The organism is Streptomyces sp. NPDC018610 (assembly GCF_044391765.1).
Classification (GTDB): Bacteria; Actinomycetota; Actinomycetes; order Streptomycetales; family Streptomycetaceae; genus Streptomyces.
Genome location: NZ_JBISAL010000003.1, coordinates 1 through 56185 on the forward strand (window position 1 = coordinate 1; position 56185 = coordinate 56185).

The following is a 56185-nucleotide window of genomic DNA, read 5'->3' on the forward strand; positions in this document are numbered from 1 at the left end:
TGAGTTCTCAAGGAACGGACGCTTCCTTTGTACTCACCCTCTCGGGCTTTCCTCCGGGCGCTTCCCTTCGGTCTTGCGTTTCCGACTCTATCAGATCTTTCCGATCCGATTTCCTCGGTGCTTTCCAGGTTCCCGCTTTCGCGTTTCCCTTTCCGGCGGTTCCGACTCTATCAGATCTTTCTCGACCTGATCCCCGGTCAGCGGGGCTGTCTTCCCGGTCCGTTGGGCCGTTCCGACGAGTGAGACTTTAGCGGATTCCGTGTCCCCGTGCGAATCGGGGCTGCGTTCTCGCGAACGCGGATTCCTCATTCCGTAAATGCACGCGCCAATGAAACAACGGCAGACATTGCACGACTGTCGTCGAGTAGAGGTGGTGACTTGCGGAGTGGCTGCCCGGGGACCGACCGGAGTCGGCTCTCACGTCGGACAACTCGGAGTACTGTACGGATCACGGCGAGGCGTGTCAACTCGCTGCGGAACCCGCCCTTCCGGGCGTAGCCTCGTCCCCATGATGACGCGTACGTGCACTGACCAGTGGTGGGCCGCCTGACGGCGGCCGCGCTCACGTACGCAACCAACGGCCGCCGCCTCGGCGGCCGTTCTCGTTTCCCCTCCAGGGCTCCCGGGGGCCGGCCGACCGAGGCCGGCGGCCACGACCAGGAGATGGAGCTGGAATGACACGGGTCTTCAGCGGGGTCAAGCCGACCGGACACCTCACGCTCGGGAACTACCTGGGCGCCCTGCGGCGGTGGGCCGAGGTGGACCAGCACCAGGCCGACGCCCTGTTCTGCGTCGTCGATCTGCACGCACTGACCGTCGACCACGATCCCGCGCGGGTGCGCAGACTGAGCCGGCAGGCCGCGACGCTGCTGCTGGCGGCCGGTCTCGATCCGAAGCGGTGCACGGTGTTCGTGCAGAGCCACGTGGACGAGCACGCGCGACTGTCCTATCTGCTGGAGTGCGTGGCCACCGACGGTGAGATGCGCCGGATGATCCAGTACAAGGAGAAGGCCGCGCGCGAGCAGGGGCGCGGCGGGAGCGTACGGCTGTCGCTGCTGACGTATCCGGCGCTGATGGCGGCGGACATCCTGGCGTACGGCACGGACGAGGTGCCGGTCGGGGACGACCAGACACAGCACGTGGAGCTGGCCCGGGACCTGGCCGTGCGGTTCAACCACCGCTACGGGCACACCTTCACCGTGCCGAAGGCGACAGCGCCGAAAGTGGCGGCGCGGGTGATGAACCTTCAGGACCCGGCCTCGAAGATGGGGAAGTCGGACGACTCCGGTCCGGGCATCGTCTACCTGCTGGACGAGCCCGAGGTGGTGCGCAGGAAGGTCATGCGGGCGGTGACCGACAGCGGGCGGGACGTCGTCTACGACCGTGAGGAGCGGCCGGGGGTGGCGAACCTCCTGGAGATCCTCGCCGCGTGTGAGGGCGGGGACCCGGAGGTGCTCGGCGGTGCGTACGAGTCGTACGGGGCCTTGAAGAAGGACACCGCGGAGGCCGTGGTCGAACTCCTCAGGCCCGTGCAGGAGCGGCACCGGGAACTGTGCGCGGACCCCGGGTATGTGGACGGGGTGCTGCGGGCGGGCGCCGAGAAGGCCAGGGGGATGGCGCGGCCCACGGTCGACGCTGCGTACCGGGCGATCGGGCTGCTGCCCGCCTGAAGGGCGCTCGTGCGGCGGGCGGGGAAGGCCGCCCCGCCCGCCGCACGAAGCCGGTGCCGTCCGGGGCCGGTGTCAGTTGTTTCCGGAGGCCAGCTCGCGGCTGCGGTCGCGGGCGGCCTCCAGCGCGGCGATGAGCGCGGCCCGCACCCCGTGGTTCTCCAGTTCGCGGATGGCGCTGATCGTCGTGCCGGCCGGCGAGGTGACGTTCTCGCGCAGCTTGACGGGGTGCTCGCCGCTGTCGCGGAGCATCACCGCGGCGCCGATGGCGGACTGGACGATCAGCTCGTGGGCCTTGTCGCGGGGCAGGCCGAGCAGGATGCCGGCGTCCGTCATGGCCTCGACCAGGTAGAAGAAGTACGCCGGACCGGAGCCGGACAGCGCGGTGCAGGCGTCCTGCTGGGACTCGGGGACGCGCAGCGTCTTGCCGACCGCGCCGAAGATCTCCTCGGCGTGGGCGAGGTGCGCGGCGGTGGCGTGGGTGCCGGCGGAGATGACGGACATCGCCTCGTCGACCAGGGCGGGCGTGTTGGTCATGACGCGGACGACCGGGGTGCCGGGGGCCAGGCGTTCCTCGAAGAAGGCGGTGGGGATGCCCGCGGCGCCGCTGATGACCAGGCGGTCGGCGGGGATGTGCGGGGCGAGTTCGTCGAGGAGCGTGCCCATGTCCTGGGGCTTGACCGTGAGGATCAGCGTGTCGGCGGTCTTGGCCGCCTCTGCGTTGGTGACCGGGGTGACTCCGTGGCGGGCGCGGAGTTCCTCGGCCCGCTCGGGGCGGCGGGCGGTGACCAGGAGATCGGAGGCGGCCCAGCCGGACCCGATCATTCCGCTGAGCAGGGCTTCGCCGATCTTGCCGGTGCCGAGGACTGCGACTTTCTGGCTCATGGGGTTCATCCTCGCACCGGCGGTACGGCGGACGGCGGCTTGTCCGGCAGGCGGAACAGGGTGCTCCCGGGCGGGCGCGAGGGCCCGGGCGGGCCGGGGCGGCGGGCCCGGGGCGGGGACCGTCCGTCAGGGCTTGGCGGCGACGAGGAGGAGAACGTCGTAGGTCTCCTCGACGATGCCGTCGGGGAAGAGCCTCAGCAGGTGCTCGCGCTCCTCGGCGAGGAAGGCGGTGCGCTGTTCCTCCGGGCAGACCAGGAAGAACGAGTGGCTGGCGATGTTGGCGAGGTGGGCGTCGAGGGGGATGCGGCGGCTCCAGCGCACCTCGCGGCGGGCGAAGTCGAGCCGGCCGGAGGGATCGGCCCGCTCGGTGCGGGCGGCCCGCTGCTTCTCGGCCAAGACGTCGATGCCGAAGTAGCGTCCGAGGCGGCGGCCCGCCTCGGCGATCCATTCGACGTCGAGGGCGTCCGTGTTCCACCACAGGGCGAGCGCGCCGCCGGGGCGCAGCACGCGCAGGGCCTCGGGGACCGAGCGGCCGGGGTCGGTCCAGTGCCAGGCCTGGGCGTAGGTGAGGAGGTCGACGGAGGCGTCGGCGAGGGGCAGGGCGTCGCCGCTGCCGCGCACGACGGGCAGGTCGGGGTGGCCGCGGCGGAGCTGGGCGGCCATTCCGTCGCCGGGCTCGACGGCCAGGACCCGTGCGCCGCGCTCATGGAGGAGGGCGGTGGAGATGCCGGTGCCGGCCCCGACGTCGGCGACGCGCGCGCCGGCGAGGGGGCGGCCGGTGAGTTCCTCCACCGCGTCGAAGAGCGCGGGCGGGTAGGAGGGGCGGTGGGCGGCGTACTCGGCGGCGGCCGCGTCGAAGGAGCGGGCGCGGGCGGCGTGCGCGGCCGCGGAGTCCGGGGCGGGCGACGGGGAAGCGGTCATACGTCCATGATCGGTGGACCGGCCGCCGGACGAGGGGTTCTTTTCCGGAGTGCGGTCACCGGCTCGGGCGGGGGGCCTTCCTCGGGCGTGGCCACCAGGCGTGGCCACCGGGTGGAGGGCCTTCCCCCGGCGTGGCCGGCGGACGGGGGGGACGGTCCCGGGGCGGTCACCGGGCCCGGCGCCTCGGGCGGGGCAGGAAGTGTCCGTCCCGGACCGGGTCAGGAGCGGCGGCGCTTCTTGGAGGGGTTGCCGGAGCGGCGGGTGGTGCGGCGGGCGTACTGCTCGCGGGCCTGCTCGTACTCCCCGCGGTGCAGTCTCTCGCCGGGCGCCTCGGTGAGGGAGCGGAAGAAGTAGGCGAGGAGGGAGCCGATGAACCCGATGGCGAGCAGGCCGCGCAGGGAGGCCTGGCGCTCGGGGTCGGGGCGCCGGGTGAAGCCGTCCCAGGTGTGCCGGAAGGCGAGCGCGCTGCACACGGCGAACATCACGACGACCAGGAGCGTGACGAAGGCGCCGGAGTTCGCGATCCGAAGGCCTTCGTAGGCGAAGCGGAGCACGAGGCAGGCGGCAGCGGCGGCGAGCAGTGAGCCGGCGGCGACGCCCGCGCGGCGGGCCGCGTAGCCGTTGTCGTGGTCGACCCAGGTGGTGCCGAAGAAACGCAGGGGTTCGGGCCGGGGGCCGCCGGCGGGGGCCGCGGGGCCCGCGGTCGTGTCCGGGGTGCCGTTCTCGTCGCTCACGGGACGATTATGGCGCGGTACGGCCGCGGGCCAGGGGCTCAGGGGCCCGGTTCAGGAGCAGCGTGAGGCGATGTAGCCGTCGCTGCCCGTGTGGACGTAGGCGTCCGAGACGTATCCGCCGTTGCTGATGTTGTCCCAGATGGTGGAGGTGCCGTAGGGGCCGGTGACCTTGGTGCCCGGGGACTGGCAGTAGATGGGAACCTCGGCGCCCTCGTTCAGGACGCGGATGACGCCGTAGCCGGTGCCGGGGCCGCTGCGGACGTTGAGGCGGACGCCCGGCGCGACCGGGTAGTACCGCACGGACGCCGTCGCGGCCGATTGCGTGGCCGTCGCGGCCGGTTCCGTGACGGCCTGCTCCCGGCCGCGCTCCTCGGTGTCCTCGACACGGTCGACAGACATGAAAGACCTCCCCCGTCGATCCCATGATCGCCATGGGATCGCCTCGATTCCCTCGGACCGCGCCGTCAAACACATGTGCGCGACGCGTACGCGAACGCTAGCAAGCCGCCTCTGTCCTGTTCGAACCATCGACTAGGCTCCGTGCGTCGCGCGCGCGGACGAAGAGCACGGGGGTGGTCCATGGCGCCACAGCGCAACATCGGAGCGGGCGTGGAAGCGGAACTTCCGGAGTACGCCGGTCACTACCGTCTGGAGTCGTGTCTCGGCTCTGGCGGCATGGGCGTGGTGCACCTGGCCCACAGCACCTCGGGGCTGAAGCTCGCGGTGAAGGTGGTGCATGCCGAGTTCGCCCAGGACCCGGAGTTCAGGGGGCGGTTCCGGCAGGAGGTGGCGGCGGCCCGGCGGGTCAGCGGTGCTTTCACGGCGCCGGTCGTCGACGCCGACCCGGAGGCCGGGCGGCCCTGGATGGCCACCCTGTTCATCCCCGGCCCGACCCTGTCCGAGCAGGTGAAGCGGAACGGTCCGATGGCTCCGGCCCAGTTGCGCCGGCTGATGGCCGGGCTCGCCGAGGCGCTGCGGGACATCCACCGGGTGGGCGTCGTCCACCGGGACCTGAAGCCGAGCAACGTGCTGCTCGCCGACGACGGGCCCAAGGTCATCGACTTCGGCATCTCCCGGCCGAAGGACAGCGAACTGCGCACGGAGACCGGCAAGCTGATCGGCACGCCGCCGTTCATGGCGCCGGAGCAGTTCCGGCGGCCGCGGGAGGTCGGTCCGGCCGCCGACGTCTTCGCCCTCGGGTCCGTGCTGGTGCACGCGGCCACCGGGCGCGGGCCGTTCGACTCGGACAGCCCGTACGTCGTGGCGTACCAGGTGGTGCACGACGACCCGGATCTGACCGGCGTGCCGAAGGACCTGGCGCCGCTCGTGCTGCGGTGCCTGGCCAAGGAGCCCGAGGAGCGGCCCACGCCCGACGAGCTCATGCGGGAGTTGCGGTCGCTGGCGGCGTCGTACGACACACAGGCGTTCATACCGGCTCAGCGCTCCGGTGACGTGCCACGGCCGAAGGCCGTCACCGAGCCGGCCGGGCGGCGGCCGCGCGGGGGCAGGCTCAGGCGGGCCGCGCTGGTGGCCGGGGCGTTCGGTCTGCTCGCGACCGGCGCGTTCGCCGCCGTCCAGCTGTTCGACGGCGGCGGTCCGGCGCGGGCGCGCTCGGGTGACCGGGCCGCACCGGCCGGGCCGCCCGGCGCGTGGGCGGTGCGTCCGGTGTCCGGGCGCACGGCGGCGCCGCAGTGCTCCGCCGGGGCCGGCCGGCTGTTCTGCGCGCAGCCGGGCACGGTGTTCGCCCTTCAGCCGTCCGACGGGACCGTGCTGTGGCGGCACTCCGTCGCCGGCACGGGGTCGGGGACGCCCGAGCTGTCGGGCGGCCTGGTGTACGCGGCCGCGTCCGACGGCCGGCGTCTGGAGGGGCTCGACCCCTCCTCGGGCCGGGTGCGGACGCGCCGGGAGGTCCCCGCGGGCGGCGGCTGGCGGGTGGCGGGCGAGGTGCTGCTGCTCACCGGCGCCGACGGGACGGTCACCGGCGTGGACGGCGCCTCGGGCCGCACCCGGTGGACCCGGCGGCTCGCGGGCCAGGGGCTGCCGTCCCTCGACTCGTTCGCCGGGGACACGTCGGTCTACGCGACGAGCACGTACGGCGGCGGGGCCAGTACGCGGGTCACCGCCGTGGACCCGGCGACGGGCGCCGTTCGCTGGGGGGCGCGGCTGCGCGGCACGCTGCGGCCCGTCGGCGCCGAGAACGGGTCGGTCTTCCTCCTCGACGCCGACCGGGTCGTCGGGGACGCGGAAGCGGTCGTCCGCTACACCGTCGCGACGAAGGCGGTGCGCCGGGTGCCGCTGCCCGTCCCCCGCCAGGACGCGCTGGCGCAGGTGAGCGGGGGCGTGGTGCGTCTGCTGGCGTCGGGCGGCGCGCTGGAGGCGGTCGACGTGGCCGCCGGGAAGCAGCTGTGGCACCTGGAGACGGCGGTGAGCCGCGGGTCGGCGCCGGTCTCCGACGGCCGGCATGTGTACGTCGTCGCCGCGGACGGGCGGCTGCTCGGCGTGGACGCCCGTACGGGCCGCCTGCTCGGGCAGACGCCGGCGCGGATCGGCGCGGGCGCCGGCCGGGTCCCGGGCGCCCTGGCCGCGCCCGTCCTCGTCGGCGGGCGGGTCTGCGCCGGCGCCCCCGACGGCACCGTCTTCGCCGTGGCCGGGAGCGATCCCTCGGCCTGGTGACACGGGCGAGGGCCGCCCCGTGCGGAGCGGCCCTCGCCTCGGTCGTCGCCTCGTGGGCGAGCTGGGCTCAGCCGAGCTTCGAGACGTCCCGGACGGCGCCCTTGTCCGCGCTCGTGGCCATCGCGGCGTAGGCGCGCAGGGCCGCGGTGACCTTGCGGTCGCGGTTCTTCGGGGCGTACGCGCCGTTCAGGGCCTGCTCGCGGCGGGCCAGCTCCGGCTCGTCCACCAGGAGCTCGATGGAGCGGTTCGGGATGTCGATGCGGATGCGGTCGCCGTCCTCGACGAGCGCGATGGCGCCGCCGGAGGCCGCCTCGGGGGAGGCGTGGCCGATGGACAGGCCCGAGGTGCCGCCGGAGAAGCGGCCGTCGGTGATCAGGGCGCACTTCTTGCCCAGGCCGCGGCCCTTCAGGTACGAGGTCGGGTAGAGCATCTCCTGCATGCCGGGGCCGCCCTTGGGGCCCTCGTAGCGGATGACGACGACGTCGCCCTCCTTGACCTGCTGGGTCAGGATCTTCTGGACGGCCTCCTCCTGCGACTCGCAGACGACGGCCGGGCCCTCGAAGGTCCAGATCGACTCGTCGACGCCGGCCGTCTTCACCACGCAGCCGTCGACGGCGAGGTTGCCCCTGAGGACCGCGAGGCCGCCGTCCTTGGAGTAGGCGTGTTCGAGGGAGCGGATGCAGCCGCCCTCGGCGTCGGTGTCCAGCGCCTCCCAGCGCTCGGACTGGGAGAAGGCCTCGGCGGAGCGGACGCAGCCGGGGGCCGCGTGCCACAGCTCGACCGCCTCGGGCGAGGGGGAGCCGCCGCGCACGTCCCAGGTCTTGAGCCAGTCGGCCAGGGAGGGGCTGTGCACGGCGTGCACGTCCTCGTTGAGCAGGCCGGCCCGGTGCAGCTCGCCGAGGAGGGCGGGGATGCCGCCGGCGCGGTGCACGTCCTCCATGTAGTACGTACGGTCCTTGGCGACGTTCGGGGCGACCTTGGCGAGGCAGGGGACGCGGCGGGAGACGGCGTCGATCTCCTCCAGGCCGAACTCGACGCCCGCCTCCTGGGCGGCGGCCAGCAGGTGCAGGATCGTGTTGGTGGAGCCGCCCATGGCGATGTCGAGGGCCATGGCGTTCTCGAAGGCCGCGAAGGTGGCGACGTTGCGCGGCAGGACCGTCTCGTCGTCCTGGTCGTAGTAGCGGCGCGTGATGTCCATGACCGTGCGGGCCGCGTCCTCGTACAGGGCGCGGCGGGCGGTGTGGGTGGCGAGGACCGAGCCGTTGCCGGGCAGGGAGAGGCCGATGGCCTCGGTGAGGCAGTTCATCGAGTTGGCGGTGAACATGCCCGAACAGCTGCCGCAGGTCGGACAGGCGTTCTCCTCGATACGGAGGATGTCCTCGTCGGAGACCTTGTCGTTGGCGGCTTCGGAGATGGCGTCGATCAGGTCGAGGGTGCGGACGGTGCCGTCGACCAGGGTGGCACGGCCGGCCTCCATGGGGCCGCCGGAGACGAAGACCGTCGGGATGTTCAGGCGCAGCGCGGCCATCAGCATGCCCGGGGTGATCTTGTCGCAGTTGGAGATGCAGACCAGGGCGTCGGCGCAGTGCGCCTCGACCATGTACTCGACGCTGTCGGCGATCAGGTCGCGCGAGGGCAGCGAGTAGAGCATGCCGCCGTGGCCCATCGCGATGCCGTCGTCGACGGCGATGGTGTTGAACTCGCGCGGGATGCCGCCGGCCTCGCGGACCGCCTCGCCGACGATCCGGCCGACCGGTGCGAGGTGGGTGTGGCCGGGGACGAACTCGGTGAAGCTGTTGGCGATCGCGATGATCGGCTTCCGGCCGATGTCCGCACCGGGTACACCGGAGGCACGCATAAGGGCGCGGGCGCCCGCCATGTTGCGGCCGTGGGTGACTGTGCGGGACCTCAGCTCGGGCATCGTCGCTCGCTCCTTCGGGGTGTTCTGCCAAGGAGTTCTGCCGGACCGGCGTCACGCCGTGGCATCGTGGCAGAGTTCTGACTCCGTCGAGCGTACGCCGGTCATCCAGGGAGCGGGACGGGGTGTCCGGAATACGGGACGCGTGTCTCGCGGCGGGGGGTCGCGGGGCGGTGTTCCGTGGCGGGTGTCGCGCGGCGGGGTTGCGTGGCGGTCAGCGGTGGCCGGCGGCGGCGGTCAGCGGTGGCCGACGGCGGCGGTCAGCGTCGGGGCGCCCGCACCGTCGACGCCAGGTGCAGGCGGGTGAAGGCCAGGGCCTCGGCGAGGTCGGCCTCGCGCTCCGCGCTCGACATGGCGCGGCGGGTGTTGACCTCGATGACGACATGTCCGTCGAAGCCGGAGCCGGCGATACGTTCCAGCAGCTCGGCACAGGGCTGGTTGCCGCGCCCGGGGACGAGGTGCTCGTCCTTGGCCGAGCCCTTGCCGTCGGCGAGGTGGATGTGGCCGAGGCGGTCGCCCATGCGGTCGACCATCTTCAGCGCGTCGGTACGGGCCGTCGCGGCGTGGCTGAGGTCGATCGTGAAGTGGCGGTAGTCGTCCTTGGTGACGTCCCAGTCGGGGGCGTAGGCGAGCATCTCGCGGTCGCGGTAGCGCCAGGGGTACATGTTCTCGACGGCGAAGCGCACATCGGTCTCGTCCGCCATCCGCCAGATTCCGTTCACGAAGTCGCGGGCGTACTGGCGCTGCCAGCGGAACGGCGGGTGCACGACGACCGTGCTCGCGCCCAGCTTCTCGGCCGCCGCGCGGGCCCGCTGGAGCTTGACCCAGGGGTCGGTGGACCACACCCGCTGCGTGATCAGCAGACAGGGGGCGTGCACGGCGAGGATCGGTATCCCGTGGTAGTCGCTGAGCCTGCGCAGCGCGTCGATGTCCTGGCTGACCGGATCGGTCCACACCATGACCTCGACGCCGTCGTAACCGAGGCGCGCGGCGATCTCGAAGGCCGTCGCCGTCGACTCCGGATAGACGGAGGCGGTCGACAGGGCGACCTTCGCATCCGGGACGCGCACGACTGGCTCTGCCATGGGGGACAGGTTACGGGGTGCGGTGTGCCCCTGCGGGGCGGCTCGGGGCGGTTGTGGGGTTCGTCATGTGGGGGCGGCTCGGGCGCATGAGGGGAGGGTGGGGTGCGCGGGATTCGGGTCGGTGGGGCTGAGCCGCGGTTTCCCGCGCCCGTTCTCGCAGGACCGCGCGTCCTGCGTCGGGGCGTCCTCGGGGCCGGCGGCCGGCAGGCGCGGGCGCGGACCGGGCCTGCCGGGGGCGAGGGGAACCGCGCGGCCGGCCACGACGCACACGCACCCGCACCCGCACCCGCACCCCCGAAGCGCGAGAAGTCCCCCCGCCCCTCGGGCGCCCCCGGAAACCGATGGGCGCCCCCGGAGAACCCTTACTCCGACCCCATGTGATCCAGCCGCCGCAGGATCACGCCCTCCCGCAGCGCCCACGGGCAGATCTCCAGCCGCTCCACCCCGAACAGATCCATCGCCGCCTCGGCGACCAGCGCCCCGGCCAGGAGCTGGGTGGCCCGCCCGTCGGACACGCCGGGCAGCTCCCCCCGCTCCTCCGTCGTCATCGCGGCGAGCCTCGGCACCCACGCCTCCAGCGACTCCCGCTTGAGCTCCCGCTGTACGTACAGCCCGTCGGCGGAGCGCGCCGCCCCCGCGATGCGCGCGAGCTGCCGGAACGTCTTCGACGTGGCGACGACGTGGTCGGGCGCGCCGAAGCGGGTGAACTCACCGACCGTCCGCGCGATCTCCGTACGGACGTGCCGGCGCAGCGCCCTGACGTGCTCGGGGTCGGGCGGATCGCCGGGCAGCCAGCCGGCGGTGAGCCGCCCCGCCCCGAGCGGCAGCGACACCGCGGCGTCGGGTTCCTCGTCGATGCCGTAGGCGACCTCCAGGGAGCCGCCGCCGATGTCCAGGACCAGCAGCTTGCCCGCCGACCAGCCGAACCAGCGGCGGGCGGCGAGGAAGGTCAGGCGGGCCTCCTCCGCGCCGCTGAGCACCTGGAGCCGGACGCCGGTGGCCTCACGCACCCGTGCGAGGACGTCGTCGGCGTTGCCGGCCTCGCGCACGGCGGAGGTCGCGAACGGCAGCAGGTCCTCCACGCCCTTGTCCTCGGCGGCCTGGAGGGCGTCCTTGAGTACGGCGATCAGCCTGTCGATGCCTTCGGAGCCGATCGCTCCGTCCGCGTCGAGGAGTTGGGCGAGGCGCAGCTCCACCTTGTGCGAGTGCGCGGGCAGCGGGCGCGCGCCGGGGTGCGCGTCGACCACCAGCAGATGCACCGTGTTCGAACCCACGTCGAGGACACCGAGTCTCATGTAGGGAACGCTACTGCCAGCCGGGACGCGGGCGGATCCGATCGACCGGATCGCCCGGATCGTCCCCTGGCCGTCGTCTCCTCGCCGGTCACGGACGTCAGAGGCTCCCGGGCCGGTCGCCTGGCGACTTACCCTGGACGCGTGCCAAAGACGAAAAAGGCGAAGACCGATAAATCGGCGAACCCGGCGAAGGCTGTGAAGCCGGGGAGGAAGGGCTCGGAGACGGAAGCCGACGAGAAGGGGCTCGACTTCGCGCGCGCGTGGGTGGAGTTCCCGGACCCGGCGGACGACGAGCAGGTCTTCCGCTGTGATCTGACGTGGCTGACCTCCCGCTGGAACTGCATCTTCGGCAGCGGCTGCCAGGGCATCCAGGAGGGCCGCGCGGACGACGGGTGCTGCACGCTGGGCGCGCACTTCTCCGACGAGGAGGACGAGCAGCGGGTCGCCGGGCACGTGGCCCGGCTCACGCCGGACATCTGGCAGAACCACGCCGAGGGGACCCGTGACGGCTGGGTGTCCGAGGACGAGGAGGGCTCGCGGCAGACGCGTCCCTTCCAGGGTTCGTGCATCTTCCAGAACCGGCCGGGCTTCGCGGGCGGCATGGGCTGCTCGCTGCACATCCTGGCGGTCCGGGAAGGCCGTGAGCCGCTGGAGACCAAGCCGGACGTGTGCTGGCAGCTGCCGATCCGGCGGACCTTCGAGTGGATCGACCGCCCCGACGACACCCGGGTGCTCCAGGTGTCGATCGGCGAGTACGACCGCCGGGGCTGGGGTCCGGGCGGACACGACCTGCACTGGTGGTGCACGTCGGCGACATCCGCGCACGGCGCGGGCGACCCGGTGTACGTCTCCTACCGGGCGGAGCTGACCGAGCTGATGGGCCAGGCCGGCTACGACCGCCTGGCCGAGCTGTGCGAGGAACGGCTCGCCTCCCGCCTCCCGCTGCTCGCCCCGCACCCGGCGGACCCCGAGCGGCCGGCCTGACCTCACCTTCCTCGTCGTGCGTCCGGGCCCGACGAGAGGCGCTGAGGGCTGTCCCGTAATTCCCGGTGGATCAGCGCGCGGCGTCAGATGCGGTGCATCGCAAGGCGGAGGGTCGTCCACATACTGGGCGTATTCGGGCGATCCGACAACGCGGCGTGGGGGTGCCCCCTGCTCGAAGAGCTTGGGGGAGTGCCGTAGCTGTCGTCGCGCGCCCGCCGGGGATCACGGGACAGCCCTTAGCCGTTCGACGGGCTCGGAGCGCCGGTGTCCTGCGGGGAGGACGGCGGCGGGCCGTCCGGAGCGGTCGGGGGCGGCTCGGTGGGCGTGGACGGCGGAGGGGACGCGGGCGGCGTGGTCGGCGGGGGCTCCGAGGGGTCGGCGGTGGTCGTGGGAGTGGGGGTGGGTCCCGGCTCGCCGGGCGGCGACGGGTCGGCGGGCCGCGTGGAGGCGGAGGGGCTCGGTGCGGTGCCGTAGCCGTCGATGGTGACGACGGTGCGGGCGGGCGAGATCACCACCCGGCCGCTCCAGTGGCCGGACGGCTCGCGCAGGGGGTCGACGTACACCTTGACCGTCACCGTGCCGCCCGGTTCCAGCGTTCCGGAGGAGCGGCTCAGGTAGAGCCAGGGCGCGTCGGTGGTCGCCGACCAGCGGACCGGCGCGGACCCGGACGCGGTCAGGGTGACGAGCGTGGTGTCCCCGGCGGTCGCCGCCGCCACGGTCAGCCGGCCCTCCTCGTGCCCGGCGCCACCGGCCGCGACGACCGCCACGGAGACCCCGGCGCGGGTGCCGGGTCCGTCGGCCGGTCCGGGGCCCGGGCCTGCGTCGGCGGTGGTCACGTAGCCGCCGCTCGGGGCCGAGCCGGCCGGGGCGCCGGGATCGCTCGCGTCGCGCGCGGTGGCGGAGGGGCCGGCCGGTCCCTCGCCGGTCGGGGTGCCCCGGTAGGCGGCCCACAGGGCCAGCACGGGGGCGGCGACCACGGTGGCGACGACCGTCGTCGTGACGGCACGCGCGCGCATCCGGTCCCTGCGGGCGGCGCGGTCCTTGGGGTCCATCGGGAATCCCCGCCGGTCGAACCTAGGGGTGGTGCCCCGCGCGCGCGGGTGGTGCGTCATGGCGACGCGCAGGGCCGCGCGGGGTGCGGTGAGGACGGGCAGTTCGGCGGGGGTGACGCTGGCGCCGGGCCATCGGCCGGGGACGGCGCGCTCGGCGGTGCGGCGGCAGCGCGGACAGTCGTCGACGTGCCGGACGAGTTCGCGCCGCAGCGCCGTGCTGAGCACGAACCCGCCGCTGCCGGCGAGCACGGCCACGCCCGGGCAGCCGGCCGCCTCGACGACGGCGAGCGCCGCCCGGGTGCGCTCCACCTCGCAGGCGGCGGAGGCGAGCAGTTCGCGGGCGGTGGCGAGGCCGGTGCCGAGGACCGCGGCGACCTCGTGGCCGGCCAGGCGGTGGCGGACGGCCAGTTCCAGGGCCTCCCGCTGCTCCGGGGTGGTGCCGGCTGCCTCCGGCCAGGCCAGCAGCGCGAGCTGGCGTCGCCGGATCTCCCGGACGTCCTCGGGGACGGGCGGGGCGGATCGGTCCGGGCGCTGCCGGTGGCCGTCGGGACGGCCGGCGGCGTGCGTGCCGGCGCGCCGTTGTCCGGCCGCGGCGAGCCGGCGCAGGCACGCCCAGCGGGCCAGCGCGTAGAGCCAGGCCCGGTACTCCGTCCCGTTCTCCGGGCCGCGCTGTCCGCGCCGCTCGGCGCACGCGAGCGCTTCCCCGAGGGCGGCCGTCGCCGCGTCGTGGTCGCACAGCACGGACAGGCAGTAGGTGAACAGTCCGTCGAGGTGCGGCTCGTAGCAGGCGGGCGGGTGCTCGGCCAGGGTGCGCGCGGCGGAGCGGTCGCGCGCCTCGCGGTGTGCCCGGTGCGCACCGGTCGCGCGGGTCGAGGTCTCCGGACTGCTGCTCATCACCCGTGCGACCGTAGGCGGCCGAGGTTCGTCCGTTCTTCCCCGTTGCGCACTTTTAATCCGTACGGGTGAAACGATCCCTCAAAAGAGGAGGGGCGTCTTCCGTATAAGCGGATGGGATCATTCCACACCTCTCTGTTCGAGTCTGTTCGAATACGGTGGGGCGCGTTGTCAGTGGCGGCGGCTACGGTTTCCCCCATGGCTGCCCGTACGAAGACCACCAAGGACCGCCCGTCCTACCGCTGCACGGAATGCGGCTGGCAGACGGCCAAGTGGCTCGGCCGCTGCCCCGAGTGCCAGGCCTGGGGCACGATCGAGGAGTACGGCGCGCCCGCGGTCCGCACCACGGCGCCGGGCCGGGTCACCACCTCCGCCCTGCCCATCGGCCAGGTGGACGGCCGGCAGGCCACCGCCCGCTCCACCGGAGTGCCCGAGCTGGACCGGGTGCTCGGCGGCGGGCTCGTCCCCGGCGCGGTCGTCCTGCTCGCGGGCGAGCCCGGCGTCGGCAAGTCCACGCTGCTGCTGGACGTGGCCGCCAAGGCCGCGAGCGACGAGCACCGCACGCTGTACGTCACGGGCGAGGAGTCGGCGAGCCAGGTCAGACTGCGCGCCGACCGCATCGGCGCCATCGACGACCACCTCTACCTCGCCGCCGAGACCGACCTGTCCTCCGTCCTCGGCCACCTGGACGCGGTCAAGCCCTCGCTGCTGATCCTGGACTCGGTGCAGACGGTGGCCTCCCCCGAGATCGACGGCGCGCCCGGCGGCATGGCCCAGGTGCGGGAGGTGGCCGGCGCGCTGATCCGCGCCTCCAAGGAGCGCGGCATGTCCACGCTGCTGGTGGGCCACGTCACCAAGGACGGCGCGATCGCCGGCCCGCGCCTGCTGGAGCACCTCGTGGACGTGGTGCTGCACTTCGAGGGCGACCGGCACGCGCGCCTGCGCCTGGTCCGCGGCGTCAAGAACCGGTACGGCGCGACGGACGAGGTCGGCTGCTTCGAACTGCACGACGAGGGCATCACGGGCCTGGCCGACCCCAGCGGCCTGTTCCTGACCCGGCGCGCCGAGCCGGTGCCCGGCACCTGTCTGACGGTCACCCTGGAGGGCCGCCGCCCGCTGGTCGCCGAGGTGCAGGCGCTCACCGTCGACTCCCAGATCCCCTCCCCGCGCCGTACGACGTCGGGGCTGGAGACCTCCCGGGTGTCGATGATGCTGGCCGTGCTGGAGCAGCGGGGCCGGATCAGCGCGCTGGGCAAGCGGGACATCTACTCGGCGACGGTCGGCGGCGTGAAGCTGTCCGAGCCGGCGGCCGACCTCGCCGTCGCCCTCGCCCTGGCCTCGGCGGCCAGCGACACCCCGCTGCCGAAGAACCTGGTCGCGATCGGCGAGGTGGGCCTGGCGGGCGAGGTCAGACGGGTCACGGGCGTGCAGCGGCGCCTGGCGGAGGCCCACCGCCTGGGCTTCACGCACGCGCTGGTGCCGGGCGACCCGGGGAAGATCCCACCGGGGATGAAGGTCCTGGAAGTGGCCGACATAGGGGACGCGCTGCGGGTGCTGCCCCGCTCCCGCCGCCGAGAGGCCCCACGGGAGCAGGAGGACCGCCGGTAGACTTTGCCCTGGTCTCGCCCGTCCGTACGAACCGTGTGTGCGAAACGGGAGCGCCTGAAGAACCCGCGACCGGAGGAGTGCAGTGGCAGCCAACGACCGGGCAGCAGCTCCCGGAAAGTCCGGTGGGAGTTCCGGCGCCGATGGCCTGATGCGCGCCTCGCTGAGCGCCGTGGCGCCCGGCACCGCTCTGCGGGACGGACTGGAGCGGGTGCTCCGCGGCAACACCGGCGGCCTGATCGTGCTGGGTTCCGACAAGACGGTCGAGACGATGTGCACGGGCGGTTTCGTCCTGGACGTCGAGTTCACGGCGACCCGCCTGCGCGAGCTGTGCAAGCTGGACGGCGGCATCGTGCTGTCCTCGGACCTGTCGAAGATCCTGCGGGCCGGCGTGCAGCTGGTGCCCGACCCGACGATCCCCACCGAGGAGACCGGCACCCGGCACCGCACCGCGGACCGGGTCAGCAAGCAGGTCAACTACCCGGTGGTCTCCGTCTCCCAGTCGATGCGACTGATCGCCCTCTACGTCGACGGCCAGCGCCGCGTCCTGGAGGACTCCGCGGCGATCCTCTCCCGCGCCAACCAGGCCCTGGCAACGCTGGAGCGGTACAAGCTCCGCCTGGACGAGGTGGCGGGCACGCTGTCCGCACTGGAGATCGAGGACCTGGTGACGGTCCGGGACGTCTCGGCGGTCGCGCAGCGCCTGGAGATGGTGCGCCGCATCGCCACCGAGATCGCCGAGTACGTGGTCGAGCTGGGCACCGACGGCCGCCTCCTCGCCCTCCAGCTGGACGAGTTGATCGCGGGCGTGGAGCCCGAGCGCGAGCTCGTCGTCCGGGACTACGTCCCCGAGCCCACCGCCAAGCGCTCCCGCACGGTCGACGAGGCGCTCGCCGAACTCGACAAGCTCTCCCAGGCCGAGCTGCTGGAGGTGTCCACCGTCGCCCGCGCGCTGGGCTACACCGGCTCGCCCGAGACCCTGGACTCGGCGGTCTCCCCGCGCGGCTTCCGCCTGCTGGCCAAGGTCCCGCGGCTGCCCGGCGCCATCATCGACCGCCTGGTGGAGCACTTCGGCGGCCTGCAGAAGCTGCTCGCGGCCAGCGTCGACGACCTCCAGGCGGTGGACGGCGTCGGCGAGGCGCGGGCCCGCAGCGTCCGCGAGGGCCTGTCCCGGCTGGCGGAGTCCTCGATCCTCGAACGGTACGTCTGACCCGCCGGGCCCTCGCCCGCCGCCGGATCCCCGCCGGCGCCCGAAGGACGCCTCACGGCCCGTTGCCCCGCGGCGGCGCCGTCCGCTCAGTCGGCCGACAGCACGAACGACGTCTGCAGCTTGCCGTACCCCGGCACCTTCGCCTCCACCAGGTACGTCCCCGCCGCGGCCGAGCCCGCCGGGGGTGTGGCGCACCGGGGAGCGCTCGGCTTGCGGTCCCAGCGCACGGTGTGGGTGACGGCGCTGTTCGCCGGCACCTTCAGCAGCAGCTTCCCGGCCGTCTTCGGGCAGTCGTCCGAGGACCAGTAATCGTCGCTGCTGCCCGCCGGACTGACCGTGATCACCGCGGACTTGGGCCCGAGGTCGACCTTGCAGTCCTTGCCGCCGGTGCTCTTGGCGACCAGTTCGAAGGTGGGCGTCTCGCCGGGGCCGTAGGAGTTGTGGACGCTGCGCAGGCTCAACCGGACCGTGCCGGTGGTGCAGTCGGGGAGCGTGCTCCCGGCCGGCAGCGCGGCGCCCGCGCCGTCGCCGCTCCCGGAACCGGCCCCCGAGCCGTCGGCGGACCCGCCGGAACCGCTCCCGTCCGAACCGCCGGAGCCGCCGGAGCCGTCACCGCCGCCCGCGCCGGGACCGCTTCCGGTTCCGGTTCCGGGCCCGGCGGAGTCACCGCCGCCGGACTCGTCGCGTCCGCCGGGGCGTTGGCTGATCGCGGGACCGGAACCGGAGGGTCCCGGCGTGATGGTGGACGGGGAGGGGTTCTTGCCGTCGGCCGCGCCGCCGTCGTTCCGGTGCCCGCCCCCGCCGCCCGAGGTGGTGATCCAGACGATCAGCAGGGCCAGCAGGGCGACTCCGGACACCAGAAGCACCCGCCGTCGCCAGTAGATGGAGGCGGGAAGCGGCCCGATCGGATTGCGCAGAGATCCCACGGCCCAAACTGTACGAGAGATCGTCCACTTACCCCGCGCCACCCGCCGCGCCGACCACAACTTTTCCGGATCATCATTCCGGAACACGCCCGCCAGTCGCCGTCGTTGACGGACACCGACCCCGCGCGGTCGCGCAGGGTGACGGGATTCCGGTGCCGGGTACGGTCGGTGACGAGGCGTCGCATACGCAGTCGAGGTGGGCGACGTGCGGCGAGGCTGCGCCGACCGGTTCCGTCGGCCTGGCGGCTCCGTTGACCTGGCGACTCCGTCGGCCTGGCGGTCGTTGTGCCGCTGCCCCGTCGGCCCGCGGGGACGCGCCCGGCGGACGCGGCGGTGACGCGCACGCCGTACGGGACAGGAGCCGGGCAGACCGGCCGCCACGCCCCGGGCGCGTACGGGCAGGGCGCGCGCAGGGGGAACGGCGGCCGCCCTCGTCGCCGCCGGCCACTCCCCCACCCGCCCTCGCGAACGCACGCGCCGACACCCCGCCCCGCGCCCCGGTCCCTGCCGCCCACCCGCCCGGACCGACGCGGCCTCGAGTCGGCGTACCCCCGAGCCGGCGCCCCGGCCGACGTCCCCGAGGCGGCGCACCGGCGCCCGACGGCGACCCACCGCCCGGCCTCACCTCACACCGGCTCGCACCGACACGTGGCAGGATCGGGAGGGTCATGACTGCGCCCACACTGCCCCCGCACAGCAGCCCCACTGCCCCGGCCCCCGCCACCGACACCTCCGCCGACGCCCCTGGCACCCCGCTCGGCGAGACCCTGCACACCCAGGTCATCACCTGGTTCGAGGGCAACGCCCGCGACCTGCCCTGGCGGCGCGCCGACGCCGGCGCCTGGGGTGTGATGGTCAGCGAGTTCATGCTGCAGCAGACGCCCGTCAACCGTGTGCTGCCCGTCTACGAGCAGTGGCTCCAGCGCTGGCCGCGCCCCGCCGACCTCGCCAAGGAGGCGCCGGGCGAGGCCGTCCGCGCCTGGGGTCGGCTCGGCTACCCGCGCCGCGCCCTGCGCCTGCACGGCGCCGCGGTCGCCATAACGGAACGGCACGGCGGCGACGTACCGACCGAGCACGCCCAGCTGCTCGCCCTGCCCGGCATCGGCGAGTACACGGCGGCGGCGGTCGCCTCCTTCGCCTACGGGCAGCGCCACGCGGTGCTGGACACCAACGTCCGGCGCGTCCTGGCGCGCGCGGTCACCGGCGTGCAGTACCCGCCGAACGCCACCACCGCCGCCGAACGCCGGCTGGCCCGCACCCTGCTGCCCGAGGACGAGCGGACCGCGGCCCGCTGGGCCGCCGCCTCGATGGAGCTGGGCGCACTGGTGTGCACGGCGAAGAACGAGTCGTGCCACCACTGCCCGATCGCCGGTCACTGCGCCTGGCGGCTGGCGGGCAAACCGGAGCACGACGGCCCGCCGCGCCGCGGGCAGACGTACGCCGGCACGGACCGGCAGGTGCGCGGCAAGCTGCTCGCCGTGCTGCGGGAGGCGCACACGCCCATTCCGCAGGCGGCACTGGACCGGGTGTGGCACGAGCCGGTCCAGCGGGCCCGCGCCCTGGACGGGCTGGTCGCCGACGGTCTGGTGGAGCCACTGCCGGGCGGGCTGTACCGGCTGCCGACGTCCTGACGCGCGGTCAGCCCACAGGCGGGTGACAGCCCCAGGGATGGTGCGGGGGCTCCGTGTCACAGACACACGCACCATCCAGGGGGGCAAAACCCCCTGAAACCGGACTAAATGGGACTGCCTCCTTACCCCGTCCCGTCGTCCGTTACACAACCGACGTACAGCCGAGGGCTGGCCGCAGGCTGCTTCGGACAGCGCCGTGACAACCCCTCCGTACCTTCAGTTGCGTGCCGGACAGGCACCGGGCGGCCGCCGACCACGGCCGTTCGCATCACAGCTTGGGATCCGGCCGCACACGGGCCGGAAAACGGGGAGCGGAGGCGGTTGATCATGGCGCAGGGCGAGGTGCTCGAGTTCGAGGAGTACGTGCGTACCCGGCAGGACGCGCTGCTGCGCAGCGCACGCCGGCTGGTGCCGGACCCGATCGACGCCCAGGACCTCCTGCAGACCGCGCTGGTGCGGACGTACGGCCGCTGGGACGGCATCGCCGACAAGCGGCTCGCGGACGCCTACCTGCGCCGCGTCATGATCAACACGCGGACGGAGTGGTGGCGGGCCCGCAAGCTGGAGGAGGTCCCCACCGAGCAGCTCCCGGACGCGTGCGTCGAGGACTCCACCGAGCAGCACGCCGACCGCGCACTTCTTATGGACATCATGAAAGTCCTCGCTCCCAAGCAGCGCAGCGTCGTCGTGCTGCGACACTGGGAGCAGATGTCCACGGAGGAGACGGCCGCGGCCCTCGGCATGTCCGCGGGAACGGTCAAGAGCACGCTGCACCGGGCGCTCGCCCGGCTCCGCGAGGAGCTGGAGGCACGCGATCTGGACGCACGCGCGCTGGAGCGTGAGGAGCGGGAGCGTTGCGCGGCCTGACCGGCGAGGCCGGTGTCGACCCGGAACCCGACGGTGTTCCGGGCACCTTCCAGGCGGCGTTCACGACGGTCGTCGTGCTCGCCGCCCTCGCCCTTCTGGTGTCCGCCTGCGGCACGGGCGGCACGGGCGCCCGTGACGAGGGACCGGCGCACGCCGGCAACTCGGTGGCGGGCGCCGCGGCCTCCGCCTCACCGGCCCCCAGCGAGTCGCCGCAGCCCAAGGTGGACGCGGTGAGCCTCGTGAAGGACGACCCGAAGGTGTCGGCCACCGTGAAACACGGTCTCAAGCCGTGCGCGGCCGACGAGTACCCGGTCGACGTGTCCTACGGCAAGCTGACCGCGGGCTCCGCCGACGACATTGTCGTCAACGTGCTGACCTGCGGGGACGCGGTGGGCGTGGGCGCGTATGTGTACCGTGAGCGGGGTGGCCGGTACGAGAACGTGTTCGGGACCGAGGGACCCCCGGTCTACGCGGAGATCGACCGCGGGGACCTCGTCGTGACCAAGCAGGTGTACGAGAAGGGCGACCCGGTGTCGAATCCTTCCGGCGAGGACGTGATCACGTACCGCTGGTCCGGCACCGACTTCGCCAAGGCGTTCACCACCCACAACGAATACAGCAAGGCCGTCGGCGGGGGCGCCTCGGCCTCCCCGGTCCCCGACCCGGACAACTGACGGCGGGACAATGCCGGTGACGCGGTCCGGACGGACCGGCCGGACCGGCGGCCCGGCGGCCCGGACGTACGGCGGACGGGCGGGTACCGGACAGGCGGGTACCGGACGGACGTGCACCGGGCGGACGGCCGATCGGCGCGCGCGGACGCGAGTGAACCGTTCGGGGCCGCCGGTCCGATGTACCGGTGAAGGCACGCCGACGGCCCGTCGCGATCCCGTACGGGTGAACGCCGCGCACGTCCACACAGTGAACGCAGCATTCGAAGAAAAAGACGAGGACTGAGAGCACCGGGATGGCAGAGCAGACCCACGTCCTGTTCGTCGAGGACGACGACGTCATCCGCGAGGCCACGCAGCTCGCCCTGGAGCGGGACGGCTTCGCGGTCACGGCGATGCCCGACGGGCTGTCGGGGCTGGAGGCGTTCCGGGCCGACCGCCCGGACATCGCGCTGCTCGACGTGATGGTGCCCGGCCTCGACGGCGTCAGCCTCTGCCGCCGCATCCGCGACGAGTCGACGGTCCCGGTGATCATGCTGTCGGCGCGCGCCGACTCCATCGACGTCGTCCTCGGCCTGGAGGCGGGCGCCGACGACTACGTGACCAAGCCGTTCGACGGCGCCGTCCTGGTCGCCCGGATCCGCGCGGTGCTGCGCCGCTTCGGGCACGCGGGAGGCGGACGGGCCGGCGCGGACTCCGCCGAGGCGGACGGCGGGGTGCTGACCTTCGGCGACCTGGAGGTCGACACCGAGGGCATGGAGGTGCTCCGGGCGGGCCGGCCTGTGGCGCTCACCCCGACCGAGATGCGGCTGCTCCTGGAGTTCTCCTCCGCGCCGGGCACGGTGCTCTCCCGGGACAAGCTCCTAGAGCGGGTGTGGGACTACGGCTGGGGCGGCGACACCCGGGTCGTGGACGTCCATGTGCAGCGGCTGCGCACGAAGATCGGCCAGGACCGCATCGAGACGGTCCGCGGCTTCGGCTACAAGCTGAAGGCCTGAGCGGGGCGGTCATGCGGGGGAACACGCGACGTCTGCTGCCGAGGTGCCTGGCACGGCCGGGCATCCGTACGGGGCTGAGGTGGAAGCTCAGCGCCGCCATCGCGCTGGTCGGCGCTCTGGTGGCGATCGCGCTGAGCCTGGTGGTGCACGACGCCGCCCGGGTGTCCATGCTCGACAACGCGCGCGACCTCGCCGACACCCGGCTCACGCTCGCCCAGCCGATCTACGAGCGTCCCGGCCGGCGCCCGGCCTCCTCCGTCTTCAAGATCGACGATCCGCTGCTGCCGCCCGTGCTCCAGCGCAAGGTCCAGCAGGGCCGCCGGGCCACCTACGTCACCGACCACCCGGGCGGGGCCCCCGACATCTGGGCGGCCATGCCGATCAAGGGCGGGCATGTGCTCTCCCTGCACACGCACTTCACCGACCGCAGCGCCAACATCCTCAGGGACCTCGACCAGGCGCTGGTCATCGGCTCGATCTCGGCCGTCCTGGGCGGCAGCGCCCTGGGCGTGCTGATCGGCGGACAGCTCTCCGGCCGGCTGCGCAAGGCCGCCGCCGCCGCCAACCAGGTCGCCAAGGGAGAGCCGGACGTACGGGTCCGGGACGCCATCGGCGGTGTCGTACGCGACGAGACCGACGATCTCGCGCGCGCCGTGGACGCGATGGCGGACGCGCTGCAGCAGCGTCTGGAGGCCGAGCGGCGGGTCACCGCGGACATCGCGCACGAGCTGCGCACCCCGGTGACCGGACTGCTGACGGCGGCCGAGCTGCTGCCGCCCGGCCGTCCCACGGAACTGGTCCTGGACCGGGCGAAGGCCATGCGCACGCTGGTGGAGGACGTCCTGGAGGTGGCCCGGCTCGACGGCGCCTCCGAGCGGGCGGAGCTGCAGGACATCGTGCTCGGCGAGTTCGTCGCCCGGCGGGTGGCGGCGAAGGACCCGGACGTCGAGGTCCGGGTGGTGCACGAGTCGATGGTCACGACCGACCCGCGCCGTCTGGAGCGAGTGCTGTTCAACCTGCTCGCCAACGCCGCCCGGCACGGCAGGCCGCCGATCGAGGTGACCGTGGAGGGCCGGGTCATCCGGGTGCGCGACCACGGCCCCGGCTTCCCCGAGGACCTGCTCGCCGAGGGCCCGAGCCGCTTCCGCACGGGCAGCTCGGACCGTGCCGGACGCGGTCACGGCCTCGGTCTGACCATCGCCGCCGGCCAGGCCCGCGTCCTCGGCGCCCGGCTCACCTTCCGCAACGTCCGCCCGGCGGGCGCCCCCGAGCACGTCCCCGCCGAGGGGGCGGTCGCCGTGCTGTGGCTGCCGGAGCACGCCCCGACGAACACGGGCAGCTATCCGACGCTGCCCCAGCAGCAGAACAACTGAGGCCGGCTGCCCCGGCAGCAGCGCGCCTGAGGGCCGGGGCCGCTCCAGCGGCAGGACGACACGCGGAAGGGCCCCCGGCTCACGGCCGGGGGCCCTTCCTGTGCGGTTGGTCGCTGCGTTGCGGGCGGCTCAGACCGCTTCCGCGACGCCCTCGCGGGCCGTGGCGTCGCCGTCCTTGGACTCGGCCGCGGCCGGCCCGGCGCCCTTGAGCGGCACCTCCTTGACGAACACCGCCACGACCAGCGCGATCACACCGATCGCCGAGCCCAGCAGGAACGCGGAGTGCGTACCGGAGGAGACGGCGTGCTGGTAGGCCTCACGGGCCGCCGCCGGCAGCTTCTCCAGGCTCTTGGCGTCGAGCTGCGCGGACTTCTCCGTCATCTTGGAGCCCAGCGCGCCGGCCCGCTCGCTCATGACGTGCTCGACCCGGTTGTTGAACAGCGCGCCCATGATCGCCACGCCGAAGGACGAGCCGAGCGTACGGAAGAGGGTGGTGGACGAGGAGGCCACGCCCATGTCCTTCATCTCCACGCTGTTCTGCGCGACCAGCATGGTGATCTGCATCAGACAGCCCATGCCGGCGCCGAGGACGGCCATGTAGAGGCCGGAGGTGAACCGGGTGGTGTCCGTGTCCATGAGGGACAGCAGGTAGAGGCCGACGACCATCAGGACGCCGCCGACGATCGGGAAGACCTTGTAGCGGCCGCTGTTGGTGGTGACCCGGCCCGCGACCATCGAGACGACCAGCATCGCGCCGAGCATGGGCAGCAGCAGCAGACCGGAGTTGGTCGCGGAGGCGCCCTGCACCGCCTGCTGGTACAGCGGCAGGAACAGCACCGCGCCGAACATCACGAAGCCGGTGATGAAGCCGATCAGCGACATCAGGGTGAAGTTGCGGCTGCGGAAGATGTGCAGCGGCACGATCGGCTCGGAGGCCCTGGTCTGCCAGAAGACGAACCCGACCAGCGCGACCACGCCGATCGCGGTCAGCTCCATGATCCGCGCGGAGGTCCAGGCGTACTCCGTGCCGCCCCAGGTGGTGACGAGCACGATCGAGCTGATGCCCAGAGTGAGCAGCGCGGCGCCCAGGTAGTCGACGCGCGCCTGCGAGCGCTTCTTCGGCAGGTGCAGCACGGCGCTGATCGCGACGAGCGCCACCGCGCCGAGCGGCAGGTTGATGTAGAAGGCCCAGCGCCAGCCCCAGTTGTCGGTGATGGTGCCGCCGACCAGCGGGCCGCCGATCATCGCCAGCGCCATGACGCCGGCCATCATGCCCTGGTACTTGCCGCGCTCCCGGGGCGGGATCAGGTCGCCGATGATGGCCATGACGCCGACCATCAGACCGCCCGCGCCGAGCCCCTGGACCGCGCGGAAGCCGATCAGCTGGCCCATGTCCTGCGCCATGCCGCTCAGCGCGGAGCCGACCAGGAAGAGCACGATCGAGGTCATGAAGGCGCCCTTGCGCCCGTACATGTCGCCGAGCTTGCCCCACAGCGGCGTGGCCGCGGCCGTGGCCAGGGTGTAGGCGGTCACCACCCACGACAGGTGCTGGAGGCCGCCGAGCTCGCCGACGATCGTCGGCATCGCGGTGCCCACGATCATGTTGTCGAGCATCGCGAGCATCATCGCGATCATGAGCGCGAGCAGGACGACTCGCACGCTCCTGGGTTGTTCGCCGGCCGGCGCGGTGTCCGTCCCGGCTATCGCTGCGTCCGCCATCGTTCCCTACTCCCCCAGCTGGACCTGGTACTTACTTGCCGCCCGGCAAGTCACTACACTCTGGAAGGTAGAGGTTTACTAGCCGGGCGTCAAGTAAGTTTCCGCCGACCGGCCGGCAGGTAAGTTTTCGGTAAGCGCGAGGAGTAAGAGGATGGGTGGCACGATGGACGGCACCAAGCAGCAGCGCCGCGGAGACACCCGCCAGCGCATCCAGGACGTGGCCCTCGAACTCTTCGCCGAGCAGGGGTACGAGAAGACATCCCTGCGCGAGATCGCCGAGCGCCTCGATGTCACCAAGGCGGCGCTCTACTACCACTTCAAGACCAAGGAAGAGATCATCGTCAGCCTCTTCGAGGATCTGACGCACCCGATCGAGGACCTGATCGAGTGGGGACGGCGGCAGCCGCACACCCTGGAGACCAAGCAGGAGATCGTCCGCCGTTACGGCGAGGCGCTCGCCGGGGCGGCCCCCCTGTTCCGGTTCATGCAGGAGAACCAGGCGACCGTGCGCGAGCTGCGCATCGGCGAGATGTTCAAGGACCGGATGAACGGCCTGCGGGAGATCATCACCGATCCGGACTCCAGCCTGACCGACCAGGTCCGGTGCATCAGCGCGCTTTTCACACTGCACGCCGGCATGTTCGTCATGCGGGACCTCGAAGGCGACCCCGACGACAAGCGCAAGGCCATCCTCGAGGTCGCCGTCGATCTGGTGACCCAGGCGCACCGCGACGCGCACGGTTCCTGAGACCGGGGCGCGCAGACAGCGGCACCGCCGCCCGCTGATGTCAGCAGGGCGGCGGTGCGGTGAAACGTCCGGCCGGTCGGCCGGCCGACCGGTGCGATGGCCGGCCGGCCGATCGGCCGCGTTCCGTTCTGGGTCCGGTCGGGTCAGACCGTCACGCCGTGGGCGCGCAGGAAGACGACCGGGTTGACCGCGGAGCCGTAGTTCGGCGTGGTGCGGATCTCGAAGTGCAGGTGCGGGCCGGTGGTGTTGCCGGTGTTGCCGGACAGGGCTATGTGCTGACCGGTGGCGACGACCTGGCCGACCTTCACGTCGATGCGGGACAGGTGGGCGTACTGGGAGTACGTGCCGTTGCCGTGCTTGACGACGATGGCGTTGCCGTAGGCGGGGCCGTCGCCGCCACCGTTGGGGCCGGCCTTGACGACGGTGCCGCCGTGCGCGGCGACGACGTCGGTGCCGATCGGCACGGCGAAGTCCTGACCGCTGTGCTTGTGCATCCAGTGGCTGCCGCCCTGGTCGAAGGAGGCGGTGAGCGTGTAGTGCTTCACCGGGTCGACCCAGGCGGTGGCCGACTTGGCGACGGTGGCGGTGGGGGCCGCCGCGGTCTCGGCGGCGGACGCTACTCCCGCGCCCATCGCGGCGGTGACTCCCAGGCCGGCGGCCAGGACGGCGGCACGGGTGCGGAGCTTGGCCGGACGGGCGGAACGGGACGTGGCGCGCTGGAACATCGAAACCTCTACGGGTGGGGGACGTGTGGACCACCCGGAAGACTGAGTGCCTTCGCCGGGCGGGCTCCACATTGGTAACCCCGCCGGAAAGCCGCCCTCAAGCCCCCCTACTACGACGAAACCTAGTAAGCAGGGACAGTGGCGCAGATCTCTTGACACTCCTCCCAATTGGGACAAAACCCCTGTAGAGACCACATCTCCCATCATTCCCTTGGGTTAAATGTCCGGTTTCTTAGCTCCTGTCCCCCACTAAGCGGCGTAGTACGGGACGGAGCGCCTGTGCCGCTTGTCACCGGTGGAGGGGGTGGAACCCCCCTCCCCTGTGACGGGGCTCATGTGGTCCGCGTCTCAGCAGAGTTACCACCTGGTAATCGTTCGGTTCCCCTCCCGCCACCCTGTGCTACGAGCATGCTCACAACAACCCGTCGCCACGGACGCGAGAGGACCCCCATGACCACAGGCACCTGGGCGCGCCGCACCGGTATGACCGCCGTCGCCACCGTCGCCGTCACCGCGCTGGCCGTCCCCGTGGGCGCTCAGGCGGTGACCGACGCCCCGGCCGCCACCCCCGCGGTCGCCGCCGCGTCCGGGAAGGTCGGCTACGACACCTGGCAGCAGGACTGCCGGGCCGTGATGGACCAGGCCCTGCCCTATCTGGAGCAGCGCATCGCGGACGCCCGGCCGGGCGAGAAGCAGGCCGTCGTCTTCGACGTCGACAACACGACCCTGGAGACCGACTTCGGCTTCAGCTTCCCCCAGCCGGCCAACAGACCGGTGCTGGCAGCCGCCCGGTACGCCCAGGAGCACGGCGTCGCGCTGTTCTTCGTGACCGCCCGGCCGGGCATCGTCGAGGCCCCCACCGAGTGGAACCTGGAGCACGACGGCTACCGGGTCGCCGGACTGCGCGTCCGCGGCTTCCTGGACCTCTTCAAGGACGTCGCCGCCTACAAGACGGCCCAGCGCGCCGCCATCGAGAAGGACGGCTACACGATCATCGCCAACATCGGCAACAGCGCGACCGACCTCTCCGGCGGCCACGCCGAGAGGACGTTCAAGCTGCCCGACTACGACGGGCAGCTCTCCTGACTCCCCTGACCCCGGGCAGGGCCCGCTGAGGGCCGCGGCACGGCATGGAAAAAGGGGCCTGCCCCGGGACCGAAGTCCCGGGGCAGGCCCCTTTTCCGCCGTTCAGGCCGGGCGCGTGCTCACGCGTCCTTGCTCAGGTTCGGACCGGCTCCGCCGGCCGCCTGCTCGATCGGAGGAACGTCCGGCAGCGCCGACTTCTCCTCACCGCGGAAGGTGAAGGTCTTGTCGTCGCCCTCGCCCTCGGTGTCCACGACCACGATGTGACCCGGACGCAGCTCGCCGAAGAGGATCTTCTCCGACAGCGTGTCCTCGACCTCGCGCTGGATGGTCCGGCGCAGCGGCCGGGCGCCCAGGACGGGGTCGTAGCCCTTCTTGGCCAGCAGCTCCTTGGCGGACTGGGAGAGCTCGATGCCCATGTCCCGGTCCTTCAGGCGCTCGTCCACCTTGCCGATCATCAGGTCGACGATCCGCAGGATGTCGGCCTGCGTGAGCTGCGGGAAGACGACCACGTCGTCGACACGGTTGAGGAACTCGGGGCGGAAGTGCTGCTTGAGCTCGTCCGAGACCTTGTTCTTCATGCGCTCGTAGTTGGTCTTCGTGTCACCCGTGGCCGCGAAGCCCAGGTTGAAGCCCTTGGAGATGTCCCGGGTGCCGAGGTTGGTCGTCATGATGATGACCGTGTTCTTGAAGTCCACGACCCGGCCCTGGGAGTCGGTCAGGCGACCGTCCTCCAGGATCTGCAGCAGCGAGTTGAAGATGTCCGGGTGGGCCTTCTCGACCTCGTCGAACAGGACGACCGAGAACGGCTTGCGGCGCACCTTCTCCGTCAGCTGGCCGCCCTCCTCGTAGCCCACGTAGCCGGGGGGCGAACCGAAGAGGCGCGAGACGGTGTGCTTCTCGCTGAACTCCGACATGTCGAGGGAGATCAGCGCGTCCTCGTCGCCGAAGAGGAACTCGGCGAGCGCCTTGGACAGCTCGGTCTTACCGACACCGGACGGGCCGGCGAAGATGAACGAGCCACCGGGGCGCTTCGGGTCCTTCAGACCGGCACGCGTACGGCGGATCGCCTTCGACAGCGCCTTGACCGCGTCGTTCTGGCCGATGACCCGCTTGTGCAGCTCCTCCTCCATGCGGAGCAGGCGGCTGGACTCCTCCTCGGTCAGCTTGAAGACCGGGATGCCGGTGGCCGTGGCGAGGACCTCGGCGATCAGCTCGCCGTCGACCTCGGCGACGACGTCCATGTCGCCGGCCTTCCACTCCTTCTCCCGCTTGGCCTTGGCGGCCAGGAGCTGCTTCTCCTTGTCGCGCAGGGAGGCGGCCTTCTCGAAGTCCTGCGAGTCGATCGCGGACTCCTTGTCCCGGCGCACGCCGGCGATCTTCTCGTCGAACTCGCGCAGGTCCGGCGGCGCGGTCATCCGGCGGATGCGCATCCGGGAACCGGCCTCGTCGATCAGGTCGATCGCCTTGTCCGGCAGGAAGCGGTCCGAGATGTACCGGTCGGCCAGGGTGGCGGCCTGGACCAGCGCCTCGTCGGTGATCGAGACGCGGTGGTGCGCCTCGTACCGGTCGCGCAGGCCCTTGAGGATCTCGATGGTGTGCGGCAGGGACGGCTCGGCGACCTGGATGGGCTGGAAGCGGCGCTCCAGGGCCGCGTCCTTCTCCAGGTGCTTGCGGTACTCGTCCAGCGTGGTGGCGCCGATGGTCTGCAGCTCACCGCGGGCCAGCATCGGCTTCAGGATGGAAGCGGCGTCGATGGCGCCCTCGGCGGCACCCGCACCGACCAGCGTGTGCAGCTCGTCGATGAACAGGATGATGTCGCCGCGGGTGCGGATCTCCTTGAGGACCTTCTTCAGGCGCTCCTCGAAGTCACCGCGGTAGCGGGAGCCGGCGACCAGGGCACCGAGGTCCAGGGTGTAGAGGTGCTTGTCCTTGAGGGTCTCGGGCACCTCACCCTTGACGATGGCCTGGGCGAGGCCCTCGACGACGGCGGTCTTGCCGACGCCGGGCTCACCGATCAGCACCGGGTTGTTCTTGGTACGGCGGGACAGCACCTGCATGACCCGCTCGATCTCCTTCTCGCGCCCGATGACCGGGTCGAGCTTGGACTCACGAGCGGCCTGGGTGAGGTTCCGGCCGAACTGGTCGAGGACCAGGGACGTCGAGGGGGTGCCCTCGGCAGGGCCGCCGGCGGTGGCGGTCTCCTTGCCCTGGTAACCGGAGAGCAGCTGGATCACCTGCTGCCGCACCCGGTTGAGGTCGGCGCCCAGCTTGACCAGGACCTGGGCGGCGACGCCCTCGCCCTCACGGATCAGGCCGAGCAGGATGTGCTCCGTGCCGATGTAGTTGTGGCCCAGCTGAAGGGCCTCGCGGAGCGACAGCTCCAGGACCTTCTTGGCACGGGGGGTGAAGGGGATGTGCCCGGACGGGGCCTGCTGGCCCTGGCCGATGATCTCCTCCACCTGCTGGCGGACCGCCTCGAGCGAAATCCCGAGGCTCTCAAGGGCCTTGGCGGCGACACCCTCACCCTCGTGGATCAGGCCCAGGAGGATGTGCTCGGTGCCGATGTAGTTGTGGTTGAGCATCCGGGCTTCTTCCTGAGCCAGGACGACAACCCGCCGCGCGCGGTCGGTGAACCTCTCGAACATCGTTAATCGCTCCTCAGAGCGGTCAGGCAGTGGGGGGAACTTCCCCTCCCTGTCCTTCCGCAGCTTAGTCCCGCAAGCGGGGACCGCTCATTCCAACTGCCGACACCGTCGATGGCCTCCTGACCCCGAACGCCGACATATGTCCCAACCCGATGGTGCGAGACGATGTTCCCGCAGGCCAGGCAGTTACCCCAGTCGCCAGTACGCCGATGGCGAACGTGAGACTCCTTTTCCCGGGTACACCCTGCGCGTCGCCCCCTCCCACTAGGCATGTCTTACCCGCTGGGACTGACACTCCATGCGGCGCACGCCGGTTCCCCCTCCGCTATGGGCGAACAACTTTGCGCCCCGCCCGCACTCCACGCCCGCCCGTGTTCGACACGATACGCGCACGCCGCGCAACCCAGCGTAACCTTCGCCCGGTTCCGGCGGTTGCACCCGGCATGGTCGGCAGCCCCTCCGCGGTCCCCCTCCCGGTGCCCCTCCCCCGTCGGCCGCCCGTCCCCGACGACGGGGTGCGGCGCTGGTACGAGGAGGAGCTGGGCTGGGAAACGGCGCCCGGCGCGCCGGTACGGCTCGTTGTGGGACACCGCTTCGACGTGCTGGACCTGCCGCTGGAGGCGGGCCTCGCGGCGCTGCGCCATCTGGGTCCGGCCTCCCCGGTGGCCGTGCGGGCGGACCGTATGCGGGTGCTCGTCGCGGCGGGCAGCGCGGAGGAGCTGCCGGGGCTGCTGGAGTGGCTGGAGTGGGGCGCGCTCGACCTGGACCTGGTGGGACTGGGCGCGGGCGCCGTGACGGACGCGCCGGCCCCGCCCGAGGGCGTCATCGTCCGGACAGGAGCCAAAGGGCTCCGGACGGGCGGCGTCGGTTCGCAGGGGGCCGCCGTGTGGCTGCGGCCCCCCGTGCCCGGCCGCGAGGTCGAACCCTCGCTGCCGACGCTGTCGGCGCTGGGAGGCAGGGGGGAAGCCCCCGACCTCGTGCGTCTGGTGAGCACGGCGGCGACACAGTGCCACCGGCTCCGCCTGCGGCGCGCGTGCGCCCGACCGTCGGTGCTGTCCTGACCCGGTCCCGGTCCCCCTGGCCGGGCGGGCCACCGCCGGACATCGCTGGACGGCCTGCGACCGGGCGACGCCGTGGACTCCCGGCGGCCGGTCGGCACCGTGCGCGGGCCGGCTCGCCGGTCGGCGCAGGCCTGCGGGTCGTGGCCGTCCGGCCACGGATACGCGGCCCGTCCACCGCTCGGGCGACGGGCTCGTGGCCGGTGCCGGTCGGCGGTGGGGCCGACGCCGTTCACCGGCCGGCCGAGGATTTCGCCTCCCGGCCCCTTAGCGGGGCCGGCCGTCGGCCTTCGGGTCCGGCCGTTGTCAGCCGTTGGCCTTTTCGTACGCCTCGCGGATGGTCGCGGGAACGCGGCCGCGGTCATTGACCTCCAGGCCGTTCTCCTTCGCCCAGGCGCGGATCTGCGCGGTGTCCTGGCTGCCGCCGGACGTGGCACGCGCCTTTCCGCGGCCACCCGAAGCACGGCCTCCGGTACGCCGGCCGCTCTTGAGGTAGGGCTCGAGAAGACCACGGAGCTTGTCCGCATTGGCGGTGGTGAGATCGATCTCGTACGTCTTGCCGTCCAGCGCGAACGTCACGGTCTCGTCCGCCTCGCCACCGTCGAGGTCGTCGACAAGAAGGACCTGAACCTTCTGTGCCACCGGATTTCCTTTCATCGATAACGTGCGGGCCGGGGTTGGTCGGCGTCCGCCGTTTAGCCGCTGCCCCTTGTTATATGCAGTACTGCAGTACGTCGGAAAGCAAACCGCGTTTGCGGAAAAAACACAAACCCCTGGGAGAGGCCCGGCCCTCAACTGCGACCGGAAACATGCGCGTTTCGGACATAGGGGTTCCACCGGGGCCGCCCCCGGTGATCTACAGATGCAGAAGCATCCGACTGTTGCCCAAGGTGTTCGGTTTCACTCGTTCGAGGCCGAGGAACTCCGCGACGCCCTCGTCATAGGAACGCAGGAGCTCCGCGTAGACATCGGTGTCGACGGGTGTCTCACCGATCTCCACGAAGCCGTGCTTCGCGAAGAAGTCGACTTCGAAGGTCAGGCAGAATACGCGGCGAACGCCGAGCCAGCGCGCGGTCTGGAGCAACTTCTCCAGCAACCGGTGCCCGACGCCGGCGCCCTTCAGGCCCGGCTGCACGGCGAGAGTGCGCACTTCGGCCAGGTCTTCCCACATCACGTGGAGTGCGCCGCAGCCGACGACCTCCGCGTTGTCGTCGCGTTCGGCGACCCAGAACTCCTGGATGTCCTCGTAAAGCGTCACGGTCGCTTTGTCGAGCAGGATGCGTGCGCGGCTGTAGTCGTCCAGGAGTCGGCGTACGGCCGGGACATCGCCTGTCCGGGCCCGCCGGAGGGTGATGGCTTTTGCGGAGACTTCGGAACGCTCTGCGGACATGAGCGGACGCTATCGCCTGCCGTCGCCGTCGGCGGAACCGGGGTTGTGGCCGCCGGTTTCGGAGCCGTCCGCGGCTACGGCGGTATCCGTGACTTCGCCCGTGACTTCGGCGGCGTCTTGTACCGTGCCTCGCGAGGTCTGTTCCCCGGCGCCTTCCGAGGTGCCTTGCGCGCCGGCTTCGCGAGTGGACTCCGTGACGGCTTCCGTGGTGCCCTCGACGATCCTTACGGCGTCGCGCAGGGCACGTCGCTGTTCGTCGCTCATCATGCCGAAGAACGCGACGAGAGCGGCCGCGGCGTTGTCGCTCTGCGACCAGGCGTCGTTCATCAGTGCGGCGGCGTACGCGGCCCGAGTGGACACGGCCTCATATCGATAGGCGCGGCCCTCGGCTTCGCGGCGTACCCAGCCCTTCTGATGGAGATTGTCCAAAACGGTCATCACCGTGGTGTACGCGATGGACCGTTCCCGCTGGAGGTCTTCCAGGACTTCTCGAACGGTCACCGGGCGGTTCCACTTCCACACCCGCGTCATGACCGCGTTCTCGAGTTCTCCCAATGGGCGAGGCACAACTCAGCACCCTAGTAGGAAATCCCGTCAATGGCGTGCCAGACGTGCGCTTCGTCGGCGAATCGGGGCAAAAAGGGCGCACGGTCCGCCGTGCGGCGCGCGCGAGCCCCGCGACGCCGTACGGGACAGCGGTGCGCGGAACCGTGCGCCGAGGTGTCAGGCCTCGGTGGAGGCGGCGCCCTGGCCGGCCTGCGTGCGCGCCAGGGCGGCGTCGACGGCCGCGTCCTCCTTGGCCTTGGCGGCACCGCCCTGGGTCTTCACGATCACCCGGACCAGCGCGATGAAGAACACGGCCATGACGACCGGCGGAACGAGTGCGGCGACGTAGTCCATGGCTCCAGGGTAGCCACGCCGACCGGACAAACAGGGGCGGGGTGGCCCCAGGTGTCACACCGCGGCGAGCCGCTGCCGCGGTCCGCCGGCGGGCGGGGCCGGTCTGCGGCGCGGGAAGACCTCGCCGGGGGTGGGGACGGGGCGGCGGGCGGGACCGGGGCCGCCGGGCGCGGGGGCGGGCTGGGCGGGCGCCGGACCGGGCCGGGCGGGAGCGGGCCGGGCGGGGCGCTCGGCGGGCTTGGGCGCGGGCTTCTTGGCGGGCTCGCCGCCCTGGCCCGCCCGGGCGGCGGGCAGGACCGCGCGGGGCGGGGCGGGGCGCAGCGGACCGCGGGAGGCCGGGACCGAGGCCGCGCCCGTCCAGGCCCCGCAGCGGCGCAGCAGCGCGGCGGCCGCCGGGTTGCCGCGCAGGGCCCGCAGGGCGGCGAGGTCGTCGGGGCCGGGCCGGTGTCCGGCGTCCAGCGCCTCCCCCAGGAGAGTGAAGTACCCGACGGCCGTGCCGGGCAGGGCGGCGCGGTAGCGGGCCAGGTCGGCCAACAGGAACGCGCGCAGCCGGGCGCCCTCGCGCATCGCCTCGTCGAGCGACTCGGCGAGGCGGAGACAGTCCTGCACGTCCTCGGCGCGGGCGGGGCGGAGATGGAGGGCGGCGGCCAGGGCGCGGCGGAGCACACGCAGCTCCTCCGCGCCGAAGGCGATGCCACCGCGGGTTCCGTATGGCGTGGGCATGGGCCGACCATACGCGCTAATCAGACAAATTCGACATAAGCCGCGATCGTGGCGCGCGGGTGTGACACGTGCGGGCCATTCCCGCGGGACGCGTCCCGCGGAGGAACAGATCTCGCGCGCCCACGCCGTCCGCCGTGATTCCCGCGCGTGCGGGTCCCGGGGCCGCGGTGGGGCGGGGCGCCCGGGACGTGCGCCTCACATGCGCGCCACGTTCCGCTCGTAGACGAGCCGCAGGCCGATCAGCGTCAGCCAGGGCTCGTGCTCGTCGATCGCCGAGGACTCGCCGAGCACCATCGGCGCCAGGCCGCCGGTCGCGATCACCGTGACGTCGTCCGGGTCGTCGGCCAGTTCGCGGGCCATGCGGCCCACCACCCCGTCGACCTGGCCGGCGAACCCGTAGACGATGCCCGCCTGCATGGCCTCGACCGTGTTCTTGCCGATCACGCTGCGCGGCCGGGCCACCTCGATCTTGCGCAGCATCGCCGCCCGGACGCCCAGCGCCTCCACCGAGATCTCGATGCCGGGCGCGATGACCCCGCCGACGTACTCCCCGCGCGCGGAGACCGCGTCGAAGGTGGTCGCCGTGCCGAAGTCCACGACGATCGCCGGGCCGCCGTACAGCTCGTTCGCGGCGACCGCGTTGATGATGCGGTCGGCGCCGACCTCCTTGGGGTTGTCGAACAGGATCGGCACGCCCGTCTTGACGCCCGGCTCGACCAGGACGGCCGGGACGTCGCCGTAGTAGCGCCGCGTCACCTCGCGCAGCTCGTGCAGCACCGACGGCACGGTGGCGCAGATGGCGATGCCGTCGATGCCGTGGCCCAGGTCGTCGCCGAGCAGCGGGTGCATGCCCATGAGGCCCTGCAGGAGCACGGCCAGCTCGTCGGCGGTGCGCCGGGCGTCGGTGGAGATGCGCCAGTGCTCGACGATGTCCTCGCCGTCGAACAGGCCGAGGACGGTGTGCGTGTTGCCCACGTCGATCGTCAGGAGCATGGCCGGCCTACTCCGCCTCGCGCAGGTCCAGGCCGATGTCCAGGATCGGCGAGGAGTGGGTCAGGGCGCCCACGGCCAGGAAGTCGACGCCGGTCTCCGCGTACGCCCGCGCGTTGTCCAGGGCGAGCCGGCCCGACGCCTCCAGCAGCGCGCGGCCGTCGACGATGGCCACGGCCTCCTCGCACTCGCCCGGCGTGAAGTTGTCCAGCAGGATCAGGTCGGCGCCGGCGTCCACGACCTCGCGCAGCTGGTGCAGGGTGTCGACCTCGACCTCGATCGGCACGTCGGGGAAGGACGCGCGCACGGCCTTGAAGGCCGCCGAGACGCCGCCGGCGGCGACCACGTGGTTGTCCTTGACCAGCGCCGCGTCCGACAGCGACATGCGGTGGTTCACGCCGCCGCCGCAGCGGACGGCGAACTTCTCCAGGGACCTGAGGCCGGGTGTCGTCTTGCGCGTGTCGCGCACCTTCGTCTTGGTGCCCTCCAGGACGTCCGCCCAGGCGCGCGTGGCGGTGGCGATGCCCGACAGGCGGCACAGGAGGTTCAGCGCGCTGCGCTCGGCGGTCAGCAGGTCGCGGGTGCGCGTGGTGACCGACAGCAGCTTCTGCCCGGGCTCGACGCGGTCGCCGTCCTCGACGTGCCGCTCGACCTCGAACTCGTCGGTGCAGACCACCGAGAGGACGGCCTCGGCGACCCGGAGGCCGGCCACCACGCCGGCCTCGCGCGCGGTGAAGTCGCCGGTGGCGACGGCCTCCTCGGGGATGGTCGCCACGGTCGTCACGTCCTCGCCGTGGGCGAGGTCCTCCTGGATGGCCACGTTGGCGACGTCCTCGATCTCCACGGGATCGAGTCCGGCGTCGGCCAGCAACTGGGCGAGCGCGGGGTCGAGCCCGCACTCGATGTACTCCTCGTCGGCGTCCGCGCCGCAGGCACAGCCGTCGCCGCAGCCGCCGGTGGGGGCGAGGGGAAGGTCGTCGGTGCTCACTTGGGTCACTGCTCCTGGGGACGGCGGGGCGCGGGGGCCTCGGTGCGGGTCGGGGGGAAGTCTGCGGTCTCGGTGGTGTGCACGTCGGGCGTCCGGTCGGCGTTCAGCCGTACGACGATGTGGCGGCGCCAGTCGGCGTCGTCGCGCTCGGGACGGTCCTCGCGCCAGTGGCAGCCGCGGGTCTCCTCGCGCAGCCGGGCGGCGGCGACCAGGACGCGGGCCACGCACAGGAGGTTGGTGGCCTCCCAGGTGTCGACGCCGGGTTCGGCGGTCTTGCCGTTCTCGTCCAGGGCGCCGCGGGCCTCGGCGGACAGCTGTTCGAGGCGGTCGGCGGCGGTGGCGAGGGACCCGGCGGAGCGCAGGACGCCCGCGCCCTCGGTCATGATCCGCTGGATCGCGAACCGGGTCTCGGGGGCGAGCAGCGGGTGCCCGGGCCGCTCGGAGCGGGGGGCGGGCACCGGCACGCGCGCGTGCGGGCCGGTCCCGGACCGCTCGCGCGCGATGTCGGCGGCGATCCGCTCGGCGTACACCAGTCCCTCGAGGAGGGAGTTGGAGGCGAGCCGGTTGGCGCCGTGCACGCCGGTGCAGGCGACCTCCCCGCACGCGTACAGGCCGGGCACGGTGGTGCGGCCGTGGGAGTCGGTGCGCACGCCGCCGGAGGCGTAGTGGGCGGCCGGGGCGACCGGGATCGGTTCGGTGACCGGGTCGATGCCGTGCGCCCGGCAGGCGGCGAGGATGGTCGGGAAGCGGTGCTCCCACATGTCGGCGCCGAAGTGCCGGGCGTCCAGGAACATGTGCTCGGCGTCCTGCTCCAGCATGCGGCGCGTGATGCCCTTGGCGACGATGTCGCGCGGCGCTAGTTCGGCCAGTTCGTGCCGGCCCACCATGAACCGCACGCCGTCGGCGTCCACCAGGTGGGCGCCCTCGCCGCGCACCGCCTCGGAGACCAGCGGCTGCTGTCCCTCGGCGTCCGGGCCGAGGAAGAGCACGGTCGGGTGGAACTGCACGAACTCCAGGTCGGAGACCTCGGCGCCCGCGCGCAGGGCGAGGGCCACGCCGTCGCCGGTGGACACGGACGGGTTGGTGGTCGCGGAGAAGACCTGGCCCATGCCGCCGGTCGCCAGCACCACCACGGGCGCGTGCACCGCGCCCACGCCGTCGTGCTGGCCCTCGCCCATGACGTGCAGGGTCACCCCGGCGGTGCGGCCGTCGGCGTCGGTGAGCAGGTCGAGGACGAGCGCGTTCTCGATGGTGCGCAGCTCGCGCGCGCGGACGGCCTCCACCAGGGCCCGGGAGATCTCGGCGCCGGTCGCGTCGCCGCCCGCGTGGGCGATGCGGCGACGGTGGTGGCCGCCCTCGCGGGTGAGTTCGATGCCGCCGGCGTCGTCGGTGTCGAAGTGCGCGCCGGTGGAGATCAGCCGCCGTACCGCGTCGGGGCCCTCGGTGACGAGGATCCGTACGGCCTCCTCGTCGCACAGGCCGACGCCCGCGACGAGCGTGTCGTCCAGGTGCTGTTCGGGGGTGTCGCCCTCGCCGAGGGCGGCGGCGATGCCGCCCTGGGCCCAGCGGGTGGAGCCGTCGTCCAGGCGGGCCTTGGTGACGACCACCGTGTCCAGGCCGCTCGCCGCGCAGCGCAGGGCGGCGGTGAGGCCGGCGACGCCGGAGCCCACGACCACGACGTCCGCGTCGATGGACCACCCGGGGGCGGGCGCGTGCAGTCGTATGCCTGTGCTGGTCACGAGGCGGCTCCGGGGGTTTCGTGGGCTTCGTGGGACGTACGGGTTTCGTCGGACGTACGGGCTTCCCGGTCGCCGTGGGACTCGCGGGTCCCGAAGGCGAGGGGCAGGTTGTCGATCAGCCGGGTCGCCCCCACCCGGGCGGCGACGGCGAGGACGGCCTCGCCGGTGAAGTCGTCGCCGATCTCGGTGAAGTCGGACGGGTCGACGAGGGCCAGGTAGTCGAGTGCGAGCGGCGGTTCCAGGCGGGCGGCCTCGTCGAGGACCAGCCGGGCGGCGGCGCGCACGGCGGCGGCCGCACCGGGGGTCGCCCGGGCCACGGCGGCGGCGTCGGCGGCCGCGCGGGACTCCCCGAGGGCGCTCAGGGCCTCGGCACGCGCGCGCGTGGCGGGCACTTCGCGGGCCCGCGCGCACAGCGCCTCCTGGGCGGCGTGCCGGTCGCGGCCGGCGAACAGCGCCTGGGAGAGGGCGAGCGCGGTGCGCCGCTCCGGTCCCGAGAGGTAGCGGTTGCGGCTGGACAGGGCCAGGCCGTCGTCCTCCCGCACGGTCGGCACGCCGACGATCTCCACGCCGAAGTTCAGGTCGCGCACCATGCGGCGGATCAGGGCGAGCTGCTGGGCGTCCTTCTGGCCGTAGAGGGCGACGTCGGGGCGGGTGAGGTGCAGCAGCTTGGCGACGACGGTGAGCATGCCGTCGAAGTGGCCGGGCCGCGAGGCGCCCTCCAGCCGCTCCCCCATGGGGCCGGCGGTGATCCGGACCTGCGGCTCGCCGCCGGGGTAGACCTCGTCCACGGAGGGGGCGAACACGGCGTCGGCGCCCGCCTGCTCGGCGATCTTGATATCGGCGTCCAGGGTGCGCGGGTAGCGGTCGAGGTCCTCGCCCGCGCCGAACTGGAGCGGGTTGACGAAGACGGTCACCACGACCTCGCCGTCGCTGCCGGCGAGGTCGCGGGCGGCCCGGATCAGGGTGGCGTGGCCCTCGTGCAGGGCGCCCATGGTCATCACGACGGCGCGGCGGCCTCGGCGCACGCGCGCGTGCAGCTCGTCGGCGGTGCGCAGCAGGGCTGTGGTCATCGGGCGTCTCCGTTCTCGGGCGCCGGTATCGCCGGGCGGCCCTCAGCCGCGTTCCCGGGCGCCGTCCGGGTCGTCGGGTGTGCCGTCGCGTGCGCGGTCGGCGCGGGAGCGGCGGGGCGGGCGGCTCCCGGGCGGCCGTGGGGACCTGCCGAGTGCCCCGTGCGGGTCATCGGTCATCCCCCTGACCCTCGCCGGGGCCCCCGGCGCCGGCGCCGGGGGCGCCGGGGGCGCCCGCGGCTCCGTCGGCGAGGACGCCCAGCAGGTCCTCGGCCAGTTCGGGCTTCAGCAGCCCGTGGGCGAGCGCGCGGTCGGCGGTGGCGCGGGCCATCGCCAGATAGCCGGCGACGGCCTGCGGGGCGTGCCGCCGCAGCTCGGCGACATGGGCCGCGACCGTGCCCGCGTCGCCGCGCGCGACGGGGCCGGTGAGCGCCGCGTCGCCGGAGCGCAGGGAGTTGTCCAGGGCGGCGCCGAGCAGCGGGCCGAGCATCCGGTCGGGGGCCTCGACTCCGGCCGCGCGCAGCAGCTCCATGGCCTGGGCGACCAGGGTGACCAGGTGGTTGGCGCCCAGGGCGAGGGCCGCGTGGTAGAGCGGGCGCATCTCCTCGGCGATCCACTCCGGCTCGCCGCCCATCTCGATGACGAGGGCCTCGGCGGCCGTGCGCAGTTCCTCGGGGGCCGTCACGCCGAAGGAGCACCCGGCCAGCCGCTGCACGTCCACGGGGGTGCCGGTGAAGGTCATCGCCGGGTGCAGGGCCAGCGGCAGCGCGCCCGCGCGCAGGGCGGGGTCGAGCACTTTCGCGCCGTACCGCCCGGAGGTGTGCACGAGCAGGTGCCCGGGCCGTACGGCGCCGGTCTCGGCGAGCCCCGCCACGAGGCCGGGCAGCGCGTCGTCGGGGACGGTCAGGAGCACCAGCTCGGACCGGTCCAGGACCTCGGCGGGCGGCACCAGGGGCACGTCGGGGAGCATCCGTTCAGCGCGTCGCCGGGAGGCGTCGGAGACACCGGAGACGGCCACCGGACGGTGCCCGGCGAGCTGGAGGGACGCGGCGAGCGCGGGTCCCACCCGGCCGGCGCCGACGACGCCGACGGTGAGCCGCGCGGGGCGGTCCCTGGGGTCTGGCTGTTGGCTGCTGATCACGCGACGGTGGCCTTCCCGTTCCAGTCCGCTCCGGGTACCGGACGATTTCTCGTCATGTTAACGCTATCGGGTCCCGCGGGCGTGCGGCCGTCCACAGGCTGTGGGCTTGCGCACGGGCTCGCGCGGTGAAATCGGGGTGCCCGCGTACGCCGGCGCGCGGGATGATCCGCGGCATGAACGATTCGGCGGAGCAGAGCGCACAGCGGGACGAACGGGGCTCGGGAGGCCGGCCCTGGAAGGGACACCTTTCGGAGGGGCACACCTCGCGGGATCAGGCGTCGGAGGAACAGGCCTCGGAGGGGCGGGTCACGCAAGACCGGTCCTCCGGGGGCCGGGCCTCGGACGCTCCACTCGAGGGCGCACGGCTCTCGGACGCGCCGCTCTCGGACGGCGACCGGCTCAAGCGGCTCCGGGAACGGCGCGTGGGCGCGTATAGGAGCGCGCGGCGGGTGCTCTGGCGACCCGGGTTCCTCGGCACGCTCCGGGAGCGGCTGGCGCTGCTGGACCGCGCGGGAGACGTGTACGACCTCGACGAGGCCTCGGACATGTACGGCAACGGCGTCGTCGAGGCCCTGGAGGAGAAGGTCGCCGGGCTGCTCGGCAAGGAAGCCGCCGCCTTCTTCCCGACCGGCACGATGGCCCAGCAGGTCGCGCTGCGCTGCTGGGCGGGCCGCACTCGGGACCCGGCCGTGGCCCTGCACGCCCTGTCCCATCCCGAGGTGCACGAACGGCACGCCCTGAGCCAGGTGAGCGGCCTGCGTCCGGTGCGGGTGACGGGCGAGCCCCGGCTGCCGACCGCGGACGAGGTGCGCGGCCTCGACGAGCCCTTCGGGACACTGATGCTCGAACTGCCGCTGCGCGACGCCGGCTTCCTCCTGCCCTCCTGGGAGGAGCTGACCGAGCTCGTCGAGGCGGCGCGCGAGCGCGACGCGGTGGTGCACTTCGACGGTGCGCGCCTGTGGGAGTCCACGGTGCACTTCGGCCGCTCCGTGGCGGAGATCTCGGACCTGGCCGACAGCGTGTACGTGTCGTTCTACAAGTCCCTCGGCGGCTACGGAGGCGCGGCCCTGGCCGGCCCGGGGGAGCTGGTCGAGGAGGCCAGGGCCTGGCGGCACCGGTACGGCGGCACCGTGTTCCAGCAGTTCCCGTCGGCCCTTGCGGCACTGATCGGTCTTCAGGAGGAGCTGCCCCGGCTGCCCGACTACGTGCGGCACGCGCGCGTGGTGGCCGCCGCGCTGCGCGAGGGGTTCGCGGCGGCCGGCGTGCCGTGGGCGCGGGTGCACCCCGAGGTGCCGCACACCAACGAGTTCCAGCTGTGGCTGCCGTACGACCCTGATCCGGTCGCGAGGGCGGCGATCCGGACGGCCGAGGAGACCGGGACGATGCTGTTCGCCGGCGCCTGGGACGCCGGCGGCCCCGGCCTGGCCCGGACCGAGGTCTCCGTGCGCGCCGCCGGCCTGGAGTGGACGGCGGACGACGTCATGGCCGCGGTCGCCGAGTTCGCCGCCCGGCTGGCCGAGGAGACGGGGCGGACGGGCGGCGCGTAGCGGAGGACGGGCGGCGCGCGGCGGAGGAGCCGGGGCGGACGGGCGGCGCGTGGCCGGACGGCCGGGCGGGCGTCAGCAGGTGGGGTGCGGCTGGTGGCGCGCCCGGCGGGCCCACAGCCGCCGCAGCCGCCCCTGGGCCGGGCGGCCCGCCAGGACCGCCCGGAACCGCCGGTACTCGCCGAGTTCGCGCACGACCTGCCAGTCGTCGCGGCCCGGCGCGGGCGGGGCGGGCTCGCCGTGCCGCGCCGCGCGGTACACGTCGAGTGCGTACTGCTGCGTGATGCTCATGCCGAAGCCTCTTCCAGGAGGGGGACGGACACCCGCGGTGCCGCGGCGGTACGAACGCCGCCGGGGACGCGGAGAGGACACTCCGGAGCGGGACGGGGGCCCGGGCCTCACCGTCACCGGGCCGCCCCGGTCGTGGTCCCAGCCTGCGCCGCCGCTTCGCCGAAGTCGCCCCGATTGACGAGGGCCGTCAATCGGGGCGGCGCTGTCAGTGGTGGCGTGCACCATGGGGTCATGAGCGTGCGCATCGACATCGCGGGACTGCGGCCGGAGCAGGTCGCCGTCGTCCCCTCGCCCCTGGCCGAGCTCGGCATGGCGCTGCACACGCTGTCCGAGCCCCAGCACCACCCGGGGCTCCAGGGCTGGGTCACGGGCGTGACCGCGCGGCTCGACTCGCACCTGGCGGACCGGATGTGCGAGGCCGACTTCCTGTGGCGGACGACGTTCTCCGACCTCTTCCTGCCGTACGCGGGCATACCCGGGGCCACCGCGCTGCCCGGCGCCACGCTCGACGAGGAGCTGGACCTGCTCGACAAGCTGTCCGACGAGCAGTTCGTGGCCGCGGCGCTGGAGTTCACCTGCGCCCTGCCCTACAGCGACCCGGGTCCCGGCCCGCTCGCCGACGCCGCCCTGCGCCGCCGCGCCCTGGAGCTGGCCGCCGCGCGCGGACCACAGCAGGTGCGCTTCAGCGAGCGGCTGCTGGCCGATCCGCCGCGCATCCGGGACTGGCTGCGGCAGTTCCTCAAGGACTGCGACGAGGCGTTCTTCGCGGACACCTGGTCCCGGCTGCGCCACCAGCTCGCCGCGGACGCCCGGCACAAGACGGACCTGCTGCGCCACAAGGGGCTGGCCGAGGCGCTGACCGCGGTGTCACCCGCCCTGGCGCTGGACGAAGCGGCGGGCCGGATCACCGTCGACAAGCTCGGCGAGGGCCACACCACGACGCGGGACCGCGGCCTGCTCCTGGTGCCGACCAGCCTGGGCCGGCCCCACCTGATGGTCCTGCACCGCCACGGCTGGCATCCGGTGCTCCACTACCCGGTCGGTCCCACGGAGCTCGCCGCCCCGCTCTCGGTGGAACAGCTGACCCTGCGGATGTCCGCCCTGGCCCATCCGGTGCGGATGCGCCTGTGCCGCAGCCTGGCCCGCAGCGCCTTCACCACCAGCGAGCTGACCCACGCGCACGGCATGTCCGCGCCGGAGATATCCCGGCACCTGAGCGTCCTGAAGAAGGCGGGCCTGGTGACCACCCGGCGCCGGGGACGGTACGTCTACCACCAGCTGGACGTGACGACCGTGGCGCGGCTGGGCAGCGACTTCCTGGAGAGCGTCCTGCGGTAGCCCCGCCGAGAGCGTCCCGCGGCAGTCGGGGCGTCGGGCCTCCGCCCGGGCTCCTGGGGGCGGAGGCGGTCTGCGGACGAGCCCGCGGGCGGCCTACGGCCCTCGTCGTCGCGTCCGGTCAGCCGTGTCCGCCCGCCCGGACGAGCCCCGTCTCGTAGGCGAGGACCACGACCTGCACCCGGTCGCGCAGGCCGAGCTTGGTCAGGATGCGGCCCACGTGCGTCTTCACGGTCGCCTCGGACAGCACCAGCCGGGCGGCGATCTCGCCGTTGGACAGGCCCTGCGCGACCAGGACCATGACCTCGCGCTCGCGCTCGGTGAGCCGCTGGAGCTCCTTGTGCCGGGGCTCCTGGGCGCCGGTGGGCAGCATCGGCGCGAACCGGTCGAGCAGGCGGCGCGTGGTGGAGGGCGCGACGACGGCGTCCCCGCTGTGCACGGCGCGGATCGCGGCGAGCAGGTCGCCGGGCGGCACGTCCTTGAGCATGAACCCGGAGGCGCCCGCCTTCAGCCCGGAGAAGGCGTACTCGTCGAGGTCGAAGGTGGTCAGGATCAGCACCTTGGGCGGGTTCGGCTCGGAGCAGATGCGGCGGGTGGTCTCCACGCCGTCCAGCTTCGGCATGCGCACATCCATCAGCACCACGTCGACCTGGGTCGACCGCAGCGCCTGGAGGGCTTCGACGCCGTCGCCGGCCTCGGCGACGACCTCCATGTCCGGCTGGGCGGCGAGCACCATCCCGAATCCGGTGCGCAGCAGCACCTGGTCGTCGACGAGCATCACGCGGATCGTCATCGGGGGGTCCTCTTCCGTTCGGTCGTCGGCGGGGCGTGTTCCGTGGCCGTCAGGGCGTCCAAGGCGGCGTGTTCCGTGGCCACCAGGGCGCCCGCGGGGGGCGTGACAGGTGTCAACAGGGGGCGTGCGTCGGTGTTCAATGCGCCGGTTTGAGCGGGAGCAGGGCGCTGATGCGGAAGCCCCCGCCGGGGCGCGGTCCCGCGTCCAGCGTGCCGCCGACCATACCGACCCGTTCACGCATGCCGATCAGACCGTGTCCCCGCCCGTCGGCGCCGCCCTCCTCGTACAGCTCGTGCGGGGCGCCCTTGCCGTCGTCCTCGACGAGCAGACCGAGGCCGTCGTCGAAGTACACCAGCCGCACGCTCGCCCCCGCGTTCGGTCCACCGTGCTTGCGGGTGTTGGTGAGCGCCTCCTGCACGATCCGGTACGCGGTCAGCTCGACCCCGCTGGGCAGCGGGCGCGGCGTGCCCTCCACCCGGAAGTCGACGGGCAGACCGGAGCCCCGGCACTGCTCGACCAGTTCCTCGATCTGCTCGACGTCGGGCTGCGGAACGTACTCGCCGCCCTCCTGGTGCTCGCCGGTGCGCAGCACGCCCAGCAGGCGGCGCATCTCGGCGAGCGCCTGGCGGCCGGTGGAGGAGATCGTGTCCAGGGCCTTCTTGGCCTGGTCGGGCGCGGCGTCGAGGACGTAGGCCGCGCCGTCGGCCTGCACGACCATCACCGACACGTTGTGCGCGACCACGTCGTGCAGCTCGCGCGCGATGCGGGCGCGTTCGGCGGCGACCGCGACCTTGGCCTGCGCCTCGCGTTCCTTCTCCAGCCGGGCCGCCCGCTCCTCCAGCTGCGCGAAGTAGGCACGCCGGGTGCGCATGGAGTCGCCGAGCACCCAGGCCAGCGCGAACGGCACCGTCTGGAAGACCGCTATCGCGACCTGGCCGAGCACGCTGGAGTGCTGCTGCGGCCAGCGGATCTGCGCCAGGGCCGCCGCGCACATCCCGCCGGCCAGCGCGAAGCGGGAGGCCCAGCGGGCGCCGAAGGCGGCGACCGTGTAGATGATCACCAGCATGGCGAAGTCGGCGATCGTCGTCTCGATGTCCAGGGCGAGCTGCACCACGCCCGTCGCCGCCGCGAGCAGCACCATCCTCTCCGGCATCCGGCGGCGCAGCGCGACGACCACACACAGGACGACCGACACGGCGAGCGCCCCGCCGAGTGATCCGTGGTGGTCGGGCGTCCCGTCGACGGCCACCGCGCTCGCACAGGAGAGCCCGAGCAGGACAAGGGCCCAGAAGCCGTCGACCCACATCGGGTGTCTGCGGAGGAAGTCATAGAGGCGCTGCACGTAACCCAGAGTAGGGAAGCGGAATAGGTGCAGGGGTCAACCGGAGGTTCGATCCGCGCCCGGCGCTCGTACTCCCCAAGGTGGATGCCGTGATCACCAGTACGCCTACGCTGACGACGTGGCGGACGACACTACGGACGAGGGCAGGGCACGGGGCACGGCGGGCGGCAGCGCACGGGGCGCGGTGGGCGGTCCGGCGGACGGCCCGACGGACGGCGAGCGGCGCGGACCGACGGGCGGCGCGGTCGACGGCGTCTCGGACGACGGCGTCTCGGACGAGTGGCGTGGCTGGCGGGCGGCGGCGTGGGAGGCCCTCTACGGTCCGGACGGCTTCTACCGGCGGCCCGAGGGCCCGGCCGGGCACTTCCGTACGTCCGTGCACGCCTCGCCGCTGTTCGCGACGGCCGTGGCGCGGCTGCTGTGCCGGGTGGACGAGGCGCTGGGGCACCCGGCGGAGCTCGGCTTCGTCGACATGGCCGCCGGGCGCGGGGAACTGGCCGCCGGGGTGCTCGGCGCGCTGCCCGCCGAGGTGGCCGCACGCGCGCGGGTCTGCGCCGTCGAGATCGCCGGCCGGCCCGACGGCCTGGATCCGCGGATCGAGTGGCGCTCCGAGCCTCCGGCGGCGGTCACCGGACTGCTGTTCGCCAACGAGTGGCTGGACAACGTGCCGCTGGAGGTCGCGGAGGTCGACTCCGGGGGCGTGCCCCGGCGCGTGCTCGTACGGCGCGACGGCGCCGAACGGCTCGGGGACCCGGTCGCGGGGGCCGAGGCCGAGTGGCTGGCACGGTGGTGGCCGCTGCCGGGCGAGCCGGGCCTGCGGGCGGAGATCGGCCTGCCCCGGGACGCCGCCTGGGCCGCTGCCGCGGCCCGTCTGGAACGGGGCCTCGCGGTCGCCGTCGACTACGCGCACACCGCCGCCTCCCGGCCGCCCTTCGGGACGCTCACCGGATTCCGGGAGGGGCGGGAGACGACTCCCGTGCCCGACGGGTCGTGCGACATCACGGCGCACGTCGCCCTGGACGCGTGCGCCGCGTCCGCTCCCGCGCACACCCGCGTGATCACCCAGCGTGAGGCGTTGCATGCCCTGGGCGTCACCGGCGTACGCCCCCCGCTCGCGCTCGCCTCCACCGACCCCGCGGAGTACGTGCGCGCCCTCGCGCGCGCCGGTCAGGCCGCGGAGCTCACCGCGTCCGGCGGCCTCGGTGACTTCCGCTGGCTGCTCCAGGCCGCCCCGGCGACCGGACTTCCCGGCCCGTTCCCGGGCCTGCCGGACCTGTTCCCGGACCTGCCGGACCTGCCCGGCCTATTTGTCGATGTCCCCGACCACGAAGAACATTGACCCGAGGATCGCCACCATGTCCGCCACCAGCGTCCCCGGCAGCAGTTCGGTGAGGGCCTGGATGTTGTTGTAGGACGCGGAGCGCAGCTTCAGCCGGTACGGGGTCTTCTCGCCCTTGCTGACCAGGTAGTAGCCGTTGATGCCGAGCGGGTTCTCGGTCCACGCGTAGGTGTGCCCCTCGGGCGCCTTCAGGACCTTCGGCAGCCGCTGGTTGACCGGACCGGGCGCCAGCTCGGCCAGCCGGTCCAGACAGGCGTCGGCGAGGTCGAGCGCGTTGTGGGTCTGCGCCAGCAGGCACTCGAAGCGGGCCAGGCAGTCGCCCTCCTGCCGCGTGACCACCTCGAGGACGTCCGCCAGCTCCCCGTACGCGAGGTACGGCTCGTCGCGGCGCAGGTCGAAGTCGACACCCGAGGCGCGCGCGATCGGACCGCTCACGCCGTAGGCGTGCACGGCCTGCGGAGTGAGCGCGCCCACGCCCCTGGTGCGCCCCCGGAAGATCTCGTTGCCGAGCACCAGGTCGTCGAAGACGTCCATGCGGGAGCGGACCGCGGCGACGGCGGCACGCGCGCGCGTGGACCACCCGGCCGGCAGGTCCTCCTTGAGGCCGCCGACCCGGTTGAACATGTAGTGCATCCGGCCGCCGGAGACCTCCTCCATCACGTTCTGGAGGATCTCCCGCTCCCGGAACGCGTAGAAGACAGGCGTGATGCCGCCCAGTTCCAGCGGATAGGAACCGAGGAACATCAGGTGGTTGAGCACCCGGTTCAGCTCCGCGAGCAGCGTGCGCGTCCACACCGCGCGCTCGGGGACCTCCATGCCGAGCATCCGCTCCACGGCCAGGACCACGCCCAGCTCGTTGGAGAACGCCGACAGCCAGTCGTGGCGGTTGGCGAGCATGATGATCTGCCGGTAGTCGCGCGCCTCGAACAGCTTCTCCGCGCCCCGGTGCATGTAGCCGATCACCGGCTCCGCGTGCCTGATGCGCTCGCCGTCCAGCACCAGCTTCAGCCGCAGCACACCGTGCGTGGAGGGGTGCTGGGGCCCGATGTTGAGCACCATGTCGGTGCTCTCCGCGGCGCCGCCGATCCCGACCATGGTCTCCGTCGTAGGAGTCATGCGCCCAGTTTCCCCTACGTACGCTTGCCCCATGGAAACGGGGAGCCCGGAAGAGGGCCGGGCGGCGGGGGGCGAGCCGGTGTGGACCGCACTGCCGCCGGGCCTGCTGCGGATGCGACGGCTGCTGCTGGCGGTGTGGCTGGGGGCGGCCGCCGTGGCCGTGGGAGTGGTGCTCGGCGTGACGGCCGGGCCGGTGTGGTCGGCGTTCGCGCTGCTGCCGCTGGCGCTGCTGGCCTGGGGCTGGGCGCTGCTGGGGCGCAACTGGCGCTCCTGGCGGTACGCCGAGCGCGCCGACGACCTGCTGATCAGCCGGGGCGTGCTGTGGCACGAGGAGACCGTCGTGCCGTACGGGCGGCTGCAGTTGGTCGAGGTCACCTCCGGGCCCGTCGAGCGGCGCTTCGGGCTGGCGACCGTGCAGCTGCACACAGCGGCCGCCGCGACCGACGCGACCATCCCCGGCCTCCGGCCGACCGAGGCCGAACGCCTGCGCGACCGGCTCACCGAGCTCGGCGAGGCCCGATCGGCGGGGCTGTGACGGCGGCGGAGGACCGGGGCGGCCCGGGGCGGGAACTCGCGGGCGGGTCCGCCGGGAGCCAGGACGCGACGGCCGGAAGCGAGGACGCGTCGACCGGGGACGCGCACACGACCGCCGGGGACCCGGACACGACCGCCGTGCGCGGCGGCGCCGCCGGCCAGTCGCCCCCACGGGAGCCGGCCGGCGGCGGACCCTCCGTGCCCGAACGGCGGCTGCACCCCGTAACCCCGCTCAGAAGGGCCTGGGCACCGGTCACCGTCCTCGCCGGATGGGCCGTGCACGACCCCGACCAGGCGCAGCGGCAGCTGACCCGGCTGACGACGACCACACTGCTGATCGGGCTCGCGGTGCTCGTCCCGGCCGCCGCGCTGTACGGCTTCCTGTCCTGGTGGTTCACGCACTACGCGGTGACCGACACCGAACTGCGCATCCGCACCGGCCTGTTGTTCCGCCGCACCGCGCACATCCGGCTGGAGCGGATCCAGGCCGTCGACGTCACCCGGCCGCTGCTCGCGCGCGTCGCGGGCGTGGCCAAGCTGAAGCTCGACGTCATAGGGGCCGACAAGAAGGACGAACTCGCCTTCCTCGGCGAGGACGAGGCCCGCGCCCTGCGCGCCGAACTGCTCGCCCGCGCCGCCGGTTTCGCCCCCGCGACGGCACGGGAGGTGGGCGAGGCGCCCGCGCGGCAGCTCGTGCGCGTGCCCGCCCGGGTGATCGCCGTCTCGCTGCTGCTGACCGGCGCGACCTGGGGCTCGCTGCTCACCGCCCTCGTGGTGCCGCCGCTGCTGTGGCTGGGCACCCACAGCCCGTGGACGGTGCTCGCCACCGCCGTGCCGCTGCTCGGCGGGGCCGTGACCAGCAGCGTGGGCCGCTTCGTCGGCGCCTACGACTGGACGGTGAGCGAGTCGCCCGACGGGCTGCGGATCGACCGGGGGCTGCTGGACCGCACCCACGAGACGGTGCCGCCCGGCCGGGTGCAGACCGTGCGGATCGTGGAGCCGCTGCTGTGGCGGCGGCGCGGCTGGGTCCGGGTGGAACTGGACGTGGCCGGGTCGTCGAACTCCGTGCTGCTGCCGGTCGCCCCGCGGGAGATCGCCGAGTCGGTGATCGCGCGGGTGCTGCCCGGGCTGACGGTGCCGGACGCCTCGGCGCTGCTGCGGCCGCCGCGGCGCGCCCGGTGGTGCGCGCCGGTGTGGTGGCGGGGGCACGGGATCGCCGTGACCGACGCGGTGTTCGCCGCGCGGCACGGACTGCTGCGGCGCCGGCTCGCGCTGGTGCCGCACGCCAAGGTGCAGAGCGTACGGCTGACCAGGGGGCCGTGGGAGCGGGTGTGGAACGTCGCCGACGTGCACGTGGACACGGGAGCGGACAAGACGGTCACGGCGCGCCTGCGGGACGCCGACGAGGCGGCCCGCCTGCTCCGGGCCCAGGCGGAACGCTCCCGGACGGGCCGGCGCCGAGCACGACCGGACCGCTGGATGACGACCGCCACCCCGCCCCCCGGACCGGACCCCGCCTGACCGACGACCCCGCCCCGGCGGGCCGCCCCGGGCAGCGGTGAGGGGCGTGGCAACCGGTTGCCACGCCCCTCACCGTCGTCGTCGCCCGCGCGCGGGCACCGTCCCTCAGGACGCCGCGGTCCGCAGGTCCTGTACGTCGATCTGCTCCGTCTCGTCGTGCGCCGTCAGGTCGATGACCTGGCCCACCGCCCGCGTCCCGGCGTCGGCCGGCCGGTACTGGGACTCGGCCTCGGCCTTGTGCAGCGCGAGGGCCTCCTGACCCACGACGTCGGCCAGGTCCTCGTTCTGCACGGCCTCCAGCGCGGCGGGCGGCGCGCCCTTCTTCGTGCCGAAGAAGTCGAACCCGCCCTCGACCGCCGGTCGCCGCACGGGCGCGGCCGGTACGACGGCCACCGCGGTCGGCACGGCGAAGTGGCCGTCGGGCCGCTGCCCGGGCCTGGCGGAGGCCGGCGTCGTGGCCGACTCGTCCGCCCGGTCCGCCTCGGCGGCGTCGCCGGCCGTACCGACGGCCGGATCGCCCGCCGGACCGGCGACCGTCGGCTCGTGCCCGCCGGACGCCTCGGGCCGGCCCCCGGATCCGGGTCCGTCCTCCGGCGCGGGACGCGCGTCGGCGTCGGCGTCGGCGTCGGCGTCGGCGACAACGGCGGTCTCGGCGGCCCTGCCGGCGTCGGCGACCACGTCGGTGTCCACGACGGCCGCGTCGGCGCCCGCCCCGGAGTCCGGCGCCGCGACCGGTTCGGCGTCCGACTCGGCCTCCGGTTCGGAGTTCGCCCCGGCGGCGGCCTCGAAGGCCTCGTCAGCGGCCTCTCCGCCGTCCGCCGCGAGCCGCGCCAGCGCGGCCCCCGCGCGCAGGAACAGTTCGGAGCCCTCGGGGGAGAACACGGCGGGAGCCACTGCCGCCGGCTTCTCGGTCTCCGGTGTCCGCTCCGGCGTCCCGTCCGCCGCGGCGCCGTCGCCCTCGGTTTCCGGGGCGGCGGGCGCGCCGGTGACGGCGGGCGCCGCGGACGTGACCGGAGCTGACGTGGCCGGAGCGGGCGGCAGCGCGCGGGCGTCGGGCGCCGCCTCGATCTCCAGCAGCCGGCGGCCCTCCAGGGCGCTCGCCCGCTCCGTCTCCGCCGTGGCGTACCGCCGCAGCAACGCCGCGTGCTCGTTGCGCAGGCCCGCGAGTTCGGTCCGCTTGGCCCGCAGCTTCTTCTCGAGCCGGACGCGCAGCTCGCGCGACTCCTCCAGATCGGACTCGAGTTCGGCGACGCGTTCCTCGAAGCGCCACTCGTCACCGGCCCGCGCGCGCGTGAGGTCGGCGACCTGCCGACCCGCCTGGGCGTCCCAGCGGCGCATGACGATCGCTCCGGCGATCGCCGTCACCGCGGCGGCCGCCGCGAGGGACCGCAGCAGGGCCGGCGCCGTGAACACCCAGGGGCCCAGGGCGCAGACGAGGGAGACGCCGGCGATCGCGGAGGGCGGCAGCAGCCTGTGCAAAGGAGGGGAATGGCGGTGACGTCCACGTGGCATGGCCAGAAACTTACCGCGCGTAGACGAAACATGGGCGTCCGCCCCGCAAAAAGGCGGCCATACCGAAACCTTCACCGGACATGAGGAGTTCCGTCTCCCTCACCGCTTCGCTCCGGTTTCACGCGGAGGTCCCGCTTCCGCCGCTTTCCCCGCCCCTTCCCGCTTCAAGATCCTCTCTTCCGGATCTCGCCTTCGGGCACCCTTCGGACCCCTTACGGGATCCTTTTCAAGATCATTTTCAGCGTTCGCTCAGCCGTCCGCTCAGCCACTGCAGCGTCGCCGGGATCTCGCGCTTCCAGGTGTTGAAGTTGTGGCCGCCGCTGCCGAGGATGATCGACGAGACACGGGTCGTGTTCGTCGCCTTGACCGCGTCGATGAACTTCAGGGTGTTCTTGTAGTCGCTCTCACCCTGCCTGCTGCTGGTGACGAGCAGTGAAGTGTCGGGAGCCGGGAGGTGCTTGATGCTCCACATCAGATCGGCGCGATTCTTCAGATTCTTGTCGCCGTGGAAGAGATCGCCCGTCGTCGGGTCGATCGGCGCCTTGAAGTACGGCGACAGACCCGCGCCGGCCGCGTACACGCCGGGGTGGTGCATGGCGAGTTTCAGCGCGCAGTAACCGCCCGTGGAGTCACCGACGATGCCCCAGCTGCCCGGCGTCTTGCCGACCCGGTAATGGGCGAGCACGGCGTCGGGCAGGTCCTTGGCGAAGAAGGACTCGGTCTGCGGACCGCCGGGGATGTCCACGCACTCCGTGTCGCGCGGCGGCGCCACGGTCGGCCGCAGCATGATCAGGATCATCGGCTGCATCCGGCCCTTCTTGGCCAGGTCCTGCGCCGTGCGGGGGTAGTTGAGCTTGCTGATGAGCGCCTGGGCGGTGCCCGGGTAACCGGTGAGGACGACGGCCGCCGGGAACGTACGCGTGCGGTACTGCGGCTGGAAGTACTCCGGCGGAAGGTATATGAACGCCGGTGAGGCGATGTGGGTCGTACGGCCCACGATGTCCACCTTCTGGATCTGGCCCGTCAGTTGCGGCCGCGAGCCGTTGTTCGACTGCACCCGCTGGGTGCCGACCACCTGGAGCGGACCGCCCGCGGCTCCGGTCGCCGAGTGGTCTATGACGACCCCTTGGTCGGTCTCCTGCCCGAACAGGTCCGCCCAGCTGGCGTAGAAGCCGAAGGCCTGGTTGGCGGTGAGGCCGACGCAGGCGAAGATCGCCGTCTGGGTGGCCAGCAGGATACCGACGCGCCCGCTGACGGCACGCCAGTTGCGGCGCGCCAGACGCGGCCACAGCCACACCGTGGCGACGAACAGCAGCACGGCGAACACAACCGCCAGTACCAGCACTTTTTTGCTAGTGAGACCCATGGGCGCTCTTTCCTGCCTGTACTCCCGCCCGGACCGTCCCGCCGTCTTGGCGTGAGCTTGCCCCGAGCTTTCCCTGGCCTTTGACCCGGATTTCCGTCGGGGAGTGAACCTCTCTCCCCTGGACACCGTCCTAGAGGGCGCAATGTCGCCGGATGCCCGATCGGCACCGGATTCAAGGTCTCTCGCAGAACTACGGGATGCGATGTCTGTCAGGATAGATGGGGAAATGTCGGACGGGGTTCCGAGCCGGCCGGGCCGGGTGCGGCGCATACTCCGCGGCCCCCGCCCGGAGGCCGTCCCCACGCTGATCGGCAGGGCCTGCGCGGTCGTCGGTCTCCTCGACGTCGCCGCGGCCGTCTTCCCGCGCTTCCGGCACAGCCGGATGCACACCATGGTCGAGGTGCTGCCGGGGTCCTTCGGACCGTTCGTGGCGGCCCTCTCGCTCAGCGCGGGCGTGCTGTTGCTGCTGCTCGCGCACGGTCTGAAGCGACGCAAGCGGCGTGCGTGGCGGGCCGCCGTGATACTCCTCCCGGCGGGTGCGGCAGCCGAGTTCGTCTACCGCCACTCCGTCGTCGGAGTGATCATCTCACTCGCGCTGCTGGCGCCGCTCCTGATCCACCGCAAGGAGTTCGCGGCCCTGCCCGACCCGCGCAGCCGGTGGCGGGCGCTCACCAACTTCGTGCTGATGAGCGCCGGTTCGGTGGCCCTGGGCATGCTCATCGTCAGCACCCACCCGCACCGCGTGATCGGCGACCCCAGCCTGGCCGACCGGCTGACCCACGTGCTCTACGGCCTGTTCGGCTTCGAGGGCCCCGTCGACTACCAGGGCAACACCTCCTGGACCGTCGCCTACTCCCTCGGCGCCCTCGGCTGGCTCACCGCGGTCACCACGGCCTACCTGGCCTTCCGCCCCGAGCACCCCGCCGCGCGGCTGACCGAGGAGGACGAGGACAGGCTGCGCGCCCTGCTGGCCAAGCACGGCCGCCGCGACTCCCTCGGCCATTTCGCGCTGCGCCGCGACAAGGCGGTCGTCTTCTCCCCCAGCGGCAAGGCCGCGGTGACCTACCGCGTCGTCTCCGGAGTGATGCTCGCCAGCGGCGACCCGATCGGCGACGTCGAGGCCTGGCCCGGCGCCATCGAGCGCTTCATGGACGAGGCCAGGGCCCACTCCTGGACGCCCGCCGTCGTGGGCTGCTCGGAGACCGGCGGCGAGGTGTGGACCCGGGAGACCGGCCTGGACGCCCTGGAACTCGGTGACGAGGCGGTGGTCGACGTCGCGGATTTCTCGCTCGCCGGACGCGCGATGCGCAACGTCCGTCAGATGGTCAAGCGCATCGAACGGGCCGGCTACGAAACCCGCGTACGGCGCATCCGTGACCTCGGCGACGCCGAGCTGGAGCGGATCCGCCGGGCCGCCGAGGCCTGGCGCGGCACGGACAACGAGCGCGGCTTCTCCATGGCGCTGGGCCGGATCGGCGACCCCTCCGACGGAGACTGCCTCATAGCGACCGCGCACAAGCAGGACGACGAGCCGGGCGAGTTCGGCGACCTCAAGGCGATCATCCACTTCGTTCCGTGGGGCGAGGACGGCGCGTCCCTGGAGCTGATGCGGCGCGACCGCTCGGCCGACCCGGGCATGAACGAACTGCTGATCGTCGCCGCCCTCCAGGCCGCCCCGAAACTCGGCGTCGCGCGGATCTCGCTGAACTTCGCGATGTTCCGCTCCGCGCTGGCACGCGGCGAGAAGATCGGCGCCGGCCCCGTGCTGCGGGCCTGGCGCGGACTGCTGGTGTTCCTCTCCCGCTGGTTCCAGATCGAGTCGCTGTACAAGTTCAACGCCAAGTTCCAGCCCCGCTGGGAGCCGCGGTACATCGTCTACCGCGCCTCCTCCGACCTGCCGCGCATCGGCTTCGCCACCATGCAGGCGGAGGGCTTCGTCGACCTCGCCCTGCCGATGCCGCGCTTCCTGCGCCGCCGCCGGGCCGCCCAGGACCGCGCCTGTGCGCACCGGACCGAACGGGACGTCCAGGCGGCGTGAACCCGGCCGTCACGAGCGGGCCCCTGGACGCCACCGGCGCCGGGGCCCGCTCGGGTTTCCGGGCCCGTCCCTCCCCCGGTTCCCACCCCTGTCGCTCCCGATCCGGCCCCCGGTCCGGCCCCCGGCCCGGAGGCCCTGCCGTCCGCTCCCTGGGCCTACGCTGAACGTATGAGCAACCAGAGCGGGCGCGGCCGAGTGGCGGGCCTTCCGGCATGGGACCGCTGCGCGGTCATGGGGGTCGTGAACGTGACCCCCGACTCCTTCTCCGACGGCGGCCGCTGGTTCGACACGACCACCGCCGTCAAGCACGGCCTCGACCTGATCGCCCAGGGCGCCGACCTGGTCGACGTCGGCGGCGAGTCCACCCGTCCGGGCGCCACCCGCGTCGACGAGGCCGAGGAGCTCCGGCGGGTCGTCCCGGTCGTCCGCGGCCTCGCCGCCGAGGGCGTCACGATCTCGGTGGACACCATGCGCGCCCGCGTCGCCGAGCAGGCCCTCGCGGCCGGCGCGGCACTCGTCAACGACGTCAGCGGCGGCCTCGCCGACCCCGGCATGATCCCGGTGGTCGCGGACACCGGCGCCCCGTTCGTGGTCATGCACTGGCGCGGCTTCCTGGAGGGCGGCAACGTCCGGGGCGTCTACGCCGACGTCGTCACCGAGGTCGCCGACGAGCTGCGCGCCCGTGTGGAGGCCGTCCTGGAGGGCGGCGTCGCCCCGGACCGCGTCGTCGTCGACCCCGGCCTCGGCTTCTCCAAGGACGCCGGGCACGACCTGGCCCTGCTGGCCCGCCTCGACCGACTGCTGGGCCTCGGCCACCCCGTGCTGGTCGCCGCCTCCCGCAAACGGTTCCTCGGCCGGGTGCTGGCCGGTCCGGAGGGCGCGCCGCCGCCCGCGCGCGAGCGCGACGCCGCCACGGCCGCCGTCTCCGCGCTCGCGGCGCACGCCGGCGCATGGGCGGTGCGCGTGCACGAGGTGCGCGCCACGGCCGACGCCGTGCGGGTCGCCCACGCCGTGGAGCAGGCCCGCGCCGCCGGCGCCGCACCGTCCGGCGACACGCCCGCCGCCGACCCGGCCGGCTCCTCCGAGGGAGCCCGGTGAGCGCGCCCCACACCGACGTCGAACAGGTCGAGGCGGCCAACACCGCCT

General features: G+C 73.2%; 49 protein-coding genes (1 of these 49 cut by a window edge). 21 read left to right on the plus strand and 28 right to left on the minus strand.

Annotation, left to right across the window (positions count from 1 at the left end; translation table 11 throughout):
* Window positions 1-674: 674 nt before the first annotated feature.
* Window positions 675-1670 carry a tryptophan--tRNA ligase gene (gene trpS, locus ACH5A8_RS09560; RefSeq protein ID WP_398999829.1) on the plus strand — a complete coding sequence of 332 codons (996 nt, stop codon included), beginning with the start codon at window positions 675-677 and terminating at the stop codon, window positions 1668-1670.
* Window positions 1671-1742: 72 nt separating this feature from the next.
* On the opposite strand, the gene proC is transcribed toward trpS, so the two are convergent.
* The 4 genes from proC to ACH5A8_RS09580 form a co-directional block, all read right to left on the minus strand.
* On the minus strand, window positions 1743-2552 hold the full coding sequence (gene proC / locus ACH5A8_RS09565) for a pyrroline-5-carboxylate reductase (RefSeq protein WP_398999831.1): 810 nt from the start codon (window positions 2550-2552) through the stop codon (window positions 1743-1745).
* Window positions 2553-2678: 126 nt separating this feature from the next.
* Window positions 2679-3473: a class I SAM-dependent methyltransferase gene (locus ACH5A8_RS09570; RefSeq protein ID WP_398999833.1), complete on the minus strand. Its 795-nt coding sequence runs from the start codon at window positions 3471-3473 to the stop codon at window positions 2679-2681.
* A 218-nt stretch (window positions 3474-3691) separates the two neighbouring features.
* Window positions 3692-4207 carry an EamA/RhaT family transporter gene (locus ACH5A8_RS09575; protein WP_398999835.1) on the minus strand — a complete coding sequence of 172 codons (516 nt, stop codon included), beginning with the start codon at window positions 4205-4207 and terminating at the stop codon, window positions 3692-3694.
* A gap of 51 nt (window positions 4208-4258) precedes the next feature.
* Window positions 4259-4606, minus strand: coding sequence for an SH3 domain-containing protein (locus ACH5A8_RS09580; RefSeq protein WP_398999837.1), 348 nt, complete (start codon window positions 4604-4606; stop codon window positions 4259-4261).
* Window positions 4607-4786: 180 nt separating this feature from the next.
* On the opposite strand from ACH5A8_RS09580, the gene ACH5A8_RS09585 reads away from it, so the two are divergent.
* Window positions 4787-6880: a serine/threonine-protein kinase gene (locus ACH5A8_RS09585; RefSeq protein ID WP_398999839.1), complete on the plus strand. Its 2094-nt coding sequence runs from the start codon at window positions 4787-4789 to the stop codon at window positions 6878-6880.
* 67 nt (window positions 6881-6947) lie between these two features.
* Here the strand turns inward: ACH5A8_RS09585 and ilvD are convergent, their stop codons facing one another.
* The 3 genes from ilvD to ACH5A8_RS09600 all read right to left on the minus strand — a co-directional run bounded on the left by ilvD (window position 6948) and on the right by ACH5A8_RS09600 (window position 11178).
* Window positions 6948-8801 carry a dihydroxy-acid dehydratase gene (gene ilvD, locus ACH5A8_RS09590; RefSeq protein ID WP_398999841.1) on the minus strand — a complete coding sequence of 618 codons (1854 nt, stop codon included), beginning with the start codon at window positions 8799-8801 and terminating at the stop codon, window positions 6948-6950.
* 257 nt (window positions 8802-9058) lie between these two features.
* On the minus strand, window positions 9059-9883 hold the full coding sequence (locus ACH5A8_RS09595) for a sugar phosphate isomerase/epimerase family protein (RefSeq protein ID WP_398999844.1): 825 nt from the start codon (window positions 9881-9883) through the stop codon (window positions 9059-9061).
* Window positions 9884-10245: 362 nt separating this feature from the next.
* Window positions 10246-11178, minus strand: coding sequence for a Ppx/GppA family phosphatase (locus ACH5A8_RS09600; RefSeq protein WP_398999846.1), 933 nt, complete (start codon window positions 11176-11178; stop codon window positions 10246-10248).
* Window positions 11179-11319: 141 nt separating this feature from the next.
* Between ACH5A8_RS09600 and ACH5A8_RS09605 the strand changes: the two genes are divergently transcribed.
* Complete coding sequence (locus tag ACH5A8_RS09605) at window positions 11320-12162, plus strand: hypothetical protein (RefSeq protein ID WP_398999848.1); 843 nt, start codon at window positions 11320-11322, stop codon at window positions 12160-12162.
* Window positions 12163-12398: 236 nt separating this feature from the next.
* On the opposite strand, the gene ACH5A8_RS09610 is transcribed toward ACH5A8_RS09605, so the two are convergent.
* On the minus strand, window positions 12399-14108 hold the full coding sequence (locus tag ACH5A8_RS09610; RefSeq protein WP_398999850.1) for a hypothetical protein: 1710 nt from the start codon (window positions 14106-14108) through the stop codon (window positions 12399-12401).
* Between the two features lie 198 nt (window positions 14109-14306).
* On the opposite strand from ACH5A8_RS09610, the gene radA reads away from it, so the two are divergent.
* Together radA and disA are read left to right on the plus strand one after the other, a co-directional pair.
* A complete protein-coding gene (gene radA, locus ACH5A8_RS09615) occupies window positions 14307-15716 on the plus strand; it encodes a DNA repair protein RadA (RefSeq protein ID WP_398999852.1) in 1410 nt (469 codons plus the stop codon).
* 82 nt (window positions 15717-15798) lie between these two features.
* On the plus strand, window positions 15799-16923 hold the full coding sequence (gene disA / locus ACH5A8_RS09620) for a DNA integrity scanning diadenylate cyclase DisA (protein WP_398999854.1): 1125 nt from the start codon (window positions 15799-15801) through the stop codon (window positions 16921-16923).
* 86 nt (window positions 16924-17009) lie between these two features.
* Here disA and ACH5A8_RS09625 read toward each other — a convergent pair whose 3' ends face one another.
* A complete protein-coding gene (locus ACH5A8_RS09625; RefSeq protein ID WP_398999857.1) occupies window positions 17010-17849 on the minus strand; it encodes a hypothetical protein in 840 nt (279 codons plus the stop codon).
* Between the two features lie 668 nt (window positions 17850-18517).
* Between ACH5A8_RS09625 and ACH5A8_RS09630 the strand changes: the two genes are divergently transcribed.
* The 5 genes from ACH5A8_RS09630 to cseC all read left to right on the plus strand — a co-directional run bounded on the left by ACH5A8_RS09630 (window position 18518) and on the right by cseC (window position 23389).
* Window positions 18518-19480 (plus strand): A/G-specific adenine glycosylase, encoded by a 963-nt coding sequence (locus ACH5A8_RS09630; protein WP_398999859.1) that lies wholly within the window; start codon window positions 18518-18520, stop codon window positions 19478-19480.
* A 327-nt stretch (window positions 19481-19807) separates the two neighbouring features.
* Entirely contained in the window at window positions 19808-20347 is a 540-nt protein-coding gene (locus ACH5A8_RS09635) for a SigE family RNA polymerase sigma factor (protein WP_164586009.1), read from the plus strand.
* On the plus strand, window positions 20335-21021 hold the full coding sequence (locus tag ACH5A8_RS09640; RefSeq protein ID WP_398999861.1) for a hypothetical protein: 687 nt from the start codon (window positions 20335-20337) through the stop codon (window positions 21019-21021). Before ACH5A8_RS09635 ends, ACH5A8_RS09640 begins: the two co-directional genes overlap by 13 nt.
* Before the next feature lie 293 nt (window positions 21022-21314).
* Complete coding sequence (cseB, locus tag ACH5A8_RS09645; RefSeq protein WP_398999863.1) at window positions 21315-22016, plus strand: two-component system response regulator CseB; 702 nt, start codon at window positions 21315-21317, stop codon at window positions 22014-22016.
* A gap of 11 nt (window positions 22017-22027) precedes the next feature.
* Window positions 22028-23389 carry a two-component system sensor histidine kinase CseC gene (gene cseC, locus ACH5A8_RS09650; RefSeq protein WP_398999865.1) on the plus strand — a complete coding sequence of 454 codons (1362 nt, stop codon included), beginning with the start codon at window positions 22028-22030 and terminating at the stop codon, window positions 23387-23389.
* Between the two features lie 129 nt (window positions 23390-23518).
* Here the strand turns inward: cseC and ACH5A8_RS09655 are convergent, their stop codons facing one another.
* The gene (locus ACH5A8_RS09655) at window positions 23519-25108 is read right to left on the minus strand and encodes an MDR family MFS transporter (protein WP_398999867.1); all 1590 of its coding nucleotides are present in this window, start codon (window positions 25106-25108) and stop codon (window positions 23519-23521) included.
* A gap of 151 nt (window positions 25109-25259) precedes the next feature.
* Here ACH5A8_RS09655 and ACH5A8_RS09660 point away from each other — a divergent pair, with 151 nt between their 5' ends.
* Complete coding sequence (locus ACH5A8_RS09660) at window positions 25260-25856, plus strand: TetR/AcrR family transcriptional regulator (protein WP_396318906.1); 597 nt, start codon at window positions 25260-25262, stop codon at window positions 25854-25856.
* 143 nt (window positions 25857-25999) lie between these two features.
* Here ACH5A8_RS09660 and ACH5A8_RS09665 read toward each other — a convergent pair whose 3' ends face one another.
* The gene (locus ACH5A8_RS09665; protein ID WP_398999869.1) at window positions 26000-26581 is read right to left on the minus strand and encodes a M23 family metallopeptidase; all 582 of its coding nucleotides are present in this window, start codon (window positions 26579-26581) and stop codon (window positions 26000-26002) included.
* Window positions 26582-27031: 450 nt separating this feature from the next.
* On the opposite strand from ACH5A8_RS09665, the gene ACH5A8_RS09670 reads away from it, so the two are divergent.
* Window positions 27032-27667, plus strand: a complete 636-nt coding sequence (locus ACH5A8_RS09670) for an HAD family acid phosphatase (protein ID WP_398999872.1) — start codon at window positions 27032-27034, stop codon at window positions 27665-27667.
* 119 nt (window positions 27668-27786) lie between these two features.
* Here the strand turns inward: ACH5A8_RS09670 and ACH5A8_RS09675 are convergent, their stop codons facing one another.
* Window positions 27787-30312, minus strand: a complete 2526-nt coding sequence (locus ACH5A8_RS09675) for an ATP-dependent Clp protease ATP-binding subunit (RefSeq protein ID WP_398999874.1) — start codon at window positions 30310-30312, stop codon at window positions 27787-27789.
* 443 nt (window positions 30313-30755) lie between these two features.
* Between ACH5A8_RS09675 and ACH5A8_RS09680 the strand changes: the two genes are divergently transcribed.
* Entirely contained in the window at window positions 30756-31373 is a 618-nt protein-coding gene (locus ACH5A8_RS09680; RefSeq protein ID WP_398999876.1) for an SCO3374 family protein, read from the plus strand.
* Between the two features lie 303 nt (window positions 31374-31676).
* On the opposite strand, the gene ACH5A8_RS09685 is transcribed toward ACH5A8_RS09680, so the two are convergent.
* The 10 genes from ACH5A8_RS09685 to ACH5A8_RS09730 form a co-directional block, all read right to left on the minus strand.
* Window positions 31677-32012 carry an Lsr2 family protein gene (locus ACH5A8_RS09685; RefSeq protein ID WP_398999878.1) on the minus strand — a complete coding sequence of 112 codons (336 nt, stop codon included), beginning with the start codon at window positions 32010-32012 and terminating at the stop codon, window positions 31677-31679.
* Window positions 32013-32226: 214 nt separating this feature from the next.
* The gene (locus ACH5A8_RS09690) at window positions 32227-32760 is read right to left on the minus strand and encodes an amino-acid N-acetyltransferase (RefSeq protein WP_398999880.1); all 534 of its coding nucleotides are present in this window, start codon (window positions 32758-32760) and stop codon (window positions 32227-32229) included.
* 9 nt (window positions 32761-32769) lie between these two features.
* Window positions 32770-33291, minus strand: coding sequence for a BlaI/MecI/CopY family transcriptional regulator (locus tag ACH5A8_RS09695; RefSeq protein WP_399000637.1), 522 nt, complete (start codon window positions 33289-33291; stop codon window positions 32770-32772).
* A 192-nt stretch (window positions 33292-33483) separates the two neighbouring features.
* Window positions 33484-33660 carry a hypothetical protein gene (locus ACH5A8_RS09700; protein ID WP_169439781.1) on the minus strand — a complete coding sequence of 59 codons (177 nt, stop codon included), beginning with the start codon at window positions 33658-33660 and terminating at the stop codon, window positions 33484-33486.
* Between the two features lie 54 nt (window positions 33661-33714).
* Window positions 33715-34383 (minus strand): hypothetical protein, encoded by a 669-nt coding sequence (locus ACH5A8_RS09705; RefSeq protein WP_398999882.1) that lies wholly within the window; start codon window positions 34381-34383, stop codon window positions 33715-33717.
* Window positions 34384-34578: 195 nt separating this feature from the next.
* The gene (locus ACH5A8_RS09710; protein ID WP_398999884.1) at window positions 34579-35376 is read right to left on the minus strand and encodes a type III pantothenate kinase; all 798 of its coding nucleotides are present in this window, start codon (window positions 35374-35376) and stop codon (window positions 34579-34581) included.
* Between the two features lie 7 nt (window positions 35377-35383).
* The gene (gene nadC / locus ACH5A8_RS09715) at window positions 35384-36361 is read right to left on the minus strand and encodes a carboxylating nicotinate-nucleotide diphosphorylase (protein WP_398999886.1); all 978 of its coding nucleotides are present in this window, start codon (window positions 36359-36361) and stop codon (window positions 35384-35386) included.
* Between the two features lie 5 nt (window positions 36362-36366).
* Window positions 36367-38100 carry an L-aspartate oxidase gene (locus ACH5A8_RS09720; protein ID WP_398999888.1) on the minus strand — a complete coding sequence of 578 codons (1734 nt, stop codon included), beginning with the start codon at window positions 38098-38100 and terminating at the stop codon, window positions 36367-36369.
* Window positions 38097-39170 carry a pantoate--beta-alanine ligase gene (gene panC / locus ACH5A8_RS09725; RefSeq protein WP_398999890.1) on the minus strand — a complete coding sequence of 358 codons (1074 nt, stop codon included), beginning with the start codon at window positions 39168-39170 and terminating at the stop codon, window positions 38097-38099. The genes ACH5A8_RS09720 and panC overlap by 4 nt, the downstream gene beginning before the upstream one ends.
* Window positions 39171-39336: 166 nt before the next feature.
* Window positions 39337-40308, minus strand: a complete 972-nt coding sequence (locus ACH5A8_RS09730; protein WP_398999892.1) for a Rossmann-like and DUF2520 domain-containing protein — start codon at window positions 40306-40308, stop codon at window positions 39337-39339.
* A gap of 161 nt (window positions 40309-40469) precedes the next feature.
* Here ACH5A8_RS09730 and ACH5A8_RS09735 point away from each other — a divergent pair, with 161 nt between their 5' ends.
* Window positions 40470-41855 (plus strand): threonine aldolase family protein, encoded by a 1386-nt coding sequence (locus ACH5A8_RS09735; RefSeq protein WP_398999893.1) that lies wholly within the window; start codon window positions 40470-40472, stop codon window positions 41853-41855.
* Between the two features lie 72 nt (window positions 41856-41927).
* On the opposite strand, the gene ACH5A8_RS09740 is transcribed toward ACH5A8_RS09735, so the two are convergent.
* Window positions 41928-42143 (minus strand): hypothetical protein, encoded by a 216-nt coding sequence (locus ACH5A8_RS09740; RefSeq protein WP_398999895.1) that lies wholly within the window; start codon window positions 42141-42143, stop codon window positions 41928-41930.
* Between the two features lie 231 nt (window positions 42144-42374).
* On the opposite strand from ACH5A8_RS09740, the gene ACH5A8_RS09745 reads away from it, so the two are divergent.
* Complete coding sequence (locus ACH5A8_RS09745) at window positions 42375-43481, plus strand: DUF5937 family protein (RefSeq protein WP_398999897.1); 1107 nt, start codon at window positions 42375-42377, stop codon at window positions 43479-43481.
* A gap of 118 nt (window positions 43482-43599) precedes the next feature.
* Here ACH5A8_RS09745 and ACH5A8_RS09750 read toward each other — a convergent pair whose 3' ends face one another.
* Window positions 43600-44271, minus strand: a complete 672-nt coding sequence (locus tag ACH5A8_RS09750) for a response regulator (protein WP_398999899.1) — start codon at window positions 44269-44271, stop codon at window positions 43600-43602.
* A gap of 136 nt (window positions 44272-44407) precedes the next feature.
* Window positions 44408-45613 (minus strand): sensor histidine kinase, encoded by a 1206-nt coding sequence (locus ACH5A8_RS09755; protein ID WP_398999901.1) that lies wholly within the window; start codon window positions 45611-45613, stop codon window positions 44408-44410.
* A 118-nt stretch (window positions 45614-45731) separates the two neighbouring features.
* Between ACH5A8_RS09755 and ACH5A8_RS09760 the strand changes: the two genes are divergently transcribed.
* On the plus strand, window positions 45732-46952 hold the full coding sequence (locus ACH5A8_RS09760) for an SAM-dependent methyltransferase (RefSeq protein ID WP_398999903.1): 1221 nt from the start codon (window positions 45732-45734) through the stop codon (window positions 46950-46952).
* On the opposite strand, the gene ACH5A8_RS09765 is transcribed toward ACH5A8_RS09760, so the two are convergent.
* Window positions 46917-48068 (minus strand): NADH-quinone oxidoreductase subunit D, encoded by a 1152-nt coding sequence (locus ACH5A8_RS09765; protein ID WP_398999905.1) that lies wholly within the window; start codon window positions 48066-48068, stop codon window positions 46917-46919. The two genes, ACH5A8_RS09760 and ACH5A8_RS09765, sit on opposite strands and share 36 nt — an antisense overlap.
* A 31-nt stretch (window positions 48069-48099) precedes the next feature.
* On the opposite strand from ACH5A8_RS09765, the gene ACH5A8_RS09770 reads away from it, so the two are divergent.
* Both ACH5A8_RS09770 and ACH5A8_RS09775 read left to right on the plus strand, forming a co-directional pair.
* Window positions 48100-48603, plus strand: coding sequence for a PH domain-containing protein (locus ACH5A8_RS09770; protein ID WP_398999907.1), 504 nt, complete (start codon window positions 48100-48102; stop codon window positions 48601-48603).
* A 137-nt stretch (window positions 48604-48740) separates the two neighbouring features.
* A complete protein-coding gene (locus ACH5A8_RS09775; RefSeq protein WP_399000639.1) occupies window positions 48741-50123 on the plus strand; it encodes a PH domain-containing protein in 1383 nt (460 codons plus the stop codon).
* Between the two features lie 105 nt (window positions 50124-50228).
* Here ACH5A8_RS09775 and ACH5A8_RS09780 read toward each other — a convergent pair whose 3' ends face one another.
* Both ACH5A8_RS09780 and ACH5A8_RS09785 read right to left on the minus strand, forming a co-directional pair.
* Window positions 50229-51635, minus strand: a complete 1407-nt coding sequence (locus ACH5A8_RS09780; RefSeq protein WP_398999909.1) for a hypothetical protein — start codon at window positions 51633-51635, stop codon at window positions 50229-50231.
* 238 nt (window positions 51636-51873) lie between these two features.
* Window positions 51874-53001, minus strand: a complete 1128-nt coding sequence (locus tag ACH5A8_RS09785; RefSeq protein ID WP_398999911.1) for an alpha/beta hydrolase — start codon at window positions 52999-53001, stop codon at window positions 51874-51876.
* A gap of 226 nt (window positions 53002-53227) precedes the next feature.
* On the opposite strand from ACH5A8_RS09785, the gene ACH5A8_RS09790 reads away from it, so the two are divergent.
* From ACH5A8_RS09790 to ACH5A8_RS09800, 3 genes are all read left to right on the plus strand, one after another.
* Window positions 53228-55039 carry a phosphatidylglycerol lysyltransferase domain-containing protein gene (locus tag ACH5A8_RS09790; RefSeq protein WP_398999913.1) on the plus strand — a complete coding sequence of 604 codons (1812 nt, stop codon included), beginning with the start codon at window positions 53228-53230 and terminating at the stop codon, window positions 55037-55039.
* A gap of 168 nt (window positions 55040-55207) precedes the next feature.
* The gene (gene folP / locus ACH5A8_RS09795; RefSeq protein ID WP_398999915.1) at window positions 55208-56137 is read left to right on the plus strand and encodes a dihydropteroate synthase; all 930 of its coding nucleotides are present in this window, start codon (window positions 55208-55210) and stop codon (window positions 56135-56137) included.
* Window positions 56134-56185 carry the start of a nuclear transport factor 2 family protein gene (locus tag ACH5A8_RS09800; protein WP_398999918.1) on the plus strand. The gene runs 449 nt beyond the window's last position, so 52 of the gene's 501 nt are visible here — the first part of the coding sequence; the start codon lies at window positions 56134-56136; the stop codon falls past the right edge of the window. Before folP ends, ACH5A8_RS09800 begins: the two co-directional genes overlap by 4 nt.

Bases quoted from the DNA above. Each gene is read 5' to 3' on its own strand.
- trpS (WP_398999829.1), top strand. From the start codon at position 675: ATGACACGGGTCTTCAGCGGGGTCAAGCCGACCGGACACCTCACGCTC.
- proC (WP_398999831.1), bottom strand. From the start codon at position 2,552: ATGAGCCAGAAAGTCGCAGTCCTCGGCACCGGCAAGATCGGCGAAGCC.
- ACH5A8_RS09570 (WP_398999833.1), bottom strand. From the start codon at position 3,473: ATGACCGCTTCCCCGTCGCCCGCCCCGGACTCCGCGGCCGCGCACGCC.
- ACH5A8_RS09580 (WP_398999837.1), bottom strand. From the start codon at position 4,606: ATGTCTGTCGACCGTGTCGAGGACACCGAGGAGCGCGGCCGGGAGCAG.
- ACH5A8_RS09585 (WP_398999839.1), top strand. From the start codon at position 4,787: ATGGCGCCACAGCGCAACATCGGAGCGGGCGTGGAAGCGGAACTTCCG.
- ilvD (WP_398999841.1), bottom strand. From the start codon at position 8,801: ATGCCCGAGCTGAGGTCCCGCACAGTCACCCACGGCCGCAACATGGCG.
- ACH5A8_RS09595 (WP_398999844.1), bottom strand. From the start codon at position 9,883: ATGGCAGAGCCAGTCGTGCGCGTCCCGGATGCGAAGGTCGCCCTGTCG.
- ACH5A8_RS09600 (WP_398999846.1), bottom strand. From the start codon at position 11,178: ATGAGACTCGGTGTCCTCGACGTGGGTTCGAACACGGTGCATCTGCTG.
- ACH5A8_RS09610 (WP_398999850.1), bottom strand. From the start codon at position 14,108: ATGAGCAGCAGTCCGGAGACCTCGACCCGCGCGACCGGTGCGCACCGG.
- radA (WP_398999852.1), top strand. From the start codon at position 14,307: ATGGCTGCCCGTACGAAGACCACCAAGGACCGCCCGTCCTACCGCTGC.
- ACH5A8_RS09630 (WP_398999859.1), top strand. From the start codon at position 18,518: ATGACTGCGCCCACACTGCCCCCGCACAGCAGCCCCACTGCCCCGGCC.
- ACH5A8_RS09635 (WP_164586009.1), top strand. From the start codon at position 19,808: ATGGCGCAGGGCGAGGTGCTCGAGTTCGAGGAGTACGTGCGTACCCGG.
- cseB (WP_398999863.1), top strand. From the start codon at position 21,315: ATGGCAGAGCAGACCCACGTCCTGTTCGTCGAGGACGACGACGTCATC.
- cseC (WP_398999865.1), top strand. From the start codon at position 22,028: ATGCGGGGGAACACGCGACGTCTGCTGCCGAGGTGCCTGGCACGGCCG.
- ACH5A8_RS09655 (WP_398999867.1), bottom strand. From the start codon at position 25,108: ATGGCGGACGCAGCGATAGCCGGGACGGACACCGCGCCGGCCGGCGAA.
- ACH5A8_RS09660 (WP_396318906.1), top strand. From the start codon at position 25,260: ATGGGTGGCACGATGGACGGCACCAAGCAGCAGCGCCGCGGAGACACC.
- ACH5A8_RS09665 (WP_398999869.1), bottom strand. From the start codon at position 26,581: ATGTTCCAGCGCGCCACGTCCCGTTCCGCCCGTCCGGCCAAGCTCCGC.
- ACH5A8_RS09670 (WP_398999872.1), top strand. From the start codon at position 27,032: ATGACCACAGGCACCTGGGCGCGCCGCACCGGTATGACCGCCGTCGCC.
- ACH5A8_RS09675 (WP_398999874.1), bottom strand. From the start codon at position 30,312: ATGTTCGAGAGGTTCACCGACCGCGCGCGGCGGGTTGTCGTCCTGGCT.
- ACH5A8_RS09680 (WP_398999876.1), top strand. From the start codon at position 30,756: ATGGTCGGCAGCCCCTCCGCGGTCCCCCTCCCGGTGCCCCTCCCCCGT.
- ACH5A8_RS09690 (WP_398999880.1), bottom strand. From the start codon at position 32,760: ATGTCCGCAGAGCGTTCCGAAGTCTCCGCAAAAGCCATCACCCTCCGG.
- ACH5A8_RS09695 (WP_399000637.1), bottom strand. From the start codon at position 33,291: ATGACGCGGGTGTGGAAGTGGAACCGCCCGGTGACCGTTCGAGAAGTC.
- ACH5A8_RS09700 (WP_169439781.1), bottom strand. From the start codon at position 33,660: ATGGACTACGTCGCCGCACTCGTTCCGCCGGTCGTCATGGCCGTGTTC.
- ACH5A8_RS09705 (WP_398999882.1), bottom strand. From the start codon at position 34,383: ATGCCCACGCCATACGGAACCCGCGGTGGCATCGCCTTCGGCGCGGAG.
- ACH5A8_RS09710 (WP_398999884.1), bottom strand. From the start codon at position 35,376: ATGCTCCTGACGATCGACGTGGGCAACACGCACACCGTCCTCGGCCTG.
- panC (WP_398999890.1), bottom strand. From the start codon at position 39,170: ATGACCACAGCCCTGCTGCGCACCGCCGACGAGCTGCACGCGCGCGTG.
- ACH5A8_RS09735 (WP_398999893.1), top strand. From the start codon at position 40,470: ATGATCCGCGGCATGAACGATTCGGCGGAGCAGAGCGCACAGCGGGAC.
- ACH5A8_RS09740 (WP_398999895.1), bottom strand. From the start codon at position 42,143: ATGAGCATCACGCAGCAGTACGCACTCGACGTGTACCGCGCGGCGCGG.
- ACH5A8_RS09745 (WP_398999897.1), top strand. From the start codon at position 42,375: ATGAGCGTGCGCATCGACATCGCGGGACTGCGGCCGGAGCAGGTCGCC.
- ACH5A8_RS09750 (WP_398999899.1), bottom strand. From the start codon at position 44,271: ATGACGATCCGCGTGATGCTCGTCGACGACCAGGTGCTGCTGCGCACC.
- ACH5A8_RS09765 (WP_398999905.1), bottom strand. From the start codon at position 48,068: ATGACTCCTACGACGGAGACCATGGTCGGGATCGGCGGCGCCGCGGAG.
- ACH5A8_RS09770 (WP_398999907.1), top strand. From the start codon at position 48,100: ATGGAAACGGGGAGCCCGGAAGAGGGCCGGGCGGCGGGGGGCGAGCCG.
- ACH5A8_RS09780 (WP_398999909.1), bottom strand. From the start codon at position 51,635: ATGCCACGTGGACGTCACCGCCATTCCCCTCCTTTGCACAGGCTGCTG.
- ACH5A8_RS09785 (WP_398999911.1), bottom strand. From the start codon at position 53,001: ATGGGTCTCACTAGCAAAAAAGTGCTGGTACTGGCGGTTGTGTTCGCC.
- ACH5A8_RS09790 (WP_398999913.1), top strand. From the start codon at position 53,228: ATGTCGGACGGGGTTCCGAGCCGGCCGGGCCGGGTGCGGCGCATACTC.
- folP (WP_398999915.1), top strand. From the start codon at position 55,208: ATGAGCAACCAGAGCGGGCGCGGCCGAGTGGCGGGCCTTCCGGCATGG.